The 57,671-nt window shown below is 45.7% G+C and carries 53 protein-coding genes (1 of these 53 running past the window's edge); 18 read left to right on the top strand and 35 right to left on the bottom strand.

Translation table 11 applies throughout. The features are described from left to right. Both K6G33_RS05090 and K6G33_RS05085 read left to right on the top strand, forming a co-directional pair. Positions 1-436: the 3' portion of an NCS2 family permease gene (locus K6G33_RS05090; protein WP_296776964.1), read on the top strand. Its footprint begins 926 nt before the window's first position; only the last 436 of its 1,362 coding nucleotides appear in the window; its start codon lies off the left edge, out of view; the stop codon is at positions 434-436. 26 nt (positions 437-462) lie between these two features. After that, positions 463-1,494, top strand: coding sequence for a hypothetical protein (locus K6G33_RS05085; RefSeq protein ID WP_296776962.1), 1,032 nt, complete (start codon positions 463-465; stop codon positions 1,492-1,494). An 84-nt stretch (positions 1,495-1,578) separates the two neighbouring features. On the opposite strand, the gene K6G33_RS05080 is transcribed toward K6G33_RS05085, so the two are convergent. Next, on the bottom strand, positions 1,579-2,094 hold the full coding sequence (locus K6G33_RS05080) for a hypothetical protein (RefSeq protein ID WP_296776960.1): 516 nt from the start codon (positions 2,092-2,094) through the stop codon (positions 1,579-1,581). A gap of 250 nt (positions 2,095-2,344) precedes the next feature. Between K6G33_RS05080 and K6G33_RS05075 the strand changes: the two genes are divergently transcribed. From K6G33_RS05075 to K6G33_RS05060, 4 genes are all read left to right on the top strand, one after another. After that, positions 2,345-3,118, top strand: a complete 774-nt coding sequence (locus K6G33_RS05075) for a GH25 family lysozyme (RefSeq protein ID WP_296776958.1) — start codon at positions 2,345-2,347, stop codon at positions 3,116-3,118. Further along, positions 3,115-4,071, top strand: a complete 957-nt coding sequence (locus K6G33_RS05070) for a type I phosphomannose isomerase catalytic subunit (protein ID WP_296776957.1) — start codon at positions 3,115-3,117, stop codon at positions 4,069-4,071. The genes K6G33_RS05075 and K6G33_RS05070 overlap by 4 nt, the downstream gene beginning before the upstream one ends. A gap of 14 nt (positions 4,072-4,085) precedes the next feature. Continuing rightward, positions 4,086-5,042 carry an ROK family glucokinase gene (locus K6G33_RS05065; RefSeq protein ID WP_296776955.1) on the top strand — a complete coding sequence of 319 codons (957 nt, stop codon included), beginning with the start codon at positions 4,086-4,088 and terminating at the stop codon, positions 5,040-5,042. Positions 5,043-5,258: 216 nt separating this feature from the next. Next, positions 5,259-6,041 (top strand): hypothetical protein, encoded by a 783-nt coding sequence (locus K6G33_RS05060; RefSeq protein WP_296776952.1) that lies wholly within the window; start codon positions 5,259-5,261, stop codon positions 6,039-6,041. Between the two features lie 215 nt (positions 6,042-6,256). Here the strand turns inward: K6G33_RS05060 and K6G33_RS05055 are convergent, their stop codons facing one another. Further along, the gene (locus tag K6G33_RS05055) at positions 6,257-8,422 is read right to left on the bottom strand and encodes a substrate-binding domain-containing protein (RefSeq protein WP_296776950.1); all 2,166 of its coding nucleotides are present in this window, start codon (positions 8,420-8,422) and stop codon (positions 6,257-6,259) included. Positions 8,423-8,740: 318 nt separating this feature from the next. Here K6G33_RS05055 and K6G33_RS05050 point away from each other — a divergent pair, with 318 nt between their 5' ends. Together K6G33_RS05050 and K6G33_RS05045 are read left to right on the top strand one after the other, a co-directional pair. Then, positions 8,741-9,250, top strand: a complete 510-nt coding sequence (locus tag K6G33_RS05050) for a sigma-70 family RNA polymerase sigma factor (RefSeq protein ID WP_296776948.1) — start codon at positions 8,741-8,743, stop codon at positions 9,248-9,250. A 20-nt stretch (positions 9,251-9,270) separates the two neighbouring features. Next, positions 9,271-11,685 carry a beta-propeller domain-containing protein gene (locus K6G33_RS05045; RefSeq protein ID WP_296776945.1) on the top strand — a complete coding sequence of 805 codons (2,415 nt, stop codon included), beginning with the start codon at positions 9,271-9,273 and terminating at the stop codon, positions 11,683-11,685. A 403-nt stretch (positions 11,686-12,088) separates the two neighbouring features. On the opposite strand, the gene K6G33_RS05040 is transcribed toward K6G33_RS05045, so the two are convergent. Further along, positions 12,089-13,027 (bottom strand): calcium/sodium antiporter, encoded by a 939-nt coding sequence (locus K6G33_RS05040; RefSeq protein WP_296776943.1) that lies wholly within the window; start codon positions 13,025-13,027, stop codon positions 12,089-12,091. A gap of 308 nt (positions 13,028-13,335) precedes the next feature. On the opposite strand from K6G33_RS05040, the gene K6G33_RS05035 reads away from it, so the two are divergent. Together K6G33_RS05035 and K6G33_RS05030 are read left to right on the top strand one after the other, a co-directional pair. Next, the gene (locus K6G33_RS05035) at positions 13,336-14,688 is read left to right on the top strand and encodes an SLC13 family permease (RefSeq protein WP_296776941.1); all 1,353 of its coding nucleotides are present in this window, start codon (positions 13,336-13,338) and stop codon (positions 14,686-14,688) included. Positions 14,689-14,761: 73 nt separating this feature from the next. Further along, complete coding sequence (locus K6G33_RS05030; protein WP_296776940.1) at positions 14,762-15,355, top strand: AAA family ATPase; 594 nt, start codon at positions 14,762-14,764, stop codon at positions 15,353-15,355. Between the two features lie 41 nt (positions 15,356-15,396). Here K6G33_RS05030 and K6G33_RS05025 read toward each other — a convergent pair whose 3' ends face one another. Further along, on the bottom strand, positions 15,397-17,643 hold the full coding sequence (locus K6G33_RS05025) for a glycosyl hydrolase (protein ID WP_296776937.1): 2,247 nt from the start codon (positions 17,641-17,643) through the stop codon (positions 15,397-15,399). A 339-nt stretch (positions 17,644-17,982) separates the two neighbouring features. Here K6G33_RS05025 and K6G33_RS05020 point away from each other — a divergent pair, with 339 nt between their 5' ends. The 5 genes from K6G33_RS05020 (at position 17,983) to K6G33_RS05000 (ending at position 20,903) form a co-directional block, all read left to right on the top strand. Next, positions 17,983-18,342: a hypothetical protein gene (locus K6G33_RS05020; RefSeq protein ID WP_296776934.1), complete on the top strand. Its 360-nt coding sequence runs from the start codon at positions 17,983-17,985 to the stop codon at positions 18,340-18,342. After that, positions 18,339-18,974 carry an endonuclease III gene (nth, locus tag K6G33_RS05015; RefSeq protein ID WP_173448970.1) on the top strand — a complete coding sequence of 212 codons (636 nt, stop codon included), beginning with the start codon at positions 18,339-18,341 and terminating at the stop codon, positions 18,972-18,974. The genes K6G33_RS05020 and nth overlap by 4 nt, the downstream gene beginning before the upstream one ends. A 76-nt stretch (positions 18,975-19,050) precedes the next feature. Then, the gene (locus K6G33_RS05010; protein ID WP_296776931.1) at positions 19,051-19,446 is read left to right on the top strand and encodes a secondary thiamine-phosphate synthase enzyme YjbQ; all 396 of its coding nucleotides are present in this window, start codon (positions 19,051-19,053) and stop codon (positions 19,444-19,446) included. Positions 19,447-19,450: 4 nt separating this feature from the next. After that, on the top strand, positions 19,451-20,164 hold the full coding sequence (locus K6G33_RS05005; protein WP_296776928.1) for an NAD-dependent protein deacylase: 714 nt from the start codon (positions 19,451-19,453) through the stop codon (positions 20,162-20,164). A 13-nt stretch (positions 20,165-20,177) separates the two neighbouring features. Next, positions 20,178-20,903, top strand: coding sequence for a hypothetical protein (locus K6G33_RS05000; protein WP_296776927.1), 726 nt, complete (start codon positions 20,178-20,180; stop codon positions 20,901-20,903). A gap of 320 nt (positions 20,904-21,223) precedes the next feature. Here the strand turns inward: K6G33_RS05000 and K6G33_RS04995 are convergent, their stop codons facing one another. After that, positions 21,224-22,828: an ABC-F family ATP-binding cassette domain-containing protein gene (locus tag K6G33_RS04995; protein ID WP_296776925.1), complete on the bottom strand. Its 1,605-nt coding sequence runs from the start codon at positions 22,826-22,828 to the stop codon at positions 21,224-21,226. Positions 22,829-23,181: 353 nt separating this feature from the next. Between K6G33_RS04995 and K6G33_RS04990 the strand changes: the two genes are divergently transcribed. Beyond that, a complete protein-coding gene (locus K6G33_RS04990; protein WP_296776924.1) occupies positions 23,182-24,090 on the top strand; it encodes an amino acid ABC transporter substrate-binding protein in 909 nt (302 codons plus the stop codon). 216 nt (positions 24,091-24,306) lie between these two features. Then, on the top strand, positions 24,307-25,728 hold the full coding sequence (locus tag K6G33_RS04985) for a sodium:alanine symporter family protein (RefSeq protein WP_296776922.1): 1,422 nt from the start codon (positions 24,307-24,309) through the stop codon (positions 25,726-25,728). A 622-nt stretch (positions 25,729-26,350) separates the two neighbouring features. Here the strand turns inward: K6G33_RS04985 and K6G33_RS04980 are convergent. From K6G33_RS04980 to K6G33_RS04840, 29 genes are all read right to left on the bottom strand, one after another. Then, entirely contained in the window at positions 26,351-28,069 is a 1,719-nt protein-coding gene (locus K6G33_RS04980; RefSeq protein WP_296776921.1) for a SulP family inorganic anion transporter, read from the bottom strand. A 258-nt stretch (positions 28,070-28,327) separates the two neighbouring features. Next, complete coding sequence (locus K6G33_RS04975) at positions 28,328-30,370, bottom strand: FtsX-like permease family protein (protein WP_296776919.1); 2,043 nt, start codon at positions 30,368-30,370, stop codon at positions 28,328-28,330. Further along, on the bottom strand, positions 30,360-31,124 hold the full coding sequence (locus K6G33_RS04970; protein ID WP_296776918.1) for an ABC transporter ATP-binding protein: 765 nt from the start codon (positions 31,122-31,124) through the stop codon (positions 30,360-30,362). Before K6G33_RS04970 ends, K6G33_RS04975 begins: the two co-directional genes overlap by 11 nt. 12 nt (positions 31,125-31,136) lie before the next feature. After that, positions 31,137-31,364, bottom strand: coding sequence for a hypothetical protein (locus tag K6G33_RS04965; protein ID WP_296776915.1), 228 nt, complete (start codon positions 31,362-31,364; stop codon positions 31,137-31,139). 181 nt (positions 31,365-31,545) lie between these two features. Continuing rightward, positions 31,546-32,559 carry a sensor histidine kinase gene (locus K6G33_RS04960; protein ID WP_296776912.1) on the bottom strand — a complete coding sequence of 338 codons (1,014 nt, stop codon included), beginning with the start codon at positions 32,557-32,559 and terminating at the stop codon, positions 31,546-31,548. Continuing rightward, a complete protein-coding gene (locus K6G33_RS04955; RefSeq protein WP_296776911.1) occupies positions 32,556-33,218 on the bottom strand; it encodes a response regulator transcription factor in 663 nt (220 codons plus the stop codon). The genes K6G33_RS04960 and K6G33_RS04955 overlap by 4 nt, the downstream gene beginning before the upstream one ends. Positions 33,219-33,325: 107 nt before the next feature. Then, on the bottom strand, positions 33,326-33,901 hold the full coding sequence (locus tag K6G33_RS04950) for a histidine phosphatase family protein (RefSeq protein WP_296776908.1): 576 nt from the start codon (positions 33,899-33,901) through the stop codon (positions 33,326-33,328). Then, positions 33,901-35,037, bottom strand: a complete 1,137-nt coding sequence (nspC, locus tag K6G33_RS04945; RefSeq protein WP_296776906.1) for a carboxynorspermidine decarboxylase — start codon at positions 35,035-35,037, stop codon at positions 33,901-33,903. Before nspC ends, K6G33_RS04950 begins: the two co-directional genes overlap by 1 nt. Before the next feature lies 1 nt (position 35,038). Next, complete coding sequence (locus tag K6G33_RS04940; protein ID WP_367270476.1) at positions 35,039-35,614, bottom strand: peptidylprolyl isomerase; 576 nt, start codon at positions 35,612-35,614, stop codon at positions 35,039-35,041. Between the two features lie 87 nt (positions 35,615-35,701). Beyond that, complete coding sequence (locus K6G33_RS04935; RefSeq protein WP_296776973.1) at positions 35,702-36,163, bottom strand: VanZ family protein; 462 nt, start codon at positions 36,161-36,163, stop codon at positions 35,702-35,704. A gap of 28 nt (positions 36,164-36,191) precedes the next feature. Then, positions 36,192-37,394: a saccharopine dehydrogenase family protein gene (locus K6G33_RS04930; RefSeq protein WP_296776903.1), complete on the bottom strand. Its 1,203-nt coding sequence runs from the start codon at positions 37,392-37,394 to the stop codon at positions 36,192-36,194. A gap of 116 nt (positions 37,395-37,510) precedes the next feature. Beyond that, positions 37,511-37,975, bottom strand: a complete 465-nt coding sequence (locus K6G33_RS04925) for a DUF3592 domain-containing protein (RefSeq protein ID WP_296776901.1) — start codon at positions 37,973-37,975, stop codon at positions 37,511-37,513. A 133-nt stretch (positions 37,976-38,108) separates the two neighbouring features. Further along, positions 38,109-38,594 carry a hypothetical protein gene (locus K6G33_RS04920; RefSeq protein WP_296776900.1) on the bottom strand — a complete coding sequence of 162 codons (486 nt, stop codon included), beginning with the start codon at positions 38,592-38,594 and terminating at the stop codon, positions 38,109-38,111. Next, on the bottom strand, positions 38,581-39,057 hold the full coding sequence (locus K6G33_RS04915) for a GNAT family N-acetyltransferase (RefSeq protein ID WP_296776898.1): 477 nt from the start codon (positions 39,055-39,057) through the stop codon (positions 38,581-38,583). Before K6G33_RS04915 ends, K6G33_RS04920 begins: the two co-directional genes overlap by 14 nt. Positions 39,058-39,289: 232 nt before the next feature. After that, positions 39,290-39,943: a DUF3592 domain-containing protein gene (locus K6G33_RS04910; RefSeq protein ID WP_296776895.1), complete on the bottom strand. Its 654-nt coding sequence runs from the start codon at positions 39,941-39,943 to the stop codon at positions 39,290-39,292. A 7-nt stretch (positions 39,944-39,950) separates the two neighbouring features. Next, positions 39,951-40,586 carry a DUF3592 domain-containing protein gene (locus K6G33_RS04905; RefSeq protein WP_296776893.1) on the bottom strand — a complete coding sequence of 212 codons (636 nt, stop codon included), beginning with the start codon at positions 40,584-40,586 and terminating at the stop codon, positions 39,951-39,953. A 61-nt stretch (positions 40,587-40,647) separates the two neighbouring features. Then, the gene (gene speB, locus K6G33_RS04900; protein WP_296776891.1) at positions 40,648-41,499 is read right to left on the bottom strand and encodes an agmatinase; all 852 of its coding nucleotides are present in this window, start codon (positions 41,497-41,499) and stop codon (positions 40,648-40,650) included. After that, positions 41,489-42,340, bottom strand: coding sequence for a polyamine aminopropyltransferase (gene speE, locus K6G33_RS04895; RefSeq protein ID WP_296776889.1), 852 nt, complete (start codon positions 42,338-42,340; stop codon positions 41,489-41,491). The genes speB and speE overlap by 11 nt, the downstream gene beginning before the upstream one ends. Before the next feature lie 138 nt (positions 42,341-42,478). After that, on the bottom strand, positions 42,479-42,985 hold the full coding sequence (locus tag K6G33_RS04890) for a hypothetical protein (protein WP_296776887.1): 507 nt from the start codon (positions 42,983-42,985) through the stop codon (positions 42,479-42,481). 62 nt (positions 42,986-43,047) lie between these two features. Beyond that, positions 43,048-44,499 (bottom strand): aminotransferase class I/II-fold pyridoxal phosphate-dependent enzyme, encoded by a 1,452-nt coding sequence (locus K6G33_RS04885; protein WP_296776885.1) that lies wholly within the window; start codon positions 44,497-44,499, stop codon positions 43,048-43,050. Then, positions 44,492-45,262, bottom strand: a complete 771-nt coding sequence (gene speD / locus K6G33_RS04880; RefSeq protein ID WP_173450670.1) for an adenosylmethionine decarboxylase — start codon at positions 45,260-45,262, stop codon at positions 44,492-44,494. Before speD ends, K6G33_RS04885 begins: the two co-directional genes overlap by 8 nt. Before the next feature lie 460 nt (positions 45,263-45,722). Then, positions 45,723-47,630 carry a GGDEF domain-containing protein gene (locus K6G33_RS04875; protein WP_296776882.1) on the bottom strand — a complete coding sequence of 636 codons (1,908 nt, stop codon included), beginning with the start codon at positions 47,628-47,630 and terminating at the stop codon, positions 45,723-45,725. A 98-nt stretch (positions 47,631-47,728) separates the two neighbouring features. Then, complete coding sequence (locus K6G33_RS04870) at positions 47,729-50,119, bottom strand: endonuclease MutS2 (RefSeq protein ID WP_296776880.1); 2,391 nt, start codon at positions 50,117-50,119, stop codon at positions 47,729-47,731. A 141-nt stretch (positions 50,120-50,260) separates the two neighbouring features. After that, positions 50,261-51,001: a DNA repair protein RecO gene (recO, locus tag K6G33_RS04865; RefSeq protein WP_296776878.1), complete on the bottom strand. Its 741-nt coding sequence runs from the start codon at positions 50,999-51,001 to the stop codon at positions 50,261-50,263. A gap of 165 nt (positions 51,002-51,166) precedes the next feature. Continuing rightward, positions 51,167-52,060, bottom strand: a complete 894-nt coding sequence (gene era / locus K6G33_RS04860) for a GTPase Era (protein ID WP_296776875.1) — start codon at positions 52,058-52,060, stop codon at positions 51,167-51,169. Then, entirely contained in the window at positions 52,060-52,572 is a 513-nt protein-coding gene (ybeY, locus tag K6G33_RS04855) for an rRNA maturation RNase YbeY (protein ID WP_173449818.1), read from the bottom strand. The genes era and ybeY overlap by 1 nt, the downstream gene beginning before the upstream one ends. After that, the gene (locus tag K6G33_RS04850) at positions 52,565-53,536 is read right to left on the bottom strand and encodes a PhoH family protein (protein ID WP_296776872.1); all 972 of its coding nucleotides are present in this window, start codon (positions 53,534-53,536) and stop codon (positions 52,565-52,567) included. Before K6G33_RS04850 ends, ybeY begins: the two co-directional genes overlap by 8 nt. Further along, positions 53,536-54,054, bottom strand: a complete 519-nt coding sequence (locus tag K6G33_RS04845) for a CYTH domain-containing protein (protein WP_296776869.1) — start codon at positions 54,052-54,054, stop codon at positions 53,536-53,538. Before K6G33_RS04845 ends, K6G33_RS04850 begins: the two co-directional genes overlap by 1 nt. A 157-nt stretch (positions 54,055-54,211) precedes the next feature. Further along, positions 54,212-54,967: a hypothetical protein gene (locus K6G33_RS04840; RefSeq protein WP_296776867.1), complete on the bottom strand. Its 756-nt coding sequence runs from the start codon at positions 54,965-54,967 to the stop codon at positions 54,212-54,214. Positions 54,968-55,218: 251 nt separating this feature from the next. Here K6G33_RS04840 and gap point away from each other — a divergent pair, with 251 nt between their 5' ends. Beyond that, positions 55,219-56,256, top strand: coding sequence for a type I glyceraldehyde-3-phosphate dehydrogenase (gap, locus tag K6G33_RS04835; RefSeq protein WP_173449822.1), 1,038 nt, complete (start codon positions 55,219-55,221; stop codon positions 56,254-56,256). Between the two features lie 270 nt (positions 56,257-56,526). On the opposite strand, the gene K6G33_RS04830 is transcribed toward gap, so the two are convergent. Further along, entirely contained in the window at positions 56,527-57,309 is a 783-nt protein-coding gene (locus K6G33_RS04830; protein ID WP_296776862.1) for a hypothetical protein, read from the bottom strand. Positions 57,310-57,671: the final 362 nt, after the last annotated feature.

Here is a 57,671-nt window from a genome sequence, read left to right as displayed (position 1 = left end):
AGCAACTACAGCAGGCGCTGTATTCGGTACATCTACAACGACTACTTTCGTTGAGTCCTCCGCAGGTACAGCCGCAGGCGGAAGAACAGGTCTTACAGCTCTCACAACAGCCGTACTGTTTCTGCTCTCAATGTTCCTCGCACCAATATTCATCTCTATCCCTGCATTTGCAACAGCTCCTGCGCTGATACTCGTGGGATTCCTCATGTTCAGCACGGTCTCCGAGATAAAGGTAGACGAAAAGAACTACACATCGGCTATCCCCGCATACCTCTGCGTTATTGCTATGCCGCTGTTCTACAGCATCTCAGAGGGTATCGCTATCGGCGTTATCTCTTATGTAATCATCAATCTTGCCTGCGGAAAGCGCAAGGAGATCAATCCTATAATGTACGTTCTCGCAGTTCTGTTCATTCTGAAGTACATCTTCCTCTGATACAGCTGCATTAAAGGAGCTATACTATGAACAAATGGAAAGCAACAGCAGCCCGACTTCATGACCTTTCGGTAAAATACCGCAATGCAAAAAGACTTCCCGAATCACAGATACATCAGGATATCCTCATAAGAGCATTGAAGCTCCTCCATGAAACAGCTCCCGAAGCCGAGGCTCTCATAAGACCTCAGCTGCGGATAATGCTGCCATACACCGTTCGCGCAGACGAGAGCGGTGACCGCGAAAACGGCGCAGGGAGACACTATTACAGCGCCTGCACCTCATCGCTCAGACGTGTATCGCCTGTATGCGGCTACTACAAAAACGGCAAGGACCTGTTCGCAAAGAGCGCACGAACTATGTTCGAGGAGGACTACACAATGGCACTGACTATGCATCATGCAGGCTTTATCGGTCAGGGTGCGGTCTATCTCGCAAGAGCCGTCCATATGATGTCGGATATGTGCTGTCTTCCTCACGCAGCGAAGATGACGTATTTTTCCAGCAAGAAATGCGTCCACGTCAGCTATGAGGATCTGGCACGAGCATTGTATCCCGAGTTCGTCCCCGAACAGCACATAACCTCCGAAACTCTGCACCGTTTTGCCGTGAGAAGCAGCTTTTCAACAGCTATCAACAGAAACACTGAGCGCATATGCTCAGAAGCAGAAAAAGTCCATACTGCTCCCATAAAAGAGATAGTAAAGCGGCTTTACGACACCGAACAGGCTGTTGCAGCACTGCTGTACCGCTTTTACCGCGACACTCTGGTAACACCTCAGCGCGGTCATTACGCCGCCGACGGTATGATATGCAGATTTTTCGCCGACACTCCGCCGCTCTCAGTGAGAGTCACGGAGCGCGGAATAGTTTTTGAGCTTGCAGGAATGCCTGTGAATACGCGGTTCGGCAGTATCTTCAGAATAGCTCACAGACGCAGCGGAAAGTTCTCCATCTCGCCGATAAATGAGCGGAATGGTCTTGCAGTCTCACGGGACAGCAGTAAGCTCGTAAGCTTTGACCCGCGGGACGAAAAACAGCTGTTCAGCATAATGTAAACCGAAAACGCTCCGCAAAAGGGAGCAAATAATAAACAAAGCCTAAGATATTTCTTAGGCTTTTTGTATTATATGAGTATTTTTTCAGAGATCGTCCATATGTCTTGCCGCATTCTTCTCGTGCCTTTCCTTTTCAAGGGTATATGGATCCTTGATATTCCACTGTACCTTGTTCATCTCGTATATTTTCTGTTTCGGCTCAAAGTACGGGAAACCGTCCTGCTGCTGAAGCCATTGATACATCCTGACATTCATGATATTCCTTACACTAAAGCCTATGAGCACACCGAATAACGCAAACGTGAACAGCGAAAAACCTGACATGAGCATTATCATCATCATCTCACTGAAAAAACCAACAGAAGAAATAACGGCAAGCACAGTATTCCTCTTATACAAACTCAATACTCCGCCTGCACTCGAAGTCAGATAGACAACTGTACTGATAAGATAGTTCTTCTCTCCCGAAGAAATGAGCAAAAAGGCAGAAAAAAGAAAGAATATCAGATTTGCCGCGCAAGTTATAAAAAATATCTTGTCCTCTTTTTTTATCCTGTTCATCTGAGTCCTGTTCTTGGTATATTCCACTTCAAAGTCCATATTATTACCTCGCCAAATATTTTATTAAAATGATTCTAACATTTTTTTATTTTTTTGTCAATAGAAGCTTGCTGCCCCGAGAGCTGTCGGACAGGCAGTACTTTTTTCGCAAATTGCAAAAAAACTGTTGACTATTTCATGATTATAGTTTATTATATTATTGTATGACTTTTTGTACATAATAACTTTGCACAGCTTTTATCCCACCCTTCGGGAAATACTGAAAGCTCAGGGAGTTGTCTGCATTTTTATGCTTAACTTGAAACGAAATATCATCTGCACTCTGCTCGGAGGTTCATTCATAGGATTCTCAGCAGCAAGTGCGCTGTTCTTCTCAACAGCCAAGGTCAACAAGTCGAAATATCCCATATTCGGCGTTGACGTATCAAACTATCAGGGAGATATCAACTGGAAGGAGCTGGAATCCCAGAACGTTTCCTTCGCCTTTATCAAAGCGACCGAGGGGAGCGGTCATACCGACGAATCGGTAAGAAGAAATCTGGACAGGGCTGCCTCCACAAATATCAGAGTATCCGCCTATCATTTCTTCAGCTTCGACAGCTCGGGAGAAACTCAGGCTGACAATTTCATATCTTCTGTAGGCAGGAACGAGATAGATATGCCGCCCGTTGTGGATATCGAGTACTACGCTGACAAGCGTTCCAATAAGCCATCAAGGGAAGAAGCCGAAAGCATACTTCGTCCCCTCCTGACAAGGCTTGAGAATTACTACGGCGTAAAGCCCATAATCTATACTACCCTGCCTGTGTACTGCCGATACGTAAAGGAGAATTTCTCCGAATATCCCCTTTGGATACGCAGCGTGAACTGCGAGCCCGATCTCCTTAACTGGAAATTCTGGCAGTACAGCGACAAAGGCACTCTCAGCGGCTATGTCGGCGAAGAAGAACACATAGACCTCAATGTTTACAACGGCTCTGCCGATGACTTCAACAGGGAATTCGCAAAGCCCACACAAAAAGCGGACGCAGAGTCTGCTTCTCAAAGAAAGGCGAAAAAGTGAAACCATTTTTAATAGAAGCTCCTATAAAGGACTATATCTGGGGCGGTACGAAGCTCCGTGAACTATTCGGAAAGAAAAGCGACGGCGAACGCCTTGCGGAAAGCTGGGAGCTCAGCTGTCACCCCGACGGGGAATGTATAGCTGCAAGCGGCGAATTCAAGGGAATGAAGCTTTCTGAGATACTCCGGAAGCACCCCGAGGCTATGGGAAAGAACTGCAAAAAGTTCAGCAGCTTCCCCGTACTCGTAAAGCTCATCGACGCTAAAAACGATCTTTCCGTACAGGTACACCCCTGCGACGAATATGCCCGTAAATACGAAAACGACAACGGCAAGACCGAGATGTGGTATATCATCGACGCTGAACCCGATGCCGAGCTGGTCTACGGATTCAAGGAGAGGATAACCAAGGAGGAATTCCGCAGGGCTATCGAGGAAAACACCCTCATGGATAAGGTGAACAAAGTCCCCGTAAAAAAGGGCGACGTTTTCTTCATCGAACCTGGTACGCTCCACGCTATAGGCAAGGGCATACTCATTGCCGAGATACAGCAAAGCTCAAATGTTACCTATCGCGTTTACGACTACGGAAGACTCGGCGCTGACGGAAAGCCAAGACAGCTCCACGTCGAAAAGGCTCTCGAAGTCACAAATACAGAGCCTCTTGATCCGCACAGACCTATATACGGAATGGAACTGGACGGCGCAGTTGTTCAACTCCTCGCAGAGTGCGAGTACTTCAACGTGAACCGCGAAAGAATAATCAAGGAAGTTCAGCTGGGTACTGACGACAGCTCATTCGCTCATATACTCGTTATCGGCGGAAGCGGAGAGCTCTGCGCAGACGGCTGCAATATACCGCTCACTATGGGTTCAAGTGTCTTTGTACCCGCAGGAGCAGGATCATACGTTATAAAAGGAAATTGCGACGTGATAATCACGGCAATTCCATAAGGAGGATATATAAAATGAAATACTATGTAGGAATCGACCTCGGCGGTACAAATATCGTTGCAGGTGTTGTTGATGAAAATTACAACATCGTTTCTAAGGCAAGCACTAAGACCAATTGTCCGCGTCCCGAAAAGGAGATCGCTGACGATATGGCAAGAATGGCTATCGAGGCTGTAAAGAGCGCCAAGCTCACTATGGACCAGATCGAGTGGATCGGTGTTGGTACTCCCGGTATCGCAAACAGCGAGACAGGTATCATCGAGTACTCCAACAACCTCGGCTTCAAGGATACTCCAATGGTGAAGTACATACAGGAAACTATCAACAAGCCTGTATTTATCGAGAACGACGCTAACGCTGCTGCTTACGGCGAGTTCGTTGCAGGAGCTGCAACGGGCGCAAAGAACGCTGTTTGTATCACTCTCGGCACCGGTGTCGGCGGCGGCATCATCATCGACGGCAAGATCTACTCAGGTTCTAACTTTGCAGGCGCTGAGATCGGTCATACTGTTATCGAAGTTGACGGCGCTCAGTGTTCATGCGGCAGAAAGGGCTGCTTTGAGGCTTATTCTTCCGCTACAGGTCTTATCCGCATGACTAAGGAAGCTATCGCAGAGCACCCCGACAGCATCATGGCTAAGTCTGCTGAAGAAAAAGGCAAGGTAACAGCTCGTACTTCATTCGACTGCATGAGAGCAGGCGACAAGTACGCTAAGGCTGTTGTTGACAAGTACATCAAGTACCTCGCAGCAGGTATCACAAATACTATCAATATCTTCCAGCCTGATATCCTCTGCATCGGCGGCGGTGTCTGCAATGAGGGCGATCCGCTCCTTCTCCCTATGAAGGAACTCGTTGCTAAGGAAGTTTACACACGCAACTCACCTAAGAATACAGAGATCGTTATAGCTAAGCTCGGAAACGACGCAGGCATCATCGGTGCTGCATTCCTCGGACGTGCTAACCAATAATGAGCCATTAGGCATTAGCCTTTAGTAGGGAACGCCGCCCTCGGCGTTCCAACATCGTAGTGGCTGGCGTCCTCGACAGCCCGCTTAATAACGAAAAAAGCCGTAGTATTTCACATACTGCGGCTTCTTTGTTGACATATTAAGCTTTTTGAAGTATAATCAAATTAGAATGAATTGTAATTAAATGTGTAAAAGAATATAAAAAGGGGGAATTATATGAAACTTATTACATTAAAATGTCCCAATTGTGATGCTACTTTAGAAGTGCAAGATGGAATTGATACCTTTTACTGTATGTATTGTGGGAATAAAATTATGCTTGATGGTATGAGTAAAGTTGCATATCAATCAAAGGTAAAAGTAAAGGAAATGGAGCATAAAGAACATATAGTTGATAAGCAAAATGAGCAGGAGCGTTTCAAGCTCATAATGAAAGCCGAAGAAGAGAAGCGAAGCGACAGGGCTATAGGTAAAATTTTTATCGGATATATATTATTCTTCCTTTTGCTTTTGGGTGGACTTGGTGGAATTCCATATGTAGAACATAGAAAGAATATTAAGCAACTTAAAGAAATTGAATCTGAAATAAATCAAGCAATTAATAGCGAAGATTATGATAGAGCCTTGCTTTTGGCTAATCAATTATATTGCAAAGATAATTGGACATCTGGTGAAGATGAAGTTTGGGATACGAAACGTGAAAATTACATTTCTTTAATTTTAGATAAAAAGCGAATATCAGAATCGGCTTCCGAAGATTATATTCTTGTTCCTAATAATTCCGATAATCTAATTGGAAAAAATTATTCTAAAGTTGTTAAACAATTTGAATCTGCAGGATTCACAAATGTAATAGCAAAAGTTTCAACTAAAAAATCAGGTTTATTGGATTGGGATAATACAGTTGAACATATTACTATTAGCGGAAAATCAAGTTTCACTAAAGAAGATACATTTGCAAAGGATTCGACAGTGGTTATTTACTACTACTTAGATTAAGTAATTCCTTGATAAAACATAACATGAAATAATTGAAAAAGTATATATTAATCCTGATTTAATATATCAAAACCCAAAAACAAACCCGAAAGCTTCGGATAAACTGCTTTCGGGGTCTGTTTTTTATTGTTTGTTTACGTCACGGGCAGCGAAACACCGCCCCTACAAACTAAAGGCTAATGGCTAACGGATTAGAACGCCGAGGACGGCGCTGCCTACTTCGCCATATTGCGGTATTGGTTCGGGGTTACGCCAACTGTTGCAAGGAACTGGCGCAGGAAATACTTGCTGTCCACATAGCCGCACTGCTCGGCAATTTCCGCCATACTCAGTGGAGTTACCGTCAGGCAATAGGTAGCCTTTGCCATTCGTGCGTTGATGCAGTCCTTATGTATACTTACGCCGAAGCACTTCTTATATACCTCGCGGAGATGTCCTGCGCTGTAAGGATAAAGCTTCTGGAGCTTTTCCGACTCGAAGCTGTCCTGCGGATTGCTGTAGATATAGCTGCGTATATTCAGCATAGCCTCATAGTGCGGACGCATACGCATCTCCATTTTCTCGCGCTGACGCTCGGCAAGTATATCCGTACAAGCCAACGTCATCTTTCTATACGACTTTTCAGTACACTTGACAGCTGCACATACAAAGGAATCAAGTCCGTACTGGTCGATATACACTCCGTGCTGGAACATTATGGAATTCAGCCTATTCTCAAGGAGCTCGGTGTCGCCCTCGCCCTGAATTATGCAGGCAAAAGTATTGTCGTTGACTCTGCCGAAAATATCGTTGCTGCCGCAGAACTGCTTGACAGCTTCGGCTGCGTCCATGATGGCAGGTATCTTGCCGCTGAGCTCGTAGAATCCCGCATTGGATATGCCAATGCGCATCATAACAAGACAGCTGTCCTGCTTTTCGAGCTCTATGGTGTGATATACCTTCCTCATGCCTGTCTCATTGTACATTCCCGTGAGAGTATCACGCATATCGGAAAGATTCTGGCACTGGGTAAGATACTGTATATCATTTTTCATGCGCAGGAACTCAAGTCCGTTGGATACGGATTTGAGCCAGTTGCGGTAAATATCGTCATATGTATCGGGATCATGATACTTTAGTACAAGATGTCCAAAAAGACGGTCATTGAAGAACAAAGGGTTAAAATAGTACACCGCAGGTTCATAATTTTTGGAAAGCAGTGCCGCAAAATTATACTTGTGAAGATCAAATGGCGTTCTGTCATCCCAGTTGACCATACTCTGACAGGAAAGTATCTCGCTCAGCTCTGCATCTGAATCATACCAGTTTTTGTAAAGGCACAGGTAAAAGCTCTGGATACCGCGCACCTGCCAGTGATACTCACTGCATATATCAGTAAACTCGCTAAGGGTGCGGCACTCTGTAAGCTTCTGATCCAGCGGATTAAAGAGATTCCAGTTGTCGTATTCGCGCTTTGTTCTTGCGCTTTTCAGTTCTTCCTTGTACTGCTTGCGGTCAATTCCGCAGGTACAGCTTGTGCCGCATATCATTTCTCCCTTTGGAGGCGCAAAAAGGAACTCGCGCTTCTTGATGCGGCTGTACACAAGGTTTGCTGCATCTTCTCCTATAGTTTCGCGGTTTCGCTTATAGGTAGTAAGTATAGGTGAATGCAGGAAACGGTCGCCTACGAACTCATAGCCGACTACAGTTACATCATCGGGGACATTTATGCCAAGCTCATCAAATCGGTCGATAAGTCCATACGCCATATAGTCATTGGCGCAGATTATCGCCTGCGGCAGTTCAAGCTCGCCGCTGTGGTAGCGCTCGGCAAGCTCTTCGCCCGAATTCATCCAGAAATTACCGAAATGGACACGGCTCTCGTCGTACTCTATGCCGTGCTTTTCAAGCGATTTTCTGTATCCGTTCACACGTAGGTTGGAGGCTTCAATGAAATCGTAACCGGTGATTATGTCGATCTCCGTAAATCCATGTTTTTCCACAAGATGATCGGTCAGATCCTCAATATCATTCTCATCGCTGGTATTTATAAAGGTACAGTTAGGAAGGTCCAGATCAGAGTTATATGTGCCTACAATGACAATGGGGATATTCTTGCGGACAAGGTGATCTGCGATGAGCTTTCTCAGCTCCTCATTGACGAAGGACTCGGATATAACTATCAGAGCGTCTATCTCGTCGGACAGGATAAGATCGTATATCCTGTTCTCGCAGTAAAGTTCCTTTTCCTTGACATTAGGATTATAATTGTTGGAGAAAACTATGGTATCGACACCGACACACTGGTCAAATCTCGCAATTCCCTTTATGATCTGACGCTGCTCAATGCTGTTCGCCTCCGCAGCTACAACGCCAAAGATCATTCTTTTTTTCTTTATCAAGTTTTCCCACCCCTGTTTTTTTGCTTAGCCGTAAAAAAGTAATTTGCTGCCTATTTATTAAATTAAACTCCTGATAAAACGGCTGCATCAATAGAAGTTACATTTATTATACATGATTTATTAAGAATTGTCAATTAACTTTTCTGCATTTTTTCCACCAGAACCTCATTTTTGTGGGTTGAATATTAATACGCCGTTATATCTTACAATTGTTGCATCTGTTCATTGTGCACCTTGCCGATTTTATTTTTCCTGTGCAGCAATTTGTGCACCTGACGACACTTATGTTATGAATTCGGATTCAAAGGAGGGATTCGCATGATCGACTACTCCGCAGACGTACAACTCGCGCGGGAAGGCAGCACCGATGCTTTCGCAAGACTATACTCCACTGTCTATGAAGACCTTTATCATATTGCGCTGTATAGCCTGCGAAACTCCCACGATGCTGCTGATGCTGTAAGCGATACCGTTATGGACGCTTTCTGCTCAATAAAAAAATTACGAAAGCCTGAAAAATTCCGCAGCTGGATAATGACGATACTCGCAGCAAAAATCAAACGCAAACAGCGCTCTTACTTCGAGCCCAATGATGAGCTGAGCGACGATTCTCCCCTCAGTGAGAACTTCAGCTTTGAATCAGTGGAGCTGAGAGAGGCTGTTGACCGACTCGACAGCGAGTCAAGGCTGCTGCTGTCAATGTCAGTCCTGGGCGGTTATTCAAGCGATGAGATATCCGCGCTTTGCGGTATCAAATCAAGCACAGTCCGTTCAAAGCTAACACGTATAAAGCAGCGGCTGCGGCTTGAGCTCACCCCTGAATTATGAGCCACGAAAGGAGAATGAACATGAAAAATGATGACAAGCTCAAAGAGCAGATGAATTCAGAACCTGTTCCCGACAGGCTCAGACCTGAGAATATAAAGATAATGCTGGACAATGAAGCTCCGAAGAAAAAGAGAAAGGGCATCGCTGTCAGCCGTATAACCGCAGCTGCGGCAGCCTGTGCAGTGATCGGCGGTACTGCCGCTTATAACTGGAACAACGGAAAGATAAATAAATCAAGCGATAACTCGCTCATCGAGCCCACTACAAAGCAAGATGTCAGAACGCCGGAAGCAAAGCCCGCAGAGCCCGAAACAAAGAAGTTCAGCTATATGAGCGGTGCTGAAAGCTACGAACAGATATACAATATGTTCGAGGAAGCTAATAAAAAGGCAAAAAAAGCCGCGGCAAAGACCTACGGAGCCATGACAAAAAGCAATTTTGCCGTAGAAGAAGCAATGCCCGACTCAGCTGACGAAGAAGTTGATGTACCCAAAACAAACGGCGGCGAGTATTCAAGCAACGCAGGTTTAGGCGGCAGCGGCGAGATAGAGCCTGAGGTACCTGTAATATCAACTTCCGATGATGAGAAAACCACAGAGCCTGTCACCGAACCTGCTACGGAACCCACCACAGAAGCTGAAACGGAACCGACGACCGAAGCCGAGAAAGATCCCGAGCACTCCGATACCTACTATCAGGAGCAGGACGTTCTCGAAGCTGATATCGTCAAAACTGACGGAAAGCATATCTACTACCTCGGCAACGATATGAAAGGTAAATATAACTCCCCTGTTCTCCGCGTCGCAAACGTCAAGGACGGCAAGTTCACGAGCCAAAGCTCAGTCGATCTCAAGAGCGACATAAACAAAAATGCTGAGGAATACACCATTACCGTTAATGATATGTACATCTATAACGATATGATCGCTATTATCGGCACTGACTACACCTCAATCTACTCATACAGCAACGGCGATTTCTGCGGCTCATGCAACGGCTCAACATTTGTTGCGTTCTATACTACAGGCGACCAGCCCGAGCTGATAGATGTATACACTCAGGACGGCTCCTATGACGACGTGAGGATCTCTCCCGACGGATATATGCTCCTTCTGTCCGACTATACCAGCTATTCCTTCGACAACATCGAAAACTCAGGCAACGAGAATAGATATATCCCAAGCTATGGCTGCCGAGATGATGTCAAACTCATACCCGCCGAGGATATCCTCCTCCCGGCAGATGATGTCAACGGATTCTGCGAAAACGGCTATAATCTGCCTTATACAGTCATCGGAAGCATTGACCTCAATGAGTCGGGCGCACCAAAGTCTTATGATATCAAGTCCCTCGCAGGTTATACGGGCAGCATCTACTGTTCAGCCGATAATCTCTATTCCGCTTCATACTCATGGAACGACGACAACACCACAGAAATCACACGTATTTCCATTAAGGACGGCGATATCGTCCCAATGGCAGGCGGTACTGTGCAGGGAAGCATCAAGGATCAGTTCTCCATGAGCGAGTATGACGGCTATTTCCGCGTTGCTGCTACTTATACCGAGACTGAAAAGGTATTCCACAAGTACTCCGACGACTACGATTACGGCTTCTTCGAGGGAATATGGAACAGCATAGTTAGTGACGACGATGAAGAAGGCTACTACACATACAACACCATCAAGACCGATACCCGTGTGTACGTTCTCGATATGGATATGAATATCGTCGGAAGCGTCGGTGAACTCGGTGTTGGCGAGCAGCTCAAATCAGCAAGCTTCAGCGGCAATATGGCTTACGTTGTTACATTCCGCCAGACCGATCCGCTCTACGCTGTTGATCTCAGCAATCCGCAGAACCCTGTAGTTCTCGATGAATTCAAGATAAACGGATTCAGCACATATATGCAGCCATGGGGCGACGGTCTTCTCCTCGGCTTCGGTCAGGACGCTGACGACAACGGCAGAATATCCGGTCTGAGACTGACTATGTTCGACAACTCTGACCCCAACAATCTCAAGGCAGCAGATGTATTCACATGGAACAGTCAGTATTTCTTAGAAGATGATATAAGAAATCAGTCTGAATCATACTACAGCTCAGAAGCAACATACCAGAGAAAAGCTCTCCTCATAGCTCCCGAAAAGAACCTCATAGGTGTTCCGATCAATAAAGAGACGTATTCTTACGACAACGACTATAACGCTGAATATTCAGCCGTATATCAGTACGTATTCTTCCGATTTGAGGACGGAAAATTCGTCGAGATCGGCGATATCTCCACCCCTGTCAACGGCTGGGACGATTATAATACCATATCTCGTTATAACAGAGCTTTATATATAGGCGACTATGTATATACACTTTCAAGCAATAAATTCATTGCTGCTGAGATAAGCACACTCGAGATCACAGACGAACTCGTGTTCTGATGCAATAACAAAGCCCGTGAGCAATTGCTCACGGGCACTTTTATGTTATGATCGCGCAGATAATCGCAAATAGGATAGGTGCAATATATACAGCCAATGATGTCAGCAGATAGACTGTACCGCTTTTTTTATAACCTGATGCGATCAATACCGCACCCAGAACAGTTCCAATTAAAGGGAAAAAAGAAAAAATCAGCAATACAGGATTCACTTTATCATATTGAGGGGCGTAATTTCTCCCTCTCGAAAGCGGAGAATACATCTCAGGTGTATCCTCTGGTTCATTTTTCCATTCCTCAAAACCATGATCTACATATGAATCGCAGTACGGGCACTGGATATCATACTCGGATATAGACGCACCGCAATGTTTACAGGTCATAATAATCCCTTTCCTTAATCATTATCTCATGAATATATATGTGGTATACCCTGCATATACTGCAAGCATCGTCGCTCCGTGCCAGCGGAGCATCTTTTTCTGCGGTATGCACATAAGAAGCACCATAAGGCTCATAGCAACAAGAACTGCCGTATCTATGGCATTATTCACAGTGAAGCCGATAGGCGATATTGCCGCTGCTATGCCAAGTACAAAAAGGATATTGAATATGTTGGAGCCGACTACGTTTCCGAGAGCCATATCCACCTCGCCCTTTCGTGCCGCAACTATCGACGTTACAAGCTCGGGCAGGCTCGTACCGAGAGCCACTACCGTCATACCGATAAGGTTGTCCGACATTCCGAACGCACGGGCTATATCAGACGCGCCCTCAACTACCATTTTTCCGCCCACTGCAATGGCAGCCGCTCCTCCAAAGATAAACAGCAGACACTTCCACATGGGAAGGACTTTGTACTCGTCCGTTACGAATTCAGGGTCGTTTTCTCTCGCCTTTCGCGCAGAGCTTATCATCATATACAGGAAAAATGCAAAAAGCACAAGGAGCACGATACCGCCCCATCTTTCGACCTTGCCTGTGAATGCGCCAAGTCCGAGAAGCACTCCTGCTGCTCCCATAGAAAATGGCAGGTCTTTTTTCAGAGTTTCCTTCCCGACTGCCATAGGACACAGCAGCGCGCATACTCCGCATACCACCATAAGGTTGAAAATATTAGAGCCCACGGCGTTGCTTATGGCGAGATCGTTCTTTCCTGCCAATGAAGCACTGACGCTTACTGAAGTCTCGGGCAGGCTCGTACCCATAGCAACAATGGTCATACCAATGATAAGTGCAGGTACTTTCAGACGCTTGGCTACCGATGAGCTTCCGTCAACAAAAAAATCAGCGCCCTTAATGAGCAAAACAAATCCACCGATAAGTAATAAATATTTCAGCATTTATAAAATCTCCTAACAGCCGTTTTACAAGTTCAAGAGAACTTGCCACAAGTTCTTTAATTCTTTCCACTCTTAATATTATATCACATATCTCCTGATATTGCAATACCCATCGACAGTCTCAACAAAAATTCATACCTTATTTGACAATTTATCTCAGCTTGTCCAAATTTTTGCTTTCCCATGAAAAAAACAAAAATTGCCTTGAATTCGACTATGGTTTGTGCTATAATTCGGAATGGTGTGTTTACCTATTTAATAGGGTAAATTATTTCGCGGATCCTTTCCGCTTGTTTTCGGAGGTTAATATGACAGCAGCACAGATCTTTGCCGTCGTTATCTTCGTCGGAATGTTCGTTATGATCGTTCTCGACAAGATCGAAAGGCACTATGTCACTCTCGGCAGCGGTATCCTGACTCTCGTAGTCGTTTTCGGCATTTGTATGCGAAAAGGCACGGCGATAATGGACACCCTTGCCTTCAAAAACTTCGCTACCAAGGACTTCTGGTATCAGGTCACTGAAAGCGAAAGCAAGGGTATAAACTGGGCAACTATCATCTTCATCGCAGGCATGATGGTCATGGTAGAAGGTATGGCGAAAGCCGGATTCTTCCGCTGGCTCTGCATGAAGATCGCTTATCTCGTTAAGTGTAAGACAGTGCCTATATTCATCACTTTCATGATAATGGCAGCAGTTCTCTCAATGTTCATCGACAGTATCACCGTTATCATGTTCCTTGCAGCAGTTACTATCGAGCTTGCTTCACTGCTCAAGTTCAATCCCGTTCCTATGATACTCTCTGAGATATTCTGCGCAAACCTTGGCGGCTCGGCTACAATGTGCGGAGACCCGCCGAATATCATCGTAGGTACTTCACTGGGATTCTCATTCTTTGATTTTCTTACAAATACAGGTCTCTGCGCAGGCATCTGCCTTGTAGTATCAGTTATATTCCTGTATTTCGCTTTCCGCAAGGAGCTCGTAAGCAACAGCAGCGCTCCCGTGGATATGAGCAAGTTCCCTAAGCCTTCTGAGGCTATCACAAGCAAAAAAGACTTCACTATAAGCTGTATCATCTTCGCACTCGCTGTATTACTTCTCGTTACACACGCTACAACACATCTCACAGTTGCGACCATCGGTCTTTTTATCGCAGTTATCACCCTTATCTCTTTTGGCAAACACGCTATCTCGCTTCTCAAAAAAGTTGACTATAAAACACTCGTATTCTTCATCGGTCTGTTTATCGTTGTAAGCGGTCTTGAAGAAACAGGCATACTCAAGCTCATCGCTAACTTCATCGGCGATATCAGCGGCGGCAACATCAAGCTCATGATCGCTATTATCCTTTGGGTATCCGCTATCGCAAGCGCTTTCGTGGACAATATCCCGTTCGCTGCTACGATGGTCCCGATCATTCAGAGTCTTTCCGAGACTTCGGGCGTTCCGATATCAACTCTCGCATGGTCACTTGCTATTGGTACCGACATCGGCGGAAGCGCTACTCCTATCGGTGCGTCCGCAAACGTTGTGGGAACTTCCGTTGCTCAGAAAAACGGCTATCCTATCGGCTGGGGCAGATACTGCAAGAAGATCGCTCCTGCTACAGTTATAGTTCTCGCTATTTCAACAGTTTACCTGTTTGTACGATATCTTTGATAACATATTGATTTTTTAACCAATATGTGCTATAATCTATTATCATGGGATATCATCAAAAGGAGGAATACGTATGTCACAGGTCATTATTTCTGTAGGTCGTGAATTCGGAAGCGGCGGCCGTGTTATCGCAGAGGCTCTCGCTAATCGCTTCAATATACCTATCTACGACCGTCATCTCATCACAGAGATCGCTAATAAAACAGGACTTACTCCCGAAGAGATCGAAAAATACAACGAAAAGCCAAAGAACCACCTGCTCTCGCGCCGCGTAAACGGCTACAGCAACTCCATCGAGGACAATATTGCCGAGATGCAGTTCAAATTCCTGAGAGAAAAGGCGGCAAGCGGCGAATCCTTCGTCGTTGTCGGACGCTGCTCGGAAACAAAGCTCCGCGACTTCAAGTGCCTTGTTTCGCTGTTCGTTCTCGGCGATATGAGCGAAAAGGTCAAGCGTGTCATGAACGTTTACGAGCTCACCGAGGACAAGGCTAAGGCTTTTATTGATAAAAAGGACCGCAAGAGAAAGCGCTACCACAACTATCACTGTGAAGGTCACTGGGGCGATTCAAGACTCTATGATCTCAGCGTAAACAGCTCACGCCTTGGCATCGACGGTACTGTCGATCTGCTCGAAGATTACATAAAAGCAAGAATGAGCGAATAATCATAAAGAAAAGCTGCACATAATGTGCAGCTTTTCTGTTATTACTTTGCAGAAGGATCAAGGGTCTCTATCTTCCTGAGAAGGAACTCCTGAATCTTTAATGCATCATTAGATGTTACGCCCTTCAGAGTTTTATCAACGTCCGCATTGGCAAGTCCCTGATCTGTGATATGATGCTCGTCATCACCGCTCACACCGTACTTGTCAGGATTTGCAAGAGACTGCATTATCATAACTACGTCAGCCATATTCACGTCTTCGTCGCAGTTTGCATCTCCCCACATAGTTGCTTCAAGAACGTCTCCGCCCATAAGGTATTCAACTTTGCAGTTTTCTATCTTGTACGGCTTGTCAACAGACTTTTCTGTTGCAGCGTTCCATACATTCGACCACCATACCTGTACCTCGCAGGTCTTGAATGAGTCAGGCATATCGCTTATATCAACGACTACTTTCAGCTTTCCGTCCTTGTCAGCATTGCCGCTCCACTTGATGTTCTTCCAGTCGTCAGCAGTTGTGCCGTAGCCGACAGCGCCGCCGATAGATGCGCTCGGAGCACCTGTTACCTCAATGACCATCTGCTTGCCTAATGCATTTTCAGGCTTGGCAGGGATAGTAACCGACTTCTTCTGTACCTCGAACTTATAAGCTGCTGTGGTAGTAGTCACATTCGGGTCGGAAGTCGTCGTGGTAGTAGTTGTTGTCTTTGAAGGGTCGGGAGGTGTTATACCTTCCTTATTGTAGAGGTTTTTGGGGAGCTCATCGAGAGTTATGCAGTATTCGCTCTGATACATTGCGATAGTGTCTTCCTTGGTGTTGAAAATCGGATTCGAGAGGAAGTTGATGTTATCGCTTCCGCCGTCGTACCATGTACAGAAGTAGAGCCAGCCTGCATTCTCGCCTGTGAGGTTCTCAACTGTTGAGAAGCAGTCGTTCTCAGCCATAGCTACCATCTTCTTGCAGTCATACTTGTCAAGAAGTCCATAGAACGTAGAGCTGATAGCGCTGTCATCGTGTCTGAGTGACGGCTGCCAGTTGTTCTCCTCAAGATATACAGTACAATTGTACTTGTCATAGCCGATTATATCAACATAAGCATCGCCTGGATACCAGTTGGTTGAATTAGCAAAGTTGTAGCTGTTCCACTCCCAGATAAGGTTATGGCAGTTAAGGTCATTGGTCAGGGTCTTGTAGGTGTATATCCAGAGGTCTTTGTAAGCTTTTGAGCCTTCTTTGCCCCACCAGAACCATGAGCCTGTCTCTCCGCCGCCGCCCTCGGCTTCGTGGAGAGGTCTCCAGATAACAGGGATACCCTCAGCTTCGAGCTTGTTGAACTCCTTTGCAAGAGTTTTCAGTGTGGAGAGGTAATACTCGTTCTCCTTTGTGCCGGGAGTTGCAGCCTTTGAAGGTGAGAAGTCGGTCTCCTTGGCAGTATATGTTGAAAGTGACCAATCCAATTTTGTTCCGATAGTATAGTTAGCAAAATCCTTCGGAACATTGATGTGATATGAAGCGGTTGCGATTCCGCCCTTTTTCTTTACCCAGTCGATGATACGGTCTGTCGAGCCGTCGTCGCTGCCGTAGAGCGGACAGCAGAAATTACCGTAGTCAAAGCCGCGGATAGCAGGATAGTGACCTGTAGTCTCCTTGAGGTACTCGAACTCTGTCTCAAGTCCGTGAGGGCCGCCGCTGTATATCTCCTGCTGACCTGAGATTATATGCTTGCCGTAGTTCTCGGCAAGGTAAGCCATTAGGCTCTGTGTCTCAACAGTTGCCAGCTGGTCGCAGGGTGTGGTCTGTGCAGCCTTTATAGTAAGGTTGTCCATGCTTTCAACTTCAAGATAATCGAACTGTGACCAGCCCCATGATTTGTCGATAGTAATGGTATTTTCGCCCTCTTTGAGCATTATCGAGGAGATGGTGACTGCCTTGTAATCGCTGCCCTCGGGAATACCGAGTGCTCCCTGTGAAACGCCGTTGATGCTGAGATTCTGCTGTTTGTCATTGCCTATGCCAAACACGTAGAATGTCAGCTTGTACGGACCTGCTTTGTCCACAGTCACTTTGAGCTCGATGCTTCCGCTGTCGGTCATTTTCAGTGCCGAACCGCCGCTTGCGTTAGCGTCCTTCTCAACAGTGATAGTACCTGTTACCTTAGCGTCCTCGAACTCGATCTTCTGCGGTGCGTCTGCCGCAGTTACCGTTGACGAGCTGTAGACAACGCCATTGAGCATCATAGCCGCTGACATTAGCGCAGCTCCTGCCTTTTTGAATAATTTTTTTCCCATGTTTAATATCCTCCTGAAATGGCAAATTTTATTTACAAACATTTCCAGTTTACCGCCGAGCGGTGAATCCACTTTAATTATAGCGATGATTTCAGTTAAAATCAATAAGAAACACAAAATATTTGCATTTCTGCAAAAAAATTCGTATACGTGCACAATAGATATAGTGATATTTTTAGCATAAAGCGCAAATTCAGCTTAAATTTCACTTAAATTCGGCTTTAGTTAAATATAAGCGTTTATATGCGACCTTTCGCCCTGTAACTATTGACAGTTTTGCTAAAAAGGTGTATAATTTTATTATAGATTAGTCTAATTTGTTCATGAAGGAGTGGTTCAATGACGGAATACCTTACTAATTATATGAACTATATACAACAGCGCATCGAAAAGTGCTCCGACGCTGACGAACTCGCCGAAATTATGGCTGAACACAAAGACAAGATCGCTTTCATGCAGCACGAAAGGATCGTCCACTTCCTCGTGACTATGCTTTTTGCGCTTGTACTGACTATATTCATGGCTGTCACCATATTCAGGAGCAATATCCCTGCACTGATACTCGTTACTATCATACTGGTACTGCTCATGTTCTACATAAAGCATTACTACTTCCTCGAAAATACCGTGCAGAAAATGTATAAGGTCTACGACAGCATACTCGAAAAACAGAAAAAATTCAAGGAGAACTCCCCATGACCAAAAAAGAAATTGCCGAACTCGCCGTGAAAGAGCTGGAAAAGCTCTACCCCGACGCTGCTTGCAGCCTGAATTATTCAAAGCCCTATGAGCTTATGTTCGCTGCAAGACTTGCCGCTCAGTGTACCGACGCGAGGGTAAACGTTGTCACGGAGACTCTCTTTAAAAAGTACCCCACCCTTGAAGCTTTTGCAAATGCCGATATTTCGGAGCTCGAACAGGACGTAAAGCCCTGCGGCTTCTATCATAACAAGGCGAAAAGCCTGAAGGAAATGGCTTCGCAGCTTATAAACGACTTCGGCGGAGAAGTTCCCGATACTATGGAGGAGCTCCTCACGCTCTCGGGGATCGGCAGGAAAACTGCCAATCTTATGCTGGGAGACGTTTTCGGAAAGCCTGCTATGGTCACGGATACCCACTGTATCCGCATAACGGGTCGCCTCGGGCTGACTAAAAACAAGGAGCCTGCAAAGGTCGAAAAAGACCTTGTTAAGCTCATTCCGCCCGAAGTCTCGTCGGATTTCTGCCACAGGACAGTAGAGTTCGGCAGAGATATCTGCAACGCCCGCAAGCCAAGGTGTACAGAGTGTCCGCTGAATTATTTCTGTAGATTCTATAATTCAAAGCATTGAATCCAATACCAAATCTTGCCGTCTCCACAGGCTGGCGGCTAAAGTCTACCAAATTCACGAAAGGAGTTTTGTATATATGTTGTTTAATTTCAAGCTTAGTACTCCCGCCGAAGGTCTTGTTGATATCACGCGGGAGGTCAGTGAGGCTGTAAAGGAAAGCGGCGTACTTGAGGGTATATGTATCGTCTTTTGTCCGCATACAACCGCAGCTATCACTATAAATGAAAACGCTGACCCTGATGTACAGACCGATTTCATCAAGGGTATGGACAGCTTCTTCCCTGACTTGCAGACGTTCCGCCACGTTGAGGGCAACTCGGACGCCCATATCAAATCCTCTGCTGTCGGTGCAAGCGAAACTATCATCATCAGCGGCGGAAAGCTCCTTCTCGGTACGTGGCAGGATATCTACTTCTGCGAGTTCGACGGCCCGCGTACAAGAAAATTCTTCGTAAAGATTATGGGGGACTGATACTATGGACAATATCGAAAAACTTGCGGATATCGTCAGAAACTCCCGCAATATCGTATTCTTCGGCGGCGCAGGTGTCTCAACGGAAAGCGGTATCCCCGACTTTCGCAGCGTGGACGGTCTGTACAACCAGCAGTGGGACTATCCGCCCGAAACTATCCTGAGCCACACATTCTTCGTCCACAAGACGGAGGAATTCTACCGCTTCTACAGAGCTAAAATGCTTTGTCTCGACGCTAAGCCCAATGCAGCTCATCTGAAACTTGCTCAGCTCGAAGAACAGGGAAAGCTCTCGGCTGTTGTCACTCAGAATATCGACGGTCTTCATCAGGCAGCAGGCAGCAAAAGAGTGTATGAGCTCCACGGAAGCGTACTGCGCAACTACTGCTCAAAGTGCGGAAAATTCCACGATATTGAATATATCATCAACTCTCAGGGCATACCCAAATGCGAATGCGGCGGTATCGTCAAGCCCGATGTCGTTCTCTATGAGGAATCCCTCAACGACGATACGGTAAACGGTGCTGTCAGCTCCATCGCCGCTGCTGATACTCTCATTATCGGCGGCACTTCACTTAATGTTTACCCCGCAGCAGGTCTTATCCGCTATTTCAGGGGCAATAATCTCGTTATCATTAATATGGCTCCGACCCAGATGGATAAACAGGCAGATCTGCTCATTTGCGACAGGATAGGAGAGGTCTTCTCCCGTATTTAGGAGGATCAACAACATGAAACGACTTACAGCAGCCGCTTTAGCTACACTAATGCTCATGGGCTGTGCAGCCGATACCAATTCATCGGACGGCTCACAGGAGGTCATGACGGAAAGTGTTACTGAGATCATAAATACTGCTCTCTCAGAAAATCCGGCAAGCAGCTCCGGTCAAAGCCGTATCATCTATCGTGAAAGGATCTACAATATCAACTCTTACACAAAATCAGACTTTTTTATCGAATCAGACGGCAGAGTATGGTGCGGATTTTATATGCACAATGAAGGCAATATCGACAAACACAACCGACTATGGAAGGACAGCGCTACTTTCGAGGAGAATTATCAGCTTGATGACGATATCTGGCTCGCTGCGTATCTGTCCGAAACAAAGAACGACGATTTTATGCTGTTCGGAGAAACCTATGACTTCGACAGCCTGAACGATGAAAAGCTGTCTGCCATCTCCGAGCATATCTCAAACGCTGACCCCTTCAGCGCCTGCAATGTTCAGAAAACTCAGGAGGAGGCAGTCCACGACTATGTCGAGAACGAATACATTTTCATCGACCTGATAATCAACGATGAAATGTACCGATCATACGTAAATACTCAGGGTTACATAAGCACAGTGCAGGATAAGGAGGCAAATGCTGCCATCGAGCAGGTACATTCCCTGCCCGAATATATGCAGTGGCGCGACCTTTGCACGAAATATCTCCTGCCTTATAAATCAGAATAAGCAAAAAGCCGAAGCTTATCGCTTCGGCTTCAGTCTATCAAAAAACTCAGTTCCATTAGGGAACGCCTTCACTTGCAAGGCGTTCCCTCTAAAAAACAGTCCACTGGACTGTTTTTTAATTCACCCTTTGCGAAGCGCCTTCGTATTGTTTCGCTGTTCTCTGAAAACTGTGAACAGCGACCAGAGGCGCTGCCAAAGGAACACAGTCCCTTTGGAATCCCGTTCATATTCTATACCAACATTTTTGAACCGCAAGCAAACGAAACAAGCGACAACGTGACTGCGGTCAAATCGGCTCAAATCACTGAACCAAACTTATATCAGAGAAGTCCGTTTGCCTTCTTGAATTCAATGAACTCCTCATAGGTTCCCTGTCTGTCCAGACAGCCTTCGGGAAGTATCTCGATTATACGGTTTGCAGTGGTCTGCATGATCTCGTGGTCGTGAGATGCAAGTAGAACAACTCCCTTGAAGTTGATAAGGCTGTTGTTTACAGCGGTTATGCTTTCGAGGTCAAGGTGGTTGGTCGGACGGTCAAGCACAAGAACATTAGAGCCGAAAAGCATCATGCGTGAGAACATACATCTCACCTTCTCGCCTCCTGAAAGTACATTTACAGGCTTGTATACGTCATCGCCCGAGAACAGCATTCGTCCGAGGAAGCCGCGGAGATAGGTCTCAGTCTCGTCCTTTACAGAATACTGTCTGATCCAGTCCAGTATCGACAACTCGCAGCCGTTGAAGTACTCTGAGTTATCAACAGGCATATACGAAGTAGTTACGGATACGCCCCATTTGAAGCTTCCGCTGTCGGGCTGTTCCTCCTCCATGAGTATCTTGAACAGCATTGTGATAGCCTGCTCGCTCTCACCGACAAAAGCTACCTTATCGTTTCTTCCGAGGGTAAAGCTTACATTGTCAAGGAGCTTCACGCCGTCAACAGTCTTTGAAATGCCATCGACCTGAAGAATGTCCTTGCCCAGATCCCTGTCCATATCAAATCCGATGAACGGGTATCTTCTGCTCGATGCAGGGAGCTCCTCAACAGTGAGCTTCTCGATGAGCTTTCGGCGTGATGTAGCCTGATTCGACTTGGACTTGTTTGCTGAGAAACGGGCGATAAAGTCCTTGAGTTCCTTTATCTTCTCCTCGTTCTTCTTGTTCTGCTGCTTTATCATGCGCTGTATGAGCTGGCTGGACTCGTACCAGAACTCATAGTTACCTACGTACATCTTTATCTTGTTGTAGTCGATATCAACAATGTGTGTGCAGACGTTATTGAGGAAGTGTCTGTCATGGGATACGACAATTACCGTACCGAAGTACTCTGAAAGGAATTCTTCCAGCCAGCGCACTGCGTCAATATCAAGGTGGTTTGTAGGCTCGTCAAGAAGTATTATATCAGGATTGCCGAAAAGTGCCTGTGCAAGAAGCACCTTTACCTTTTCATTACCCGAAAGCATAGACATCTGAGTATAGAGTATGTCCTCGGAAAGTCCCAGACCCTGTATGAGCTTTGATGCGTCGGATTCAGCCTCCCAGCCGTTGAGCTCGGCAAACTCGCCTTCCAGCTCGGAAGCCTTTACGCCGTCCTCCTCGGAGAAGTCCTCTTTTGCGTAAAGAGCGTCTTTTTCCTGCATTATCTCATAAAGACGGGCATTTCCCATTATTACAGTATCAAGAACTGTATACTCGTCGTATGCAAAGTGATCCTGTTTGAGAACGCTGAGGCGCTCCTCCTTGGGCATTACCACCTCGCCCGAAGCAGGTTCAAGCTCGCCGCAGAGCACACGGAGGAAAGTGGACTTTCCTGCGCCGTTTGCACCGATAACGCCGTAGCAGTTACCATTCGTGAATTTAAGATTTACATTTTTAAAAAGTGTTGAGCCGCCAAACTGAACACTTACATTACTTACAGTTATCATATTTTCTCCTTTCGCAAATCATAATTCAGATCCGCAAAAATATGTTTTGCGCCGTTAGCTATCAGCCATTAAACGTTAGCCCATTGCAGGGGCAGCGAAGCCGCTTACTGATGGCTGACGGCTTTAATCACGCAATGTCAATTATACCACATATGATACGCATTGTAAAGGAGAAAACGCCATATATAGCTCACAACGGACTTTTTTCACAAATAATCGCCAAATTACAGTGACAACTCTGCAATTATTTATATGATGTTCCAAAACCATTTCCACGGTCTTTACACTACGGGTCAAATGTGCTATGATATGTGTATCATTAATGTTTTAATTCTGAAAGCGAGGAAATCCAAATGAAAAGAAATGTGTTCAGAAGCCTTTTGGCAGGTATTGCCTCTGTTGCAATGATGTCCGCTATGGCAGGCTGCTCTGATCCGAACAACACTTCGACAACTTCCGAGTCAAAGGAGTCTGCTACAGAAGCTACAACAACAGCTGCTTCCGATGAAACATCTACCGCAGCCGGTACAGATGCTTCAGCTGAGGACAACTCCCTCCAGAAGGTACTCGACGAGAAGAAGCTGGTTCTCGGTCTCGATGCAAGCTTCCCTCCTATGGGCTTCACAGACGAGAGCAATGAGATCATAGGCTTTGATATCGACGTTGCTCAGGAAGTATGCGACAGATTAGGCGTTGAGCTCATCAAGCAGCCTATCAACTGGGATACAAAGGAAGAAGACCTCAATGTGGGCAAGATCGACTGCATCTGGAACGGTATGTCGATAAATCCTGCAAGAGCTGAGGCAATGAACCTCTCAGAGCCTTACATGAAGAACGAGATGATATTCGTTGTACCCGCAAAAAGCGATATCAAGTCCATGGACGACCTCAAGGGCAAGACCATCGGCGTTCAGACAGGTTCTACTGCTCAGGAGATACTCGAAGCTGCCGACCTCTACAAGGATATCACAGAGTCACCTCTCGAAGACAACGTTACAGCTCTTAACCAGATGGAGCTTGGCTTCTCTGACGCTGTATTCCTTGATTCAGTAGTTGCAAACTACTTTATCACTTCAAACAATAAGGACTACGTGATACTCAACGGCAACCTCGAAGCTGAGGAGTACGCTATCGGATTCAGAAAAGAAGATCAGACACTCCGCGACGAAGTCCAGAAGACTCTCAGCGAGATGAAGGCTGACGGAAAGCTCGGAGAGATCTCAACAAAGTGGTTCGGAAGCGACGTTACTACTGTTAAGTGATTTTATTCTTAAACCGAATATTTATTTCAGGGAGCACCTTCACTTGCAAGGTGCTCCCTTTTTGTTTATCTGATAAGCAAAAAGCACACTTCCTTTGTAATAATATTATTATTTGATTTTCCACTGAATCATCGCTTTTTTCACTTGACTTATCCCCCATATATATGGTATAATTGGTGAGATTGAGAAAAATTTAACAACCAAGGAGATGCGTCTATGGAAAAAATCAACGACATTATTTCCACTATCGACGATTACGTCTGGGGATTGCCGCTGATAATACTCATAATCGCCTGCGGTATCCTGCTCACTGTAAGGCTGGGCTTCGTTCAGGTAAGAAAGCTCGGCAAAGCACTCAAATATATGCTGAAAAATGAGGATTCGGACAGCGGCGAGGTTTCCAGCTTCTCAGCCCTGTGTACAGCTCTTTCAGCTACAGTCGGAACAGGCAATATCGTCGGTGTCGCTACTGCCGTCGCAGCAGGCGGTGCGGGAGCTCTGCTCTGGATGGAGGTCGCTGCTTTCTTTGGCATGGCTACAAAGTACGCAGAAGGACTTCTCGCTGTAAAGTACAGGATAAAGGACGAAAACGGCGATATCCTCGGCGGTCCTTTCTACTACATTGAGAACGGTCTCGGCAAACGCTGGAAATGGCTCGGCAAAATGTTCGCTGTATTCGGACTTCTTGCAGGTCTTATGGGCATCGGAACTATCACCCAGATAAACGGCATTACATCGGCTGCAAACAACTTCTTTGATCCAAAATCCGAACACACCATATCTATTCTTGGTATGGAACATACACTTACCACTGTTATCGCAGGTGCAATAATCACTGTCCTCGCAGCTCTCATCATTATCGGCGGTATCAAGCGTATCGCAAAGATATCCGAGATCATCGTCCCTGCAATGATCGTCACTTATATAGGCTGCTGTCTCATTATAATCTGCTGTCACGTTACAGAGATTCCGAACGCTGTATCCGAGATAATCAAGGGAGCTTTCGGTCTGAGACCTATTGCAGGTGGTATCGCAGGAACTTCCGTCATCATTCTCTCCATGAGGAACGGCGTTGCAAGAGGTATCTTCTCAAACGAAGCAGGTCTTGGCTCTGCACCTATCGCAGCAGCTGCCGCTAAGACCAGCGAGCCTGCAAGACAGGGACTCGTTACCATGACAGGCACTTTCATCGACACTATCATCGTATGTACCATGACAGGTCTCTCCATCGTCATGGCAGGAAGCCACGAAAAGGTTCTTGAAGGCGTTTCTATAACCACCGACGCTTTCAACTACGGACTGCCGTTCCCTGAGAGGGTATCGTCATTCATACTTATGGTATGCCTTGCAGTATTCGCATTCACTACGATTCTTGGCTGGAACTATTATTCCGAGCGCTGTCTGTCTTATCTGACAGGCTCGAAAAAAGTCGTAAGAAGCGCTTATAAATGGCTATATATCGCTGCTGTATTCATAGGTCCATACCTCACGGTAAAGGCTGTATGGATGCTCGCGGATATTTTCAACGGACTTATGGCTCTTCCGAACGTCATCGCACTCATACTCCTTTCGGGAGTTGTCTCGGCTGAGACTAAGGACTTCCTTGCAAGACTTAAAGCAGGAAAGATACAGGATTAACACATATCCCCCGAAGCATTTAGAAATGCTTCGGGGGATTATTATTTGCGTGGAGCAGGAAATCAGCGAAGTTGGTAAGACTTATGTGGACATCAGCACAATTTGTAGGGATGCCCTTTGGGCGTCCACAAATTACAGTACAACAATGTCATTTGCCAATATAATCATGAACAAAAAATGGGCGGATAATATCCGCCCCTACATTTTATACCATGTTAAATATTGTGTAATTGACGTGACGTCGAGGACGGTGTGGGTGTCCAGTGGACACCTCTGCAAAGCAGAAACACCGACCGAACCAAAAGGTGAGAATGTCCCCTACAAGTTGGTTCAGATCAAGCACACGCGGGCTCAGCTCGTTACGCTGCAAAAGATAAAAAAATCCCGACACCGAAGAACACTGAAACTTCGGTATCGGTTCAATGAGGATGATTTATTTAAGCCCTCGCAGGCTTCAGAGAAAGCAAATAATGCTTCCTTCAGAGAAAGTTTTGAAAGGACCTTTCTCTGGTAAATATAATACCACATCTTCTCCTCGTTTTTCAACTCAATTTTTGCAGATAAAGTGTAAAATATACAGAAAAAAAGCGAACTTTACGTTCGCTTTTTTACCATTATCCTGTTATGCTCTTTTTGATAATATCTCTTTTTCTATATTTTCTGCCCTGATAAGTGCAGTATCTATATGATCGCAGAAATTCTCCCTGCCGACCTTCTCGATAAATCCTGCCTTGGTCATTACCTTCATAGGCTGCTCGTTAACATGAGAGAACACTACCTTCACGTTGTGGCGCTCACAGCGCTTTACGATACGCATAAGAGCTTCAACGCCGGTAGCATCTATAGCAGGAACATTTCTCATTCTTATACAGAGAACGTCGATATTCTCGTCGCTGAGCACGTACTTGTATTTATCAGTCGCTGCAAAGAACATAGGACCGTTGATCTCGAATACTCTTGTATTCTGAGGTATCTTCTTGAGGAGGATATTATCAGGATCGGTATCTTCATCGTCCACGTCTACCCATGCATGAGCTTCTGTAACGTCAGCCATACGCTTCATGAAGAGAAGTGCTGCCATTACCATGCCTACGCCGATCGCAACAACAAGGTCGAACACTACTGTGAGTATCAGCGTTACGAAAAGTACTGCGATATCGCTCTTAGGTGCAGTCTTGACCGTATTTCTGATGTTTCTCCAGCCGCACATATTATATGCTACGATAAAGAGTATCGCTGCGATAGTAGGCATCGGGATAAGTGATGCATAAGGCATGAGCAGTACAAGTATAACAACAAGAACTACTGAATGTACCATACCTGATATAGGTGTACGTCCGCCGTTCTTAACGTTAGCAGCTGTACGTGCGATAGCTCCTGTAGCAGGGATACCGCCGAAGAATGCAGAACCGATATTAGCTGTACCCTGTGCGATGAGCTCCATATTCGAGCGGTGCTTTGAACCCACCATACCATCGGCAACAACGCATGAGAGCAGCGACTCAACAGCTGCAAGTACTGCAATGGTGAACGCATTCGGGATAAGTGCTCTTACTCTTGTAAAAGTAACCTCAGGCATTGTGAACTTAGGAAGTGAATTCGATATCTGATAGAGGTCGCCTATAGTATTTACTTTCAATCCGCTGAACTTAACTATAGCTGAACATACGATAACAGCTATGAGAGAAGCAGGTATCTTTTCCAGCTTTTTTGGCCAAAGGATAAGTATAATAAGCGATACACCGCCAATCATTACCGCCTGCCAGTTGATGGTATCAATAAAGTATCCTATCGCTCTAACCTTTTCGACTGTCTCGATAGGTGAATCAAAACCAAGAGCTTCTTTCATAACAGCCTTATCATATGTAAGGCCGAGGAAGTCCTTGACCTGTCCGAGGAGAATAGTCACGGCGATACCAAAGGTAAAGCCCGTGGTTATAGTACCCGGGATATATTTGATAAGAGCTCCGAATCGGCAGAATCCCATGATTATAAGAAGGATACCTGCCATTATAGCCGATATAGCCAGTCCGTCCATGCCCTCGCTTGCAACTATGCCCGCAACCGTGGTAGCAAATGCCGCAGTAGGACCTGCGATCTGCACACGGCTTCCGCCGAGGAAGGAAACGATGAACCCTGCAATTATCGCAGTATAAAGTCCCTGCTCAGGGCCAACGCCTGATGCCAGGGCAAGAGCGATAGACAGCGGAAGTGCAATGATAGCAACGATGATACCCGCGATAATGTCCTTGATGAGCTGCTCTTTGCTGTAATTCTTCATTACCGAGAAAAGCTTCGGTTTGAGCTTTTCTTCCGTTGGTTTAACTGCTTTTTCAGCCATTTACATAACCTCTTTCTGTAAAAATCTCTATAAAAGACACACAACGTTTCTATTATACTACTTAAAATAGCGGTTTTCAAGAGATTTTCAACAGGGAGAAAAATTTTGTCGGTTTATATATATTCCCGTCAACGGTGGAGAAATCATTCAGCATTTTTATTTAGCCTTTGTCCATGCAGATGCGAACATTGTTTGCCTTCCATACATAAACTAAGGGCTGATAATAAATATCAGCCCTTAAAACTATATCATAAAAACTTATTTCTGTTCTTTAACTATTGCCTTGCTGCCGAGGAATGTCAGCAGGAAGTATCCGCCGTATATCAGCACAACAACTGCTGCTGTAAAGAACATAGGCTTTATGAAGCTTCCGCTCACGAGCATATCAAGTACGAATTTACCAAGTCTCATTCCAAAATATGCGTGGAGACAAGCAAGCAGCAGCGGAAGCAGGAAGAATATTCCCGACTGACGGAATACCGACTTTGTTATCTCGCTCTCCTCTACGCCAAGCTTACGGAGCATGGTATATCTCGGGATACTGTCCGCGCTCTCGGAAAGTTCCTTCAGCGCGAGGATAGCTCCGCATGAAACAAGGAATACAAAACCGATATAAAGTCCGAGGAATGTCACAAGAGCGCTTACACCTATGGCATTATCAGCCGCCTCCTGACGTGTATCCAAGCAGTGCATACCGCGTATACTGCTTTCTCTTCCGTACATTTTTTTCTGCCATATTTCCTTCAATGCCTTTTCTGCACTTTCAATGCCCTTCTTGTCAGATGCTTTATAGTTTCCGACGATAATTTCTCCACCTGCACCTGATTCATTGATAACACTGTCAGGAACTATTATGGTATCAAAGCTATCAGCCATTCCTGTAGGACACACAAAACTGTCGATACACTTTTTATACTTAGGAACGAGTGTATTTCCGAAAGCTGTTATCTCATTATTCTTAGGAAGCAGCTTATTATATACATTTACGATAGTATTATACGTAGCACATACTGCGTACTCATTTTCGGCAAGGTCGATACTTTTTCTGCCGAAGAGCTTCATAAGCGCATTGTAGTCACTGAGTTTTACCATTCTCAAGCGATATTCCAGCCAGCCAACTTCAGGGATCTCTTTCTTTAATTCTTCATATTTGTCACCAAGAGATTTTACAAAAGTCAGATCCGCATCTGTATAGATGTGGAACTTATGATGATCTCCCATTAAATTATACAGGCTTTCCTTATCATCGCCAAAACAATCATCTATATCTGTATATAAAGGATCATTGTTATCGTCCTGATTCTCTGCTTCCATACAAAAATCCACAGGGAAGTATTCCTCTACCTGAGAATTCATGGAATTTCTGATAACGAAAGCCGTGGAAAGAGTGCATATCGTCAGGAAAAGCATGAGACAGATGACTGTCATGGAAGCAACTGTAGTGTTTACCTTGCTGCTTATCTGTCGGAAGGTGAAGCTGTTAAGCCCGTGGTGGTATACGCCCTTTGCGGACATCACAACTCTAAGGAGCATACCTGCAACCGACCAGAATATGAAAAATGTTGATACTGCGCCCATTGCAATGGCAATAACTATCTTTTCCTCGTCGAGATCTGCCTGATTCCAGCCTACCATATAGTACGCATAGCCGAGAACAGCTGCGGAAAGAAGGAATACTATCATGCATACCCAAGGATTCTTCATTGCTATCTTCTCGGAACGCTTGCCCGAATTCATAAGGGTTATGAGCCTGCATTTGCTGATAACGAATCCGCTCCTCAGCATTACAACAATGTACATAATGCCGAAATAAAGAATGGTTTTGACTATAGAGGCGTTAGATACCATAAATTTGTAGTTGGTCATATCGGCTTCAAAGAGGTTGGCAACTACTGCGCTCATTACCTGCGATAAGCCCACACCTATAAGAAGTCCCACAACGAGTGAACCTACGCCGATGATAACGGTCTCGCAGAGGAGAAGCGCCGATATCCTCCATTTGCTCATGCCGAGCATCATGTACAGCGCGAACTCCTTGTTCCTGCGCTTCATAAGGAAGCGGCTTGCATATACGATAAGAAGTCCGAGAACTATCGCTACGAACACGCTTACTGCGGAAATAGCCTTTGTAAGTACATCTATTATCTCTCGCTTATCCTCTGTTACTGCCATAAATGCAGTCTGAGTCTCAATGGCATTGAATACATAGAACACCGCAACTCCGATAATAAGAGTAAAGAAGTACACCGCATAGTCCTTTATACTCTTGCGGATATTGCTGAGGGATATCTTAAAGAGCATCGCTCATGTCACCTCCCAGAAGTGTAACCACATCAATTATCTTGTCAAAAAACTGCTTTCTGCTGTCACCGCCGCGGTTGATCTCGTTGAATATCTTACCGTCCTTGATAAAGATCACTCTCGAAGCATAGCTTGCAGTAAAGGAATCGTGTGTTACCATTATAATAGTAGCATCTTTTTCGTGATTGAGATAGTTAAAGCGTTCAAGGAGCATCTTCGCCGACTTTGAATCAAGAGCGCCTGTAGGCTCGTCTGCGAGCACAAGGCTCGGGTCGGTAACTATTGCTCTTGCAGATGCTACTCTCTGCTTCTGACCGCCTGACATCTGGTAGGGATATTTGCCGAGCACCTCTGTGATACCGAGCTGCTCCGCAACGTTCTTTACAGCCTTGTCGATATCTTTTGCAGAGCACTTCTGGATAGACAGCGCAAGTGCGATATTCTCGTAAGCCGTAAGAGTGTCCATGAGGTTGAAATCCTGAAAAATAAAGCCCAGCTTTTCACGGCGGAACTTGTTCAGCTCCTTGCCCTTGAGTTTGGTAATATCGGTATCTCCGAGAACAATGCTGCCCGCTGTTACGCGGTCGATAGTTGATATGCAGTTGAGCAGAGTGGTCTTGCCGCTTCCCGAAGCGCCCATTATAGCTGTGAACTCGCCTTTATCGACCGAAAACGAGATATCGTTTACAGCCTTTGTAAGACTGGATTTGTTTCCGTAATACTTTTCAACGTGTTCTAATTTGAGTAATGACATTTTCGTTCCTCCTTAATCTATAGAAATGATATCTTTTGTTTCGTGTTTCTTCATGTAACATTCGAGTGAAACGATGGCTGATGTTAATATCGTTGAAAGCACGAACGGTGTATCTATCATAGGTGTGAGCAATGTCTTGTCACGGAATATCTCATAGCAGGTCAATACTGTAAGAGGTATTATGCAGATAGTGCTTACGATGATGAATGTTCTGACAGCAAGTGAAGCAAATTTTTTCATAAGATCATTTCCTTTCGTATTTACGGGAGCTGTTCCCGTTTCCATGATCTTATTATATACCGATAGGGTGGTATTGTCGTAATTTTAACATTACATAACATTACAATTCTGTAATGTTCGGAAATATATTGTTATCTACGCTGACAGCTAATGGCTAAAGGGCTGATATTCTCCGCCTGTATCAATTCAAATAATAATCATTTTTTGCAAAGGCTATGGTCAGCTCTGTGAAGCTCCCCTGCTCCGAACTTACGGATATACTGTGTCCGAGGCGCTCGCAAAGGCTCTTTACGATATAAAGTCCCATGCCTGTTGATTTAGCATAGGAGCGGCCGTTATCGCCTGTAAAGCTCTTCTCGAACACACGCGGAAGATCTCTCTCGTGGATCCCTATGCCGTTATCGCGGAAATGCAGCAGCACCTTGTCAGGCATATCCTCCGCAGATACCTTTATCGCAAGCTCACGGTCGGGCGACTTATATTTCAGGCTGTTCGCTGTAAACTGTCCCAGTATGAATTCCAGCCACTTTCCGTCGGTCATCACGTTTACGTCAAGTCCCTCTGTTTCTATGCAAGCCCCTGCAAGCTGTATATCCTCGCGGTTTTTCAGGGCAGCATTTGCAACTGCTCGTTTTAAAGATACGGGCTTAATGATGTAATCCTTCTCCGCATTCTCCGAACGCGCATAGTACAGCACCTGATCTGTATATCCGTCTATACGCCGCAGCTGCTCCATGAATTTATCACCCAGCTCGTCTTTGTGATTGTGCGCCATGAGCTGAAGGCTCGCTACGGGGAGCTTCACCTCATGCACCCATAGCTCTATGAACTCGCGAAAATCCGTGAAGCTTCGCCTGTATTCGGCTACACACTCACACATAGACTTGTTGGCTTCGCAAAGTGCATCATACGCAAGCTCTCCTTCCAGAAACGGCGGTTTCTGAAGCATCTCATGTATAAGGTATTTCTTATCGAGAACTTCCAGCTTCTCTGAAAGTTCGCTGTAAAAATCCCTCTTGCGGAAAAATCCTATCAGCTCCTCGATTATTATGAAAAGCAGATATATAACGCTTATACAGCCTATGAGCTGAACGCTGACACAATAAGCTGTCAGAAACAGCAGCATCATTCCGAAAGATATGGCGGCTGTAAGATAGAACCAACATCTGTCTTTGATATAATCAATGATCCTCATTTCAATATGTACCCCTGTTTCTTTCTCGTTTCGATAGCATCTCCGCAGTCCAGCTCCGCAAGCTTTGAACGCAGGCGGCTTATATTTACGGTGAGAGCATTATCGTTCACGAATTCATCGTTGTCCCAGAGCGCCGTCATAAGCTCATCGCGGGTAACTATCATGCCTTTTCTGTCCAGCATGAACCTGAATATTATCATCTCATTCTTCGTAAGAGTCATTTCCCTGCTTCCGTCAGAAAGGGTTCCCTTTGCATCGTTCACCTGCAAGCCGCTATAGGTCTGGACGGAAGCTGTTCCCGCGGAACGTTTCAGCACTGCCGATATCCTCAGCAGCAGTATAGTCGGATTATAGGGCTTGGTGATATAGTCATCAGCTCCGTAACTCATTGAAAGCACCTCATCAGTCTCGGAGGTTCGGCTCGTGACCATTATCACGGGAGTATCAGTCTCCCTGCGTATCTCTTTCAGCAGCTGCTCGCCGTTGAGGTTCGGGATATTTATATCCATAAGTATCAGGTCAGCACGGGCAGCGAGCACCTGAGCCGCTGAATCGGAAAAGTCGGTAAGACAGTCAGTCTCATAGCCCGAATTGCGCAGAAGCTCCGCAAGCTCCTCGCGTATTGATCTGTCATCTTCTACAATATATATTTTACTCATGATGCACCTCTCGGAAAATTGATGTCGTATTTTATTATATCACACCACATAAAATAAAACAACCACAAAGGAGCATCTGCACCCTTGTGGTTGTCGGATATATATTCTCAGGCTTTGAACTCCTTATTTACTATAAGGAGCTCCTCTTTTTCAACAAGCTCCCTGCCGTTGAAACCGAGTCTTATTATGTACGGCATGAAGTTTATCATACGCATAAAGCCTTCAAGCCCGTAGCTGTTGTCATAATAATGAAGTATGGTGCTGAGAGCCGTACCGTGAGTTCCGATGATGATGTTTTCGCCCTCATGTGTATCAAGTATATCATTTATCGCAGCAATATTCCTGTCCATGACCGACTGAAGACACTCTCCGTCAGGCTCACAGAAGCTCAGGTCTTCCCAGCGTCTGCGGAACATATCAGCATTGTTGCTGTCCTTGCCGCTGATACGCTCATGAAGGCGTTCATCGGTAACGATAGTTAGTCCGTGCTCCTCGGCGGTCTGCTTTATGGTGTCGAAACTGCGCCTATACGGACTTGAAATCGCACAGTCAAGCGGGATATCCTTCATTGCTTCGACAACTTTTGCGGTATCAGCCATTCCCTCCTCGGTGAGCGGTCTCAGCGAGGCATCAGCGCAGGAATACTGCGGCTGTGCATGGCGAACAAAGTAGATATTAGTCATTACAGTCTCTCCTTGAAATCATCATAGCCGAAACTGCGGAGCGTTTCAAAGCTGCCGTCCTTTTTCAGAAGGAGTATGGAAGGCAGCGGCATACCGTTGAAGGTATTGTTCTTGACCATGGAGTATATAGCCATATCGCCGAATACGAGCCTGTCACCGATATGGAGCGGTTCATCGAAGGAGTACTCCCCTATTACGTCGCCTGCAAGACAGGTCTGGGAGCCAAGTCTGTAGCTGTACTTTTTTTCGCCCTTCTCTCCCGAGCCTACAAGGGGCGGACGATAGGGCATTTCCAGTACATCGGGCATATGACAAGCCGCAGAGGTGTCCAGTATAGCTATAGGCATATCGTTCTCGGTAAGGTCAAGCACCTCCGTCACAAGCCAGCCTGCATTGAGCGCAATGGCTTCTCCGGGTTCGAGAAAGACCTCCAGCCCGTACTTCTCCTGCATACGTCGTATACAGCGCTCCAGACGCGGTATATCGTAATCCGAACGGGTGATATGGTGTCCGCCGCCGAAGTTTATCCACTCCATCTGCGAAAGAATATCCCCGAATTTCTCCTCTATCGCGTCAAGAGTAGTCTCAAGGTCGTCGGAGTTCTGCTCGCAGAGTGTATGGAAGTGAAGTCCCGTAACACCATTGAGATCATCAGCGCGGAAATTCTTCCTTGTGATGCCAAGTCTTGACTTTGGAGAACACGGGTCGTATATCTCATGTCCTTCCTGCGTGGAATGCTCGGGATTTATGCGAAGTCCTATCTTCCTGCCTGCTGCAAGAACGCGGTCACGGTACTTGTCCAGCTGAGTAAAGGAATTGAAGATGATGTGTCCGCAGTATGATATAATCTCATCAATTTCGCTCTCACGATAAGCAGCCGAGAAAACGTGATTTTCCTTTCCCATTTCATCGTGTCCCAGCTTTGCCTCGAAAAGTCCGCTGCAAGCCGTACCTGCAAGGTACTCCCCTATCATCGGGTAAAGGTGATAGCATGAGAAAGCCTTCTGTGCAAGGAGTATCTTTGAGCCTGTGCGTTCCGAAACGCCGCGCAGTATCTCCAGATTGTGAACAAGCGCCGACTCGTCCGCTATATAGCAGGGAGTCGGCAGCTTTGAAGTGTCAAACATTTTTTTCATATTACTTCAGAAAATCGTTCATTGTGATCTGAACTCTTGGTGAACCGCTCTCGTCGGGGTCGATCATCTCAACCTTTTCCATTACGATAGGTGTTTTCGGGATAGCAGTCTCACCCATGCTGTTTACTGAGCGCTCGACCTTCATGAAGTCGTCAACGACCTCCATACCCTCGGTAACATTGGCAAATGCCGCATACTGTCCGTCCAGTGCTGATGCATATTTGCCGCTGTAGCAGATAAAGAACTGACTTGAAGCACTGTCAGGATCCATGCTGCGAGCCATTGACACTACTCCGCGCTGATGTGAAAGCTCGTTCTTCACGCCGTTTGATGAGAACTCGCCCTTGATAGTGTCCTTGCTTCCGCCCATGCCTGTTCCCTCGGGATCGCCTCCCTGTGCCATGAAGTCGTCAACTACACGGTGGAAGGTAAGTCCGTCATAGAAGCCAGATTCTACAAGCTTCTCAAAATTTTCGCAGGTTATAGGAGCCTGATCGGGGTGAAGTGTGAGCACGATAGTGTTGCCCGACTGTGTTGCAGCAGCTTTTGTAGCCTTTTCCTCCTGTTTACTATCCAGCTCCTTGCCGCAGCCTGTGAGTGCAAGCATAGTTGCCGCAGCAGCAACTGTCACCATTTTTTTCAATACACTGAAGTTATTCATTTTCTATTCTCCTTTTTCAAAGCCAATATCTGTAAATGCCAGTCTTCTGACTATTTTCAGCTTCGTAAGCCAAAATCCGAGCAATGCGCCTGTGACATTCAATATGAGATCGTCGATATCGCAGCTGCCGCACATTGTCAGGAACTGCACGGTTTCGATACTGACAGTGACTGCTGTTATTGTCAGTGCAAAAGCCCCGAAACTGCGCTGTTTCTTCCACACAGCAGGAAAAAATATACCCGTTGGCATCAAAGCGACAAAGTTGCCCCATATATTCACAAACGAGACATCACCGAATATCGCATCATCTGTGCGCAGATAGCCGATGTACTCCCTGATCGTGAGAAATGGTACGAAATTGGTATTCTTGCGGAAATACTCGCCGTAGCTATAATAAGCCCACACACTCCTGCGCATAAAAAACAGGAGATACAAGGCAGCGGCGATATATACCGCAAAAAACACATATACGATAAGCTTTTTACTTTTCAAATCAGTCAACAAGAGTAGGATCGAAGTCTTCTTCCCAAGGAAGTCCCCACTTGTTGAGAGCCTCCATGAACTGATCGGGATCGAACTCCTCGATGTTGTATACGCCTGCTTTCTTCCATGTGCCTGTCATTATCATCATAGCACCTATCATTGCAGGAACGCCTGTTGTGTAGGAAATAGCCTGTGAGCCGACTTCCTTGTAGCACTCCTGATGATCGCAGATATTGTAGAGGTAGTAGTTCTTGTCCTTGCCGTCCTTCTTTCCGCGGAAGATGCAGCCGATATTGGTCTTGCCCACTGTTCTCGGGCCGAGAGAAGCAGGATCGGGAAGTACAGCCTTCAGGAACTGAAGCGGAACGATCTCCTTACCCTCGTACATGATAGGCTCGATAGATGTCATACCGACATTTTCAAGGCACTTGAGGTGTGTGAGGTAGCTCTGACCAAATGTCATGAAGAAACGGATACGCTTGATGCCCTTGATATTGAGCGCGAGGGATTCAAGCTCCTCGTGGTGGAGAAGATACATATCCTTCTCGCCAACGCCCTTGAAGTTGTAAACGCGCTTGATCTCCATAGGCTCTGTCTCTACCCACTTGCCGTCCTCGATGTAGCTGCCCTTTGCAGACACCTCACGGATATTTATCTCGGGGTTGAAGTTTGTAGCGAACGGATAGCCGTGATCGCCGCCGTTGCAGTCGAGGATATCGATGTAGTTTATCTCATCGAACTCGTGCTTCATTGCGTATGCGGAGAATACTCCCGTAACGCCAGGGTCGAAGCCGCTTCCGAGCAGAGCTGTTATACCTGCCTGCTCGAACTTCTCGCGGTATGCCCACTGCCACTTGTACTCAAATTTAGCTGTATCAAGAGGCTCGTAGTTGGCTGTGTCAACATAGTGTGTCTTTGTTGCGAGACAAGCGTCCATAATTGTGAGATCCTGATAAGGAAGCGCAAGATTAAGTACAACATCTGGCTTGTAGCTGTTGATGAGCGCGATAAGCTCGTCAACATTGTCAGCGTTCACCTGTGCAGTCTCGATAACTGTCTTTGTTGTAGGCTGGAGCTTTTCTTTGAGCGCGTCACACTTTGACTTAGTACGGCTTGCTATCATTATGCCCTCAAATACCTCGCTGTTCTGGCAGCACTTGTGAATTGCTACGGAAGCAACACCGCCGCAGCCGATTATCATACATTTTCCCATTTTTAATTCCTCCGAATCTTTAAATATTTTCAATGGATTTGTCTTCTATATCAACGCAGTCAACTTTTGTTTAAAACAACGCAGGCAGACCGTGTTCCGTATGCTTTTTTACGTTATCAATAACCTAAATTATCCTTTTTTTCGCATATTACAGCTTTTATGTTCAATGCTGCAATAAGTAAACATACACCACTGATAATGAAAAGTACTATCTCAAACACCTTTCCTGAAGCATCCTTCGGGCTGTAGAATGTATTAGGATTGCTTGGATTGATATAGATCTGTACATCCTCGCCTCTTTGTACCTTCAGATTTGATGAATATACATTGCTTGATACTGTATATTCCTTGCCCTCATACTCAAAAGTATACACAGGAGTATAAGTATCGCTGTCAGAAGAAGAACTTTCCTTGATATCTGTTACTGTTGCAGTAACCTGGTAAGTACATTCCTTTTTAAGCTTTGAATCATGTTTCATGAACATGATTCCACCGCAAAATGTTGCAATCATAATGATTATCATCAAAACGATTGTTTTTGGCCTTGATAATGTTGTTGTTTTTGTAATTTGAATATTCATAGTAAATCTCCTAAATAATTATTTATATATCCACTTCAAAACAATAAGCCGCATTTGTTTACCCCAAAATTATTAATCCGCCTCCATTCAAAACTTATTATGTTTTTTATTGTTTTTCAGTAATATCTCTTCCCTATTCTTTATTTATGTCACCAAATATCAGTTCATCAGCTTTTTGCTTGTTTTCTGCATATTTGTACAATCTCTTATTTCTCGTTATGTTCAGTAAACCAAACATGAAAAATAACACGCCAATGCCTGAAAGGATCAAAAACAAAGATTTTGTATCCTCTTTTGGGCAATAGATCGTATCAGGCTCATCCGGGTCAATGTAAAGTATAACCGGTCCATCAAATTCTATAGACCCTGATATAAGTTTTCCCTTGGTATTGTATACTTTTCCTTTATATTCATAAGTATATACTACAGTAAAAGAGATACTTCGTCTTCTTTGACTTTTGATTATATCCGATACATAAGCAGTTGTCTGATAGGTACATTTTCTTTTCAGATTATAAAAATGCAGTCTGTCAGCCAATCCGCCTGATATGCACAAAATGCCTAATAAAAATACAAAAAATACGCTCTCTGCACCTTTTATTCTTTTACGTTTCTTCATTTTTACTCCATGTCAGTTTCATCGGTCTGAACGATGAAACGCTGTCCTTAAATCCCAGCTTTTTGTAAAGCGGATAGCCGTCTGATGAGGCTTTCAGCTCGATATAATCAAGCTCCATTGCCTTTGCGTCGGCTATGAGCATCTCCATAAGCTTTGATGCTATCCCCTGCCTTCTGTACTCAGGAGCAACATACACATTGAGTACTGTTCCTATCCTGCCGTTTGGAAAATTAGAGTTCGGCGGCATCTCGCTCAGTACGAGAAATGCCGAGCCTACAAGCTTGCCGTTATCTTCGGCTATGTACGCAAAAAAGTCAACGTTGAGATGCTCCGCGTAATACCTCGGAAGCCTTGCTCTTATGCGTTCTGCAGGATCCGCTCCCATTTCGGGAAAGTCCTCAAGCAGATACGCCATTCTTATATCTGTAAGTCCTGCTGCGTTTTGTGCTCTGAAAAGTTTCATTTTCCTCACTCCGTAAAATATCGACAGGTCATATTCTGCCTGTTTTTTCTTATTTCTCACTATTACCGTCGGGACAATTGCAAATACTGCGAGTATTCCCGATCCGATACCCATACTTGTCATTGCGCTTTTCTTATGTGAAGTAAAGCGGCGGCAATGCAGGTATATTCCGTATCATTCGGAGCAGCGTATATCTCGACATTATCGTTGTTAATCATTCTTTTCCCTTTTATCAAGAGTGTTCCTTATACCATTTCTCCTCGTCGCGTCTTCTCTTAATTATAATGTAAGTCGGTATGACTCCAATACCCAGACCGACGATAAAAAAGATATAATCATTCTTCGTGTTTGTATAAGCGGGTATATATGTATTTGAAGGGTCTTTCGGATCAACATACACATCGACACGCTCGCCTTTCCGAAGATCAAGATCTTCGGAGAATACATGACCCTCCGATACATAATCAAACCCTTTATAATTATACTTGAAAACAGGAGCATATGACTCGTCATCATCGCTGCTATAACTATTGTCCCATTTTTTTATCTGGATCACTTCACCTTCAACAAGCTCAGTGCAGTTCTTTTTTGCCAAGTGCGTCGAGATAAGTCCGACTGCACCTACAATGAAGAATACAGCACCTGCCAGTATAAAAGGAACGCACCCCAGAAACTCAAAACGATTTAATAATTTATCGAATTCTTTCTGAACATTCTTTTCATTATCGGGAATATTCTTATAATCAAGATCATCAAAACTGCTGTAATCTATCTTGAACTCGTCCTCATTTTCGACCTCTGCATCATAATCCGAGCTTTCTTTAAAATCGGGCGAATCCAGAGAATCGTAATTTATCCTGTACTTATCATCTTCTTCGTAGTTCATTTTCTTTTCAATCCATGTCTGATTTCTTTCTTATCATTAGTTTTCCTGATTTAAATATCAAAAGCACAAAAAGCAGCGTAATTATTCCGCCTGTGACTGCAAATGATATCGCTGTACTCTTTCTATTTTCATAAGCAGGGACAAATATTGTTGTTGGATCAGCGGGATCGACATATATATCCACACTTTCACCTACACTGAACTCCACCTTAGATGAATAGGCAGATTCTTTGCTTATATATGGTTTTCCATTATAGGTATAACTGTAAATAGGAGCATAACTCACACTGTCCCTACCACCTTCATCCGAATCATGGTGTTCCCACTTGTCTAAAGATTCTATCACTCCTGTTACGAGTTCGGTACAATTTCCTTTAGCATGATAATAGCTTATGAGCGAACTTGTTCCTATGATAAGCATTATTATACCGGCTAACAAGAAAGGGAATACGAAAACTGCCATAACGCAGCTTATACCCCTGCTTACTTTTTTCTTAACTTTCTCGATCTCCTCGGGAGAGTACATTGATCCGTCAGGAGCTGCTCCATTATCATAGGACGGGGCATACTGCTCCCTGTCGTAATCGTACTTATCATCGTCATATTTATTGTATTCGTCGTTATTTTTATCATTGTAGTTCATTTTTTACCTCTTTTAAGTCCATGTATGTTTTCCCAAAATATTCCTATATCAAGCTTTTCCCTTACGAAAGAGCCAGAAGCATCTCCCTGATTATCTTGCAGGCAACTGCTGTGGATACTCCGCTCTGGTCGTAAACGGGACTTAGCTCGTTAACGTCGCAGCCTACTATATTCAGCTTGCTGCATACCAGTGTTACTGCCTTGCGAAGCTCGTCAAAGGTCACGCCGCCTGCCTCGGGAGTACCTGTTCCCGGGAATATTGACGAATCAAGCACATCAAGGTCAAGAGTGAAGTATACATTCTTGCCCCTGAGCTTTTCAACAACTTCTTCAAGACCGTCGAAACTGAACTTATGCATCTCTGTATGCTCATCGGCAAAGTGAAACTCCTCACGGTCGCCGCTGCGTATACCGAACTGGAAGATATGACCGTCGCCCACAAGCTCGTGGCATCTTCTCAGTACACAGGCGTGTGAGAGCTGCTGACCGAGATAGTCATCTCTCAGGTCTGCGTGTGCATCAAAATGAACGATATACAGGTCGCTGTACTTTTCGTTCACTGCCGTTACGGAGCCCAGAGTTACAAGATGCTCTCCGCCTATCATGAACGGGAGCTTTCCGTCACTCAGTATCTGATCCGCACGGGAAGTTATATCGGCTACTGCGCGTTCTGTGCTTCCGAACGGGAGCTCAAGGTCGCCGCTGTCGAAATAGCTGTAGTCTGTCATGTCCTTGTTCTGGTAAGGACTGTATGTCTCGATGCCGAAGCTCTCATTCCTTATGGCAGAAGGTGCAAATCTTGTGCCGGGGCGAAAGCTTGTAGTACCGTCGAAGCCTGCTCCGAAAAGGACTACCTTAGCGTCCTCGTACTCACTGTCGCAGGCGATAAATGTCTGTATATTCTTATTCAACATCTCTGAGAAGCTCCTCTACATAGCATGGGAGCGCGAAGGCTCCTGTGTGAAGTCTCGGGTTATAGTAACGTGTCTTTATACCGAGCATACTCCACTTTGTACCGTTATAGTCGTTTGTCGGGTGATATTTCTTTGAAGCAAAACCGAAAAGCCAGTGTCCCGAAGGATAGGTGGGAATATGAGCCTGATAGACCTTGCTTATGGGGAAGCTCTCCACAATACGCTTGTGTGAGCGCTGCATAGCTGCCGCGTCCTCGTCATAAAAGGGGCTCTCATGCTGATTTACCATAATGCCGTCGTGACGGAGCGCCTTGAAGCAGCTTCCGTAGAACTCCTTGGTAAAAAGCCCCTCACCGGGGCCGAATGGGTCTGTGGAATCCACGATGATAACGTCGTACTGGTCTGTACAGCGGCGTATGAATTTAACGCCGTCCTCATAGTAAACGTGTACTCTCGGGTCATCGAATCGGCAGGCTGTGGTGGGCAGATATTTCTTGCTCACTTCCACAACGAGCTCATCGATCTCCACAAGGTCGATGCTCTCAACGGAGGGATAACGGGTCAGTTCGCGGACTACTCCGCCGTCGCCTGCACCGATAACAAGTATATTTTTCGGATTAGGGTGGACAGCCATGGGAACATGAGTTATCATCTCGTGGTATATGAACTCGTCCTTTTCAGTCAGCATCATGTAGCCGTCGAGAGTGAGAAAGCGTCCGAATTCCTTGGAATCAAACACATCTATGCGCTGAAACTCGCTGTTTCCGCTGTAGAGCTGATGATCGACCTTTATTGAAAACTTAACATTAGGAGTATGTCTCTCCGTGAACCATAATTCCATACTATACCTCCGTTCTTGATCTGCTCTCCGCCTTGCAGAGGTAGGATCTTAGCCGTTAGCTGATTGTAGGGGCAGATACTCACATCTGCCCGCAATAATCGGGGCGATGTAGGCATCGCCCCCTACATGACCGTAAAATTATTTTCTGTCAGCAGGCGGTCCGCCAGCGCCGATATCAACACCTGCACGTTTCATGGAAAACTTCAGATAGACAGGTGTTAAGATAAAGATAATGAAAAATGCAACTATAAAGCTGATTATGAGCGATTTTCCGAACATTGCTCCGAATGGCGGGAGCTGTGCGTGACCGTTGCTCATCTTCATAGCCATTTTGCGGGCAAGCGCTATCATGGCAAGGGTGATGACAGGTGTATATATAACGTCAGAGATCAGCGATGATATGATATTTGCAGGCAGGCTGCGCTCATTGAGGTTCATTGCCTTGACTGCACCGCTCTCGATCTTTCTCATCGGTATAAGGAAGCCTATGAGCAGGCTGATTATCGTACTAACTATGAAGCTTGCAATAAAAGCTACAGGCTTAAAACCGTCCCCCGACGTGAGATTACCTAAAAGTGAAAGACAAAAACTGAGAGTAACTCCCATAAGTATGTTCATTGTGATTCCGACTTTTTTCATATTCATTTTACAAAACCTTCCTTAATAAAAATTATAGTGTATTAAAAAATAAAATACTGCGCATATAGTTAAAAATCAAGTACGTTAAGTCTTTCTATATTTATGTCTTCTGTACCTGTCATCTGGCAGCCCTTTTCCTTGGCATACTTTATATACTCAATTATCTCGGGAGTGATAAGTTCTCCCGGGGCGAGTATGGGTATACCTGGTGGATAGCACATTACAAATTCGCTGCACACCTCCCCTGCGGTCTCATCAAGGGGCAGCGAGCGCTTTTCGGCGTAAAACGCCTTTCGCGGAGTTTCCGCAACTACAGGGCTGATGTATTCCTGAGTGAGCATATCCGCTCCGTCCTTTCCGAAGCGGCGCTTTATCTCCGCAAGAGCACTGATAAGGCGCTCGATATCGCGCTTTCTGTCGCCTACAGATATATATGCGAGGACATTTCCGATGTCGCCGAACTCGATCTGGATATCGTACTCGTCACGCAGAAGGTCGTAGACCTCTATGCCGGCCAGTCCGATAGGCAGAGTGTATATGCTCAGCTTCGACACATCGAAGTCGTATATGCTGTCGCCGTTTATGAGTTCACGGGAATATGCGTAATATCCGCCTATCTCGTTTATCTCGGAGCGTGCATATTCTGCCATTTCCACGGTCTGTGCGAATATCTCGCGTCCGCCGAGAGCCAGTCTCTTTCTGGAAATATCAAGGCTGGAAAGCAGCAGATACGATGCGCTCGTGGTCTGGGTGAGGTTTATGACCTGCCGCATATAGTCAGAGTTTATAGCCTTTCCCATGAGCAGGAAAGAGCTCTGGGTAAGACTTCCGCCCGATTTATGCATACTTACCGAAGCTATATCAGCTCCCGCAGCCATTGCCGTTATGGGAAAGTTCTCGCCGAAGTAGAAATGTGTTCCGTGAGCCTCGTCCACAAGCACGAGCATTCCGTGGGCATGGGCGATCTCCGTTATCTTCTTCAGGTCGGAGCATATACCGTAATATGTGGGATTATTCACCATTATCGCCTTGGCATCGGGATTATCCAGTATCGCCTGCTCCACCTGTACCACCGACATTCCCAGAGCAATTCCCAGTTTATGGTTCACATCGGGATTGACGTACACGGGAACAGCTCCCGTAAGGATAAGCGCATTTATGGCGCTTCTGTGGACATTTCGCGGCATGATTATCTTATCGCCCTCCTTACAGGCGTACATTATCATGCTCTGTACCGCAGAAGTCGTACCGCCCACCATAAAGAAGGCGCTGGCTGCTCCGAATGCTTCGGCTGCAAGCTCCTCAGCGTCCTTGATGACCGACACGGGATGACAGAGGTTGTCCAGAGGCTTCATGGAGTTTACATCAACGTTCATGCAGTCCTCGCCGAGGAACTCAGTGAGCTCCATATTTCCTCTGCCGCGCTTATGTCCCGGGACATCGAAGGGCACGACTCTCATACGGCGAAATCTTCTCAGCGCTTCGTATATCGGCGCATTTGTCTGGGAAAGTTCAGCCATTTCCGAACACGTTCCTTCCACTGAAAATTTCTATCATTTCCCGCTGAAGCGCATTGGTTATCTCAAGTCTGCGCCTTGGCGGCAGTTCATTCACATCGGTATTGAAAAGGTAATTTTGCAGGTCGAGCTCCTTGATAAGCATTTTTGTGTGGAAGATATTCGCCTGATAGACGTTTATATCCACTGCGTCGTACTTATCAAGCACAGCTGCGTCGATATAATTCTGTATGGAAGTTATATCGTGGTCTATGAACAGCTTTTCTCCGCTGAGATTGCGGGTAAAGCCGCGGACTCTGTAATCCATGGTGATTATATCGGAGTCGAAGCTGCCGATGAGATAATCAAGAGCCGTAAGCGGTGTTATTTTGCCGCAGGTGGCTACATCTATGTCCACGCGGAACGTTGCAATGCTCGTATCCGGATGGAACTCGGGGTAGGTATGCACAGTAACGTGGCTCTTATCGAGGTGAGCAACTGTCTCATTGCCGCCCACCGGTATCATGGTATCGTCCGCGATAAGGAATGTCGCCGACGCTCCCTGAGGATCGTAGTCCTGACGGGAAACGCTGAGCACCTGCGCTCCTATCATCTCAGTGACATGAGTCATAATATCGGTTATACGCTCGGAATTGTACTGCTCGTCAACATAGGCGATATACTCCTGCTGTGAACGTGCTGTCTTCGCATAGCATACATCATAAATATTAAAACTCAAAGACTTTGTAAGGTTGTTAAAACCGTAAAGTTTCAGTTTATTTTCCATAACAACACACCTTTAAACAAAAAATGCACACAAAAGACCTTATCAGCCATTGTGTGCATGAAATATCCATCAAGATACGCAGAAACTTCATATATGGTTTCAGAGTCTATACAAGCAAGTACTACCTTTTACTACTCTTATTGACCTTTCACAAGCTGATGAGAACTTATAAAAACTTTATCGACGCTCAGTCGAATCAATAAGGCAACAGAAGTTGCCAGCCGAATAATCGGCGGTCGGCATTTGACCCGGCTGTCCGTATGGCCTCAACTCCCGAAGCGGAGTGGTCAATAGTCTTGCTCTGAAACCGAAGTTTCTTTTGCAATTCAATATATTTTAGCATATTTCGTGTTTTTTGTCAATAGCCGTCAAGCATTTTAAAGCGGATAGTGTAATTAAAAGCAAAACAAATGATATGATAGCTTCAAGCCATAACGAAAGGCAGCATATACAAGGGGTATCAGTCAACTCTCTGCTTTTTGCGCTGAACCTTGTCCTCGTACATTTTCTCGTCTGCTATTTCAATGTATTTTTCCAGCTGTGAATCCGCATCGGGGACACTGCAACTGTATCCGAGACTAAGCTCGACCTTGTATTCTTTTCGTGACGAACTGTTATACCTGTCGAAATATCGGCGTATATAATTGATCTTCTCTCTCGCCTTGGCATCGGTATAGTATCCGCAGCCTACCACAGCGTACTCATCTCCGCCGATACGTGCGCATATCTCATTGGTGTCACAGCAGGCGTTCAGCGCATTGGCGGCTATAGTTATGGCATTATCGCCTTCGATATGTCCGAAATTGTCGTTTATCATTTTCAGGTGATCCAGATCGGCGATAAGTAAAAACAGCATTTTCTGCTCGTCCTTAGCCATTTTGAAGATAGCGTCCGCCTTTCTGTTGAAGCCCTTGCGGTTATACACACCTGTCAGGGTATCACGGATAGAGCTCATCAGTATCCTCTGATTTATGCTTATGAGCTTGGTACGTACACGCAGGAACTCAAGAGCGGTGCTTATATTCTTGTTCCACTCTGCGAAGACGCTGCTGGCAGCGCACTTCACGTCGCTGAAGCGGAATATGGAATAACCGAAGCAGCGGTCCATAAAGTGTACGGGCAGGATAAAATACATCGAAGGCTCGGTACAATATTCATCAATAAAGTCGGGGAGGATATCCGCCGACGCAAAGCTTCGGCTCACGAAATCCGTATCCCTCTTTGTGTAGACGAACTTTGTCTGCATTTCCGCAGCATAGCCCTCGCGCACATAGTTGTCCTCACTTTCCTCAACGTTGTCCCAATCCTTGCACAGGCACAGCATATACGTATCTATACCGTTGACAACATAGGCAAATCCGTTGAGCTTATGAAGAAGTCCGTCGAGATTTTCCTCCTCCATGAGGCTTTCGAGCATTCCGCTCTTACTATAGTACTGTTCATAGCGTTCTATCATATTATGGTAATTTTCGCTTGTTTCGACACTGTACTTCGTAGCGCTTCCGCAGCCGCAGGAACGTGCAAACAGCATTTCCCCGTCATGAAGTGTTGCAAGCGGTTCTGTCTCCTCACCTGTTATGAGCTTATGAAGACGACACACTGCCTTCGCGCCGAGCCGCTCATTTCTTGGGCTGATCGTCGTTATGGACGGTATGCACAGTATAGCGTCATTTGAGCCGTCATATCCCGATACTCTTATATCCTCGGGTATCCTGAAACCGCCCTTTACAAGTGAAGTACATAAGCTCCTTGCCATTACGTCATTTGCACACACGACCGCATCGGGGATTTCCCACTCGCCGTTTATGTACTGTTTTGCGATACGGCGTGAGACTATCTTCCAGAAATCGCCGTATACTATATCATGCGGGCCTATTTCAAGCCCGTGCTTCTTCATCGAACGCTTATAGCCTTCAAGTCTTGACAATGCGGGAGTATTGCCCTCGGGACCTGTCAGGCAGGTTATCTTTTGGCAGCCGTGCTTCTCGATGAAGTGGTCTGTCATCTGCTCAAAAAGCTCTGTATCTTCTGCGTATATAGTCTCGCAGAAATCCACATCATAGTCAATTGCGACAACGGGTATACCCCAGTGTGAAAACACCTTCACGAACTTATCCACAAGATTCTGGCTGGAGATATTTCCCGCCATGAGTATAACGCCGTCGATGACCTCTTTTTTTATGAGGGTAAATATATTCTCCTCGCCCTGCTGAATAAGGTTGCCGCTGTCAAGGTTGAACGCCATGAGAAAAGAGATGGCATCATATCCGAGAGCCCTGCACTGCTCAGAAATACCGACGAGTATACGGTTCATATAGTCATTAAAAACATCTGCTGCGATAACAGCGATAGTCCTTCGTTTCTTCAAAGCGCAGTCTCTCCTTTCCCATCTCTTTTTTCTTTAATGTCATTATACAACAAAAGCCCGTTTTTGGCAACCATTTTTAAATAATTTTCTGCTTTGCATTATTTTAGCTCGGCAACGGTAACTCCGTCCTCACCCTCGCCGAAGAGTCCAAGTCTGAACGCCTTTACGGACGGGTGGGATTTCAGCCGCTTATGAACTGCCTGTCTGAGAAGTCCCGTACCCTTTCCGTGAATTATCGTAACTGTTGAAATATTGGACATCACAGCCTGATCTATGAATGCATCGAGCTGGTATACTCCGTCATCGCAGGCACAGCCGCGTATATCGAGTTCCATTTTTCCGCGGCGCTCAGCCTTTACGCCCACTTTGTTCATCTTGCGGTTAGGACGAACAGACTTGCTTCCGACCGTGACCTTTTCAGGCTCTTCAAGACGCAGACGGGAAATGTTCATTTTCGTTTTCATTACGCCCATCTGCACGTATACGAACTCGCTGCCGTCGGGCTCGCCTGAGATTATGCCCTTGCGCTGCAAATCTACGACATATACGGTATCTCCGCGGCGCAGCTTTCTCGGGAGCACATACCCCTCATTCGGGTCGCGCCTGTCGATAGGATTTGCCGTATCGTACATCTTGTTGAAACTCTGCTTGGTCTTCGCCTTCATGCCCGAAACATTGGCGCTGAAGTCCTTTTTCTCTTTTTCCTTGCGGAGCTTGTCAAGCTCATCGAGAAGCTCGTTGGACTCAGCCTTTGTCTGCTCGATTATGGTCATTGCACGGAGTCTTGCCTTTTCAAGCTCGTCAGCCTTTGCAGCTTCAAGCTTTTCACGCTCAACGCGGATAGCCTCCTCGTGCTCGGCAGTCTGAGCTTTCAAACGAGCTATCTCCTCTTTCTGGCGTTCAAGGTCAAGTCTTGAAGCTTCAAGCTTTCCGATGACCTCCTCCAGACGGGTATTGGCTTCGCTCACGCGGCTCTTCGCGTCATTAATTATATCCGAAGGCATACCCAGACTTTCCGATATAGCGAAAGCGTTTGACTTTCCGGGCGAACCCACGATAAGCCTGTATGTGGGGCGAAGCGTCTCGATGTCGAACTCGCAGGAAGCGTTCTCAACGCCCTCGCTGTCGATAGCGAACACTTTCAGTTCCTGATAATGAGTAGTCACCATCACCTTTGCACCGCTCTCCATAAGGCGACGGATTATTGATATTGCAAGAGCTGCGCCCTCAACAGGGTCTGTACCCGATCCCAGCTCGTCAAGGAGCACAAGGGACTGCTCGTCGGCAGTTTTAAGTATCTCAATGACTTTATTTGTATGGGACGAGAAGGTGGAGAGGTTCTGCTCGATGCTCTGGCTGTCGCCGATATCTGCGAGGATATGGTCATAAACGGAGATCTTGCTGCCGTCGGCAACAGGGATAAGAAGTCCGCACATAGTCATAGCCGCAAGAAGTCCCGCTGTTTTCAGTGAAACGGTCTTACCGCCTGTGTTCGGGCCTGTTATGATGAGCGCCTGATAGTCCTCGCCCAGACTTATCTCCACGGGAACAGCCTTGTTCTTGTCGATAAGCGGGTGACGAGCCTTTTTCAGGTACATTTTTCCGTCATCTGTTATCTCGGGGAGTGAGCAGTTGAGCTTTGCAGCAAGGTTCGACTTTGCAAAGTATAGGTTCAGCTCGGTGCAGACCTTGTAATTCTCTGCGAGTATATCCGCATAATCGCCGCAGTCGCGGCAGAGCTGGCGGATTATGTGCTCTATCTCTTCCTGCTCCTTGGCTTCAAGGAGACGTATATCGTTATTTGCCTCGACTATTGCCATTGGCTCGATGAATATGGTCTGTCCCGTAGCAGAGGTATCGTGGATAAGTCCGCTCACCTGTCCGCGGTACTCGGATTTTACAGGGAGAACGAAGCGTCCGTCACGGATAGTGACATTGCTCTCCTGCAAGTACTGCTGAGTGGTCTTGTTCTTTATCATTTTGTCCAGAGTTTCACGCAGCTGCATACCTGCGCGGTTGATCTTTCTTCTGATAGCCGCAAGCTCGGGACTTGCAGCGTCCGCGATCTCATTTTCCGAGATTATTGAGCGTTCAAGCTTTTCAAGCAGCCAATCGTTAGGCTGCAATCTCGAAAAGAGATAGCTCAGCTCTGTCTCCATATTCTCGCAGTGTCCGTACCAGTCGGCAAGAGCCTTTATCTGACGGAGCATAGCCGCGATGTCCATGAGGTCGCGGAGAGATATTACAGCTCCCGACTTTGCTCTTGCAGCCACGGAGCTTATGTCCTTGAAATTGCTGAAAGGCGGTGTTCCGAACTGCACCGAAAGAGACAGCGCCTGCGAGGTCTTGAGACACTCATAGCGCACCCTTTCAAGGTCGTTGTCGGGACGTACCGCCAGTGCCATGCGGTGGCTCTCCTCGTTGGAGGTAAGCTCCGCAAGCATTTCAAGTATCTTGTCCAGTTCAAGTGTTTTCAAATATTTATCCATACTCTTCCTTTTGCTTTGATAGGCAGCGATCACTTCATCGCACCCACGATTCATTTCCTGTTACATTATTCATAGACACGGGCGCACACTGTGCGTCCCTACAGGCTAACGGCTTTTTTGAAACGCAGAGGTCGGCGTTCTCTACAAAGTTTTATAAAAATCCAGCGTACCGAAACCGCGTTCAAGATGTATGAGCAGGTACTGCTCGGCAAGCTCCGAGAGCTGCTGCTGTGTTCCATCGGATACGCGGAAATTGAAAAGCCTGCTGAAATCAGCAAGCACTATATGCCGCACCGCACTGAGCACAGGCAGCTTTATCTTCATATAATTTTGCTCAGACTCGTTCTCAAAACAGTCCGAACAGTAAAAACCGCCGCTTTCCATGCAGAAATACAGCTCCTCGGGCTCGAAAGCGCCGCAGCTTCTGCAAGCCACGATATCGGGCATATAGCCTATCTCCGACATAAGTCTCAGTTCAAACACTGCTTTGAGCAGTTTTTCGTCCCGCTCACCTGTTTCAAGGTAGTGCAGACAATTCAGCAGCAGCCGCATTATATCGCCGTTCTGTGCCTCAGGCTTTATGCAGGAGCGCATGACCTCGGCAAAATAGCTCGCAAGGGATATCTTCGCAAGCGAATCGCGCAGCCCGTAAAAAATATGTATCGGCTCTGCGCTGTTGAGGTACAAATAGCTGCCCCTCTTGTCGATGCAGAACCGAGAATATGCCAGAAGCTGAGTGGAGCTTCCCGATCTTCCGTTTATCTTCTTTGCACCTTTTACGGATATTTCGAGAACTCCGCTCTCTTTGGTCAGTATATCAATGAATTTGTCCTGTTCTCCGACAGAACGCTCTTTAAGGACGATGCCTTCAACAGTTGTCATGGTTATCTTCCTTATGTGCCGAATATTGCAGATAGTCCTCTATGCTGCCTGTTTCGGCGAATTTATCCCATAGGGTATCTTCGTTCATAAAAAGCCTCCGCAAATACTATGTGAGCTTTGCTCCGACATTATTCTTTGCGGGATTGGCATTTTTATTTAAGGTAATTATTTCTCGGAGAGTCCGAAGCTGCGTATCAGGTTCTCTCTGTTTCTCCAGTCTTCCTTGACCTTTACCCAGCACTTCAGGTTGACCTTTATCTGGAAGAAATCCTCCAGCTCTATCCTTGCGGCGGTGGAAGCCTTTTTGAGCATTGCTCCGCCCTTGCCGATGATTATGCCCTTGTGGGACTCCTTTTCGCAGTATATAACTGCCGATATATCAAGGATATCCTTGTCGTCGCGCTCGGTCATCTGCTCAACGCCTACTGCTATGCCGTGGGGCACTTCGTCACTGAGAAGCATGAGGAGCTTTTCGCGTATCATCTCCGCTGCCAGTACCTTTTCGGGCTGGTCGGTTATCATATCTTCGGGGAAGAAGTGTACCGATTCCTCGGCAAGTGAGATTATCTCGTCGATAACTATGTCAACGCCGCTGTTTTCGGTAACGCTGACGGGAACTACTGCCTGAAACTGCACCTTTGAAGTAAGGTCAGCGATAACAGGTGCGAGCTCGTCCTTGTTCCTGAGCAGGTCTATCTTGTTAAGTACGAGTATCACGGGCATTTTCGACGCATTCATGGACTTGAGAAGATTGAGTTCCTGCTCGTTTATCTTCTTTGTGCAGTCCATAACGAATACAACAGCGTCGATGTCGCTGACAGACTCCTTGACTGTGTTGAGCATATGCTCGCTGAGCTTGTTCACGGGCTTGTGAAGTCCCGGAGTATCGAAGAATACCAGCTGAACATCGTCGATATTGCGTATACCTGTTATACGTGTGCGCGTAGTCTGGGGCTTATTGCTCACGGACGCTATCTTCTCGCCCACAATGGCATTGAGGAGCGATGATTTTCCTGCATTGGTGCGTCCTGCAATGGTAACAAAAGCTGTTCTCGGCATCAGCGTTTTTCTCCGTTCACGATAAATGTTGCATCTCTGGAGATGCCAAGCTTTTCGAGCACAGACTCCTCTTTCTCACGCATGATACGCTGGTCGAGCTGACTTGTCTCGTGATCGTATCCGAGAAGGTGGAGCATAGAGTGTACTGTGAGGAAGCCTACCTCTCTTTCGAGCGAATGACCGTAATTCTGTGCCTGTTTTACGGCTGTTTCAAGAGAGATAACAACGTCGCCCAGCTGTACTGCGCCTGTCTCCGGATTAACCTCAACAGTTCCGTCCTCGCTTGTGAGTGGGAACGAGAGAACGTCTGTAACAGCGTCCTTGTTCCTGTATATTTTATTGAGATTCTTTATCTCGTTATTGCTGACGAAGGAAACGCTTACTTCTGCGTCCTTGCCGAAATTCTCGGTAGTAAGAACTGCCTGACAGCATCTTCTGATAAGAAGTCTTATGCCGACAGGGACTTTCACCTCAGTCTGATTATTCTTGACATATACCTTTAATTTAGCCATGATTCTTATTTCTCCCTTCATTATATTTCTCATAAGCTTTGATTATATCCTGTACAAGTCTGTGTCTTACAACATCCTTTTCGGTAAAGCGATGTATTTCGATATCGTCGATGCCCCTCAACACCTTGACAGCCTCGACAAGTCCCGACTTCTTTGTATCGGGCAGGTCTATCTGCGTGATATCGCCTGTAATGACCATTCTGCTCTCGTTTCCAAGACGGGTAAGGAACATTTTTATCTGTTCCGATGTTGTATTCTGGGCTTCATCGAGAATGATGAATGCCTCATCAAGAGTACGTCCGCGCATATACGCCAGCGGAGCGACCTCTATTATCCCCTTTTCCATATAACGTGCGAAGCTCTCGGCTCCGAACATATCAAAAAGAGCATCATAAAGCGGTCTGAGGTACGGGTCTACCTTATCCTGAAGGTCTCCCGGGAGGAAGCCCAGTTTTTCACCTGCTTCCACAGCAGGTCGGGTAAGGATTATCTTTTTTATCTTATGTTCACGGAACGCCTTGACCGCCATTGCTACAGCAAGGTAGGTCTTGCCTGTTCCCGCAGGCCCTATCCCAAGGACGATAGTATTGTTCTTTATAGCGTCGGTATACCTCTTTTGACCCACAGTACGCGGGCGGAGTATCTTTCCAGAGGCAGTCATGCATATACCGTCGCCGCCGAGCTCCTGAAGCTCCTGTTCAGCGCCGTCAGCCACCATTGATGTGACATAGCGGACGGTCTGCTCATTCAGTGCATTGCCGTTTTTCGCCATATTCATCAGTGCTTTCAGAGCTTTTTCGGCTTCGTCGATCTTTTCTTCATCTCCGATTATTTTTATGCCGCCGTCCCTGCTGACAACGGTCACATTGAAATTTTTCTGTATTCTGCTGACATTGCCGTCAAGCTGTCCGAATAGCGTGGAGAGCTGTTCGGTACTGTCAGCGGCTACAAACTTTTCCGACATTAAATATTTTCTCCAATCTTCTGCTCCGGGAAACCGCCTGCCGATGCAAGTGAAGCATTTGAATATCTTGCGTCATCAGACACCTCTCTGAGCACTTTCACATTATCAGGGAAATCTATCTTCTGTTCGGGAGAGCCGAGTTCGAGCTCCATAATGGCAAGCTCGTCCGAAAACGGGTATTTATCCAGCTCAAACAGCTGAGAGTTATACTCAAAGCAATAGCGTACTTTCTCTACGGGAGGACAGTTTCCGCGCTCCTGTGAAAGCAGTCTGCGGTACTCCTCCTGACTTATCTCATACTCATTTTCTTCCCGTGTTACAGGAGTTATGAAGACCTTTTCGGTATAGGTATACTTCACCTTTCCATTTTCCTCAACATATCTCACTCTGCGCTGCGAACCGTTAACGCCTTTCTTCAGGTAAGTCTGCACTATACTTATCCTGCGTTTCACATCAAGGTGCGCAACATCAGGGAATTCGACAAGAAATTTTCTCTCGATCTCATAATTCTTTCCCATAAGCACTCTCCAAAAAGACAATAAAACCGCTGTATTTCGCTGTTGAATCTTTTCAACATATATATTATACAACTTTTTTTGATTAATGTCAACAAAAAACTCAGGTTATTCTGTCTAATTTGCTAAGTTTTAACTTTTTATCACACATCTGTCACCTTTAGCGCAGCAGATCCCTCAGCATAATATTGAACGCGCTGAAGAATCTTTCTCCCAGCTCTGCCGACGGTGATTCTACCACAGCAGGCGAATTGGCATCAGAGTGCGGTATTACGACAGTTATGCCCTCATTGTCACATATGGTTTCAGCTCCCGTCCGAGCTGAAAGTCCGTCAAGTATCTCACTGTGATATGTCTCAAAAACATCCGGTCTTCCGAGAAGCGTTTCGTCCACAAATGTCCTTTTTGCCCTTATAAAAATTTCGACACTTTTACCAGTTTCTTTGCAGCCCGCTTCAAACTCCGCCTTGCCGCCGTCGGACTCAAGAATGCTTCTGCGCACGAAACTGAGGAGTATAAAGCGCAGTATCTCCGCATTTGCCCGCACATACACGGTCGGACATCCGACAGTTTCGACAGTGCACTTTCCCGACATCACAGCGTTGCAGTTTTTAGCAAAATCAACGATAAAATGATCCATACGAACGGTCTGCATATCATTTTCAGCTCCGTCGCCGACAGATGCGAGTGCCTTGCTGAGCTCCGCATTCCTCATTAGCTCGCAGCACGTAGTCATTATTCCTTCGATAAGCTCGCAGCTGAGCTTATCCCCGTTCTTCTCGGCATTGCCGCGCAGTATCTCGCAGGACGCAGATATCCCCGTAACCGAGCGCCTTACAAGATAATCGGTACTGTTCAGAAAATTCTTTGCAAAAGGGCTTTCAAAAAAGCTTTTCACCTCATTGTTCTTATCCATATTAACTCCGATCTTTATGTATTCGTGAATATGTTTACCAAATTATTATACTACATTTTACACCAAAATGGAACATATTATTGTCTATTTATACGCAAGAAAATAATACCAAAATTATCATATCCTCCGCCGCAGCATTTGTACAATGTGTACTTTTCCAAAAAAATCTGTTATTTTTTTATCGAACCTCTTGAAAAATATTTCAAGTTGCGGTATAATAAATCTATACAAAATTTTAGGAGGTATATCCAATGTCAGTTAAAGTTGCTATTAACGGTTTCGGCCGTATCGGTCGTCTTGCATTCAGACAGATGTTTGATGCTCCAGGTTATGAGGTAGTTGCAATCAACGACCTTACAAAGCCTTCAATGCTCGCTCAGCTCCTCAAGTATGATACAGCTCAGGGCGGTTACTGCGGAAAGATCGGTGAGAACCTTCACACTGTATCTGCAGATGATGAGAAGGGCACAATCACTGTTGACGGTAAGACACTTACAATCTATGCAAAGGCTAACGCTGCTGAGCTCCCATGGGGCGAGATCGGCGTTGACGTAGTTCTTGAGTGTACAGGTTTCTACTGCTCAAAGGACAAGTCTCAGGCTCATATCGACGCTGGCGCTAAGAAGGTTGTTATCTCTGCTCCTGCAGGCAACGATCTTCCTACAATCGTATTCAGCGTAAACGAGAAGACTCTTACTAAGGATGACAAGATCATCTCTGCTGCTTCATGCACAACAAACTGCCTCGCTCCTATGGCTAAGGCTCTTAACGACTATGCTCCTATCCAGAGCGGTATCATGAGCACTATCCACGCTTACACAGGCGATCAGATGATCCTTGACGGTCCTCACAGAAAGGGCGACTTCAGAAGAGCAAGAGCTGGCGCTGCTAACATCGTTCCTAACAGCACAGGTGCTGCTAAGGCTATCGGCCTTGTTATCCCTGAGCTCAACGGCAAGCTCATCGGTTCTGCACAGAGAGTTCCTGTTCCTACAGGTTCTACAACAATCCTTACAGCTGTTGTTAAGGGTGCAAACGTAACTAAGGAAGGCATCAACGCTGCTATGAAGGCTGCTGCTTCAGAGTCCTTCGGTTACAACGAGGATCAGATCGTTTCTTCTGACGTTATCGGCATGAGATTCGGTTCACTCTTCGACGCAACACAGACAATGGTTGCTCAGATCGCTGATGATCTCTATGAGGTACAGGTTGTTTCATGGTACGACAACGAGAATTCTTACACATCACAGATGGTAAGAACAATCAAGTACTTTGCAGAACTTGGCTAATAACTGAACATACGAATATCAAAAGGGCGTTTATTGCGAACGCCCTTTTTGCGTATTCAAGATGTTTTAAAGTATCCCATAAATATTGAAGGCACTCTTTCGAGTGCCTTTTTCAGTCAATACATTATTCTGTTATTGGTGACGTTTCCTGCAAAAATTATAGTATATCATATTACAGCTCTGTAATGCGTCGTATAGAGTGAAAGCAATGGGATAATCGAGCAGTATTATTCGCTTTTACAGCTGCAAATGCAATCTTATAATGTGATCTCAGACTATTGCGCGTACATCGAGCAGTCTGAATTTCGTTACGCTGTCGCCTGAATAAGTAAAAGCATAGGTGTATACAGGTTTGCAGCCAAACAGATTAGCCTCATCACCTATGACCTTTATTGTCAGCTTGTCGTATACGCCGTATGAATTATCGTTGTTTTCGCCCTCTGTATAGCCAAATTCGTTGTAGAACTCCCTTGCATCATCGTAGCTGATGCCCTGATCCTTCAGATTCGAGCTGATACCCTTTGCATACCACACATTATCCGGATATGACGGTATGACGCTGTATACTATCGCATCGCCTTTTCTTATCATTTCCGAATTGGTATTTCCGCTGTAGAGTATCTCAATAGAAATATCTTCGTCATATCTTGAGGTTATTATAGCTCTGTTTGATGCGCTGCTGCAAACTCCATCAGGGTCGATCCCCGACATATCATATCTGTCCCCGAATTTGCTTATGAACTCGTCTACTGTGTAATATCCTCCGTTTTTGAAAATATCGCTGCCTATCTGAACGATGCCTGATGAAAGCCCCACGCTCATCATTCCATCGCTTGGCGTATACGTGATATCTTCTTTTGCCGAAGTAATTATTTCCGCTGTTGTTGTAACTTTCTCCTCGGGTTCGGTAGTTTCAGTAGTTTCTTCAGGTACAGCCGCAGCAGGCTCTTCGGTATGGATCTCCACTTGTTCAGCTTCTTTCATATCGGCATTTTTATCTCCGCAGCCCGTCAATGACACAGCTCCGAGACAAAAAGCGAAAGCAAAAGCCATAAATTTTATCCGCTTACTTATCATTTGTAATACTCACTCCCTAAATTACAATTTGTAAAGAGCAGTATAGCGCAAAAATGTGATAGTTTTGTGAAAAATATACAAACTCAATAAAAAAAGCACATATCCGACATATTATTAAGCGTTTTACACAGTCAATCAGTGAATTATGCATAATTTGTATAAAATATTATGATTTTGTCCTTTGCTTTCGATAAAAAGTAACCGCCTAAAAAGTAACCACCCTATCCAACGAAGTCCAAATAGACTAAACTAGAAATAACTAAGGAAGTCTAACTGGAGTTGATTGGAATGAATGAGATATCAAGGGTAAAAAAAGAAGTAAAGCTGACACAATGGGC

Origin of the sequence: Ruminococcus sp. (assembly GCF_024691275.1) — a bacterium.
GTDB lineage: Bacteria > Bacillota > Clostridia > Oscillospirales > Ruminococcaceae > Ruminococcus.
The sequence above is the reverse complement of the archived record's forward strand: the minus strand, read 5'-3'. Positions and strand labels throughout refer to the sequence as shown.

Bases quoted from the DNA above. Each gene is read 5' to 3' on its own strand.
- K6G33_RS04985 (WP_296776922.1), top strand. From the start codon at position 24,307: ATGGAAAAAATCAACGACATTATTTCCACTATCGACGATTACGTCTGG.
- K6G33_RS04850 (WP_296776872.1), bottom strand. From the start codon at position 53,536: ATGTCGGAAAAGTTTGTAGCCGCTGACAGTACCGAACAGCTCTCCACG.
- K6G33_RS04905 (WP_296776893.1), bottom strand. From the start codon at position 40,586: ATGAACTACAATGATAAAAATAACGACGAATACAATAAATATGACGAT.
- K6G33_RS04885 (WP_296776885.1), bottom strand. From the start codon at position 44,499: ATGGCTGAACTTTCCCAGACAAATGCGCCGATATACGAAGCGCTGAGA.
- K6G33_RS05065 (WP_296776955.1), top strand. From the start codon at position 4,086: ATGAAATACTATGTAGGAATCGACCTCGGCGGTACAAATATCGTTGCA.
- K6G33_RS05085 (WP_296776962.1), top strand. From the start codon at position 463: ATGAACAAATGGAAAGCAACAGCAGCCCGACTTCATGACCTTTCGGTA.
- gap (WP_173449822.1), top strand. From the start codon at position 55,219: ATGTCAGTTAAAGTTGCTATTAACGGTTTCGGCCGTATCGGTCGTCTT.
- speB (WP_296776891.1), bottom strand. From the start codon at position 41,499: ATGTTGAATAAGAATATACAGACATTTATCGCCTGCGACAGTGAGTAC.
- K6G33_RS05005 (WP_296776928.1), top strand. From the start codon at position 19,451: ATGGACAATATCGAAAAACTTGCGGATATCGTCAGAAACTCCCGCAAT.
- speD (WP_173450670.1), bottom strand. From the start codon at position 45,262: ATGGAAAATAAACTGAAACTTTACGGTTTTAACAACCTTACAAAGTCT.
- recO (WP_296776878.1), bottom strand. From the start codon at position 51,001: ATGACAACTGTTGAAGGCATCGTCCTTAAAGAGCGTTCTGTCGGAGAA.
- K6G33_RS04965 (WP_296776915.1), bottom strand. From the start codon at position 31,364: ATGAAAAAATTTGCTTCACTTGCTGTCAGAACATTCATCATCGTAAGC.
- K6G33_RS04845 (WP_296776869.1), bottom strand. From the start codon at position 54,054: ATGGGAAAGAATTATGAGATCGAGAGAAAATTTCTTGTCGAATTCCCT.
- ybeY (WP_173449818.1), bottom strand. From the start codon at position 52,572: ATGGCTAAATTAAAGGTATATGTCAAGAATAATCAGACTGAGGTGAAA.
- nth (WP_173448970.1), top strand. From the start codon at position 18,339: ATGACCAAAAAAGAAATTGCCGAACTCGCCGTGAAAGAGCTGGAAAAG.
- K6G33_RS04995 (WP_296776925.1), bottom strand. From the start codon at position 22,828: ATGATAACTGTAAGTAATGTAAGTGTTCAGTTTGGCGGCTCAACACTT.
- K6G33_RS04870 (WP_296776880.1), bottom strand. From the start codon at position 50,119: ATGGATAAATATTTGAAAACACTTGAACTGGACAAGATACTTGAAATG.
- K6G33_RS04925 (WP_296776901.1), bottom strand. From the start codon at position 37,975: ATGAATATTCAAATTACAAAAACAACAACATTATCAAGGCCAAAAACA.
- K6G33_RS05035 (WP_296776941.1), top strand. From the start codon at position 13,336: ATGACAGCAGCACAGATCTTTGCCGTCGTTATCTTCGTCGGAATGTTC.
- K6G33_RS05025 (WP_296776937.1), bottom strand. From the start codon at position 17,643: ATGGGAAAAAAATTATTCAAAAAGGCAGGAGCTGCGCTAATGTCAGCG.
- K6G33_RS05075 (WP_296776958.1), top strand. From the start codon at position 2,345: ATGCTTAACTTGAAACGAAATATCATCTGCACTCTGCTCGGAGGTTCA.
- K6G33_RS05020 (WP_296776934.1), top strand. From the start codon at position 17,983: ATGACGGAATACCTTACTAATTATATGAACTATATACAACAGCGCATC.
- K6G33_RS05060 (WP_296776952.1), top strand. From the start codon at position 5,259: ATGAAACTTATTACATTAAAATGTCCCAATTGTGATGCTACTTTAGAA.
- K6G33_RS04970 (WP_296776918.1), bottom strand. From the start codon at position 31,124: ATGTCATTACTCAAATTAGAACACGTTGAAAAGTATTACGGAAACAAA.
- K6G33_RS04910 (WP_296776895.1), bottom strand. From the start codon at position 39,943: ATGAACTACGAAGAAGATGATAAGTACAGGATAAATTACGATTCTCTG.
- K6G33_RS04830 (WP_296776862.1), bottom strand. From the start codon at position 57,309: ATGGCTTTTGCTTTCGCTTTTTGTCTCGGAGCTGTGTCATTGACGGGC.
- K6G33_RS04950 (WP_296776908.1), bottom strand. From the start codon at position 33,901: ATGACTAATATCTACTTTGTTCGCCATGCACAGCCGCAGTATTCCTGC.
- K6G33_RS04955 (WP_296776911.1), bottom strand. From the start codon at position 33,218: ATGAGTAAAATATATATTGTAGAAGATGACAGATCAATACGCGAGGAG.
- K6G33_RS04990 (WP_296776924.1), top strand. From the start codon at position 23,182: ATGAAAAGAAATGTGTTCAGAAGCCTTTTGGCAGGTATTGCCTCTGTT.
- K6G33_RS04960 (WP_296776912.1), bottom strand. From the start codon at position 32,559: ATGAGGATCATTGATTATATCAAAGACAGATGTTGGTTCTATCTTACA.
- K6G33_RS04890 (WP_296776887.1), bottom strand. From the start codon at position 42,985: ATGAATATGAAAAAAGTCGGAATCACAATGAACATACTTATGGGAGTT.
- K6G33_RS04980 (WP_296776921.1), bottom strand. From the start codon at position 28,069: ATGGCTGAAAAAGCAGTTAAACCAACGGAAGAAAAGCTCAAACCGAAG.
- K6G33_RS05000 (WP_296776927.1), top strand. From the start codon at position 20,178: ATGAAACGACTTACAGCAGCCGCTTTAGCTACACTAATGCTCATGGGC.
- K6G33_RS05080 (WP_296776960.1), bottom strand. From the start codon at position 2,094: ATGGACTTTGAAGTGGAATATACCAAGAACAGGACTCAGATGAACAGG.
- K6G33_RS04975 (WP_296776919.1), bottom strand. From the start codon at position 30,370: ATGCTCTTTAAGATATCCCTCAGCAATATCCGCAAGAGTATAAAGGAC.
- K6G33_RS05030 (WP_296776940.1), top strand. From the start codon at position 14,762: ATGTCACAGGTCATTATTTCTGTAGGTCGTGAATTCGGAAGCGGCGGC.
- K6G33_RS05050 (WP_296776948.1), top strand. From the start codon at position 8,741: ATGATCGACTACTCCGCAGACGTACAACTCGCGCGGGAAGGCAGCACC.
- K6G33_RS05045 (WP_296776945.1), top strand. From the start codon at position 9,271: ATGAAAAATGATGACAAGCTCAAAGAGCAGATGAATTCAGAACCTGTT.
- K6G33_RS04930 (WP_296776903.1), bottom strand. From the start codon at position 37,394: ATGGGAAAATGTATGATAATCGGCTGCGGCGGTGTTGCTTCCGTAGCA.
- K6G33_RS05010 (WP_296776931.1), top strand. From the start codon at position 19,051: ATGTTGTTTAATTTCAAGCTTAGTACTCCCGCCGAAGGTCTTGTTGAT.
- era (WP_296776875.1), bottom strand. From the start codon at position 52,060: ATGCCGAGAACAGCTTTTGTTACCATTGCAGGACGCACCAATGCAGGA.
- nspC (WP_296776906.1), bottom strand. From the start codon at position 35,037: ATGAAAAAAATGTTTGACACTTCAAAGCTGCCGACTCCCTGCTATATA.
- speE (WP_296776889.1), bottom strand. From the start codon at position 42,340: ATGGAATTATGGTTCACGGAGAGACATACTCCTAATGTTAAGTTTTCA.
- K6G33_RS04915 (WP_296776898.1), bottom strand. From the start codon at position 39,057: ATGAAACTTTTCAGAGCACAAAACGCAGCAGGACTTACAGATATAAGA.
- K6G33_RS04840 (WP_296776867.1), bottom strand. From the start codon at position 54,967: ATGGATAAGAACAATGAGGTGAAAAGCTTTTTTGAAAGCCCTTTTGCA.
- K6G33_RS05040 (WP_296776943.1), bottom strand. From the start codon at position 13,027: ATGCTGAAATATTTATTACTTATCGGTGGATTTGTTTTGCTCATTAAG.
- K6G33_RS04920 (WP_296776900.1), bottom strand. From the start codon at position 38,594: ATGAAGAAACGTAAAAGAATAAAAGGTGCAGAGAGCGTATTTTTTGTA.